Below are 55255 nucleotides of genomic sequence, written 5' to 3'. Positions count from 1 at the left end.
GCGACGACTTCAACCCCGACTGCGGTCTCGACGGCGGGTTCGGCATCAGCGTCTTCCTGCGCGAGGGCGACGAGGTCTTCCGCACCTACTTCACCTCCGGCAGGGGCGCCGAACAGTTCGTGAGCACCTTCCGTTACCTCGACCTGACGCCGTTCGGCCGGCAGGAGGCATGGGAGGAGTCCGGCCGCGGGACCGACAAGCCGGGCCACTGGTGGAAACGGCACGACGAGTACTGAGCGTTCAGTCCTCTGCAAGTCATGTTCGAGGTCTTCGCGCCCAGGCGATCCCTGACGGCACGGGCGATGCTGCGGACAGGTCGGGCGGACTGACCCGGAGGCGAGAGCAAAGGTCCCTTGCTCTCCCGCGCGCGGTGACCGTGTGGATTTCGGGTCATCCAACGCACCAAAATCCACACAGCCAGCGACGACCCTGACAGCGAGTGAGCGGTGTGTGGATATAGGGACACTCAACGTCCCTATATCCGCACACCCCCTCCCGCGACATCAAAGGTCCCCCGCTCCCTTTCCGCAGATCAGCGGGGCCGGCAGTGAGGTGAAAGCTCCCTTCACCGCGTCCGATGCACCGAAGGGCGCCTTCGCCCCTGGGCCCACGATGGCGAGCCCGGTCGCTACCCCTCGAATAAATGCGTAGGGGCATGTCGAGAATGTCGCACCCGCTCCGACCCCTCGGTGTCCGGCGCCCGGAAGGCGGGTGCCACATCGAAGGGATCACGCCATGCGCAAGCTCGTCTACGCCGTCCACACCTCACTCGACGGCCGCATCGAAGGTCCGGAAGCCGAGTTCGACTGGACCGTGATGGGCCCGGAGCTGTCCGCCCACTCCCAGGAACTGGTCGACCGCGCCGACACCTTCGCCTACGGACGGCGGGTCTGGGACATGATGTCGTCGTACTGGCCGCAGGCCGAATCGATCTCGGACCACCCGCACGACCTGCGGTTCGCCCCGATCTGGCGGAAGACGCCGAAGATCGTCTTCTCCAGGACGCTGGAGAAAGCGGACTGGAACACCGAGGTCGTCGCCGGCGATCTCACCGAATGCGTGACCGGGCTCAAGGCCAGGCCCGGCAAGGATCTGCTGCTGATGGGCGGGGCCGAACTGGCCACGGCGCTCGCCGACCGCGGCCTGATCGACGAGTTCCACGTCATCGTGCACCCGGTCGTGCTCGGCGGCGGCAAGCAGGTGTTCGCGGGCGGAGTGCGCACGGACCTGCGACTGACCGGCACCCGTACCTTCGACGGGCGCTCGGTACTGCTGACCTACGAAGCGCGGTGAAACCGGGCGGCAGCCCCTACGCTGCCGCCGTCAGGTTCACCTCGCGTTGCTCGCACGCAAGGCGATCCACTGCCGCATCGCGTACTCGACCAGCGTGATCAACGTCTGTTTGGTCGACTCCCGCTCCCGGGCGTCACAGCGGACGATCGGGATGTTGGGGTCGATCGACAGCGCTTCACGCACGTCGTTGATGTCGTGCTCGAGGACGCCGTCGAAGGTGTTCACCCCGACGATGTAGGGCAGGCCCCGGTCCTCGAAGAAGTCGATCGGCGCGAACGAATCGGCCAGCCGTCGCGTGTCGGCCAGCACCACGGCGCCGATCGCGCCGCGGACGAGGTCGTCCCACATGAACCAGAACCGCTGCTGCCCGGGCGTGCCGAACAGGTAGAGGATCAGGTCCGCGTCCAGGGAGACCCGGCCGAAGTCCATCGCGACCGTGGTGGTCGACTTGTTGGGCGTCTGGTCGAGGTTGTCGATCCCCCGACTGGCGTCCGTCATCATCGCCTCGGTGGTGAGCGGGACGATCTCCGACACCGAACCGACGAAGGTCGTCTTACCCGCACCGAAGCCACCCGCCACGACGATCTTCGCGGATGTCATGGTCGGGGGCGCGGTGTCCCGCGGTGCCTTAAAGCCGACGGAGTCCACTCAAAACCCTTTCCATCAACACCAGATGTGCCTCGGCGCCGTCATTGCCCGAAATCGTCTTGTGCACGCTGACCAGTCCCGCGTCCGCCGCGTCGCTGATCAGCACGCGTGCCACACCCAGCGGTACGCGCAGGGTCGCCGCGATCTCGGCGACCGAACGCGGGGTGCGGCACTCTTCGATGATCGAAACGCACTCGATCTGGTCCGCGGCCACCGCGGGGAGGCTACCCGCGGAGACATGGTCCTTGGTGGAGATGAGCGTCTCCAGCTCGAGAGCGTAGTTCGCCTTGGTCCGGCCCCCGGTGAGGGCATAGGGACGGACGATCGCCGTCTCTTCGAGCGGCGACGGCGACTGCTCGAAGACGGCGGGCATGATGAACTCGCCGCTGGGTGGACCCGGGTCGAAAAGACCACCTGGTCTCGGCCCGACGGCGCCTGCGCCGCTGTCGGGTGGAGAGGCAAGTGAGGTCACGCGGTCTCCTTGATCGGTCGGCTGCGGGACTGCCGATTCCCCGGCGGAGTGGGCTCCGCCCGGCTGGGAATCCTGGGCTTGCTTGTTCTTCTTGCGCTTCCGACGACCACGGCCCGAATCCAGGGTGAACCCGTTCAGGACGTCGGCGAAGGTGCCGTCGTCCCGTGAACCGGCAGCATGGGCAGCCCCCGCGTGCGGAGGCTGGCGTTCACCCGTCCCCGGCGGTTCGCCGAAGGATCCGGATCCGGTGCTCATCGGGACATCATCCCACCGGTTCGCCGATCAGCGACCCACCGGCGCCCTGCAATTGAGCGCGGAGTTCCGGCGTGAGGATCTGGCCGACCCGGTCGACGAGCATCGTCATCTCGTAGGCGACCTGTCCGATGTCGCAGTTCGGGGCGGCGAGGATGGCCAGGCAGGAGCCGTCGCTGATGGACATCAGCACCATGATGCCGAGTTCCATCTCGACGACGGTCTCGTTGACCGCGCCCGCCTCGAAGCACCGGGCGGCACCCTGGGTCAGGCTCACCAGGCCGGACGCGACGGCGGCCAGCTGGTCGGCCCGGTCCAGCGGGAGCCTGCTGGAAGCGGTGAGCAGGAGGCCGTCCGCCGACACGACCACGGCGTGCGCCACTCCGGGCACCCGCTCGGCGAAGTCATTCACCAGCCACCCGAACTGGTTCTGCTGGGGCTGGGCCGGGTTCGGCGAGGTCATTCACCCTCCAGGGTTTCGTGGTTGGCTTCGGTCGCCTGGGCCGTGCGGTGCCGGCCGCGCTGGATGCCCTGCTGGAAACTGCTCAGGCGACCGCGCACGTCGTGCGCGTCTCGCTGTGGTCGGGGGGTGACCGCCCCGGCGGGCGGTCCCGCGCTGCCCGGAAGCAGTTGCTCCCCGCGGCGGCGCCTGGGTAATCCTGCCGAAGTCATCTTCGAGGGAACAGACTGGGACACCGCTTGGGCTGCTTTCCAGCCTTCGTCGGAGCCGAAGTTCCAGGCGTCTGTCTGTTCGGTGGCGGCGACCGGTTCCTGTTCCGGTTCCGCTGCCTGCGGTTTCCGGCTCGGCAACGCGGCGGGCGGGGCCGCCGGACGTGCGGTCGTCTCCGCTGCCTTCACCGTCTCCGGTGTCTTCGCTGCCTTCGCGGGCTCGGGGGCCTTCGGCGGCTCGGGGGTCGCGTCCGGCTGGGTGGCGAGGGCCTCGGCGGGCGTGGCCTTGTCCGCCGCCTCCTTGCGTCCCCGCTTGACGCCCTGCTGGAAGCTGCTCAGCCTGCCGCGCACGTTCGCCGGGTCACGGACCGGCAGATCCGACTTGGCGGCGGGTTCGGCGGCCGGGACCGACGACGCCGCGCTGCCCGGCAGGAGCTGCTCGCCCTTGCGGCGGCGGGGCAACCCGGCCTGGGTGAAGGTCGACGGAGCGTTCTGCGAGACCTCCTGCACCGTGCGGAAGGCCTTGTCGCTGGCGAAGTCCCAGGTGCGCGATTCCTGCTCGGCGGAAGGAGCGGACTCGGCCGTTTTCTTCTCTTCGGGTTCTTCCGCCCCCGGCTTCTCTTTCTTCGCCGCGGGTTTGGCCGCGGGCTTTTCCGGAGCGGGCGAACGGAACCACGCCGAGAGCATCTCGTCGAAGATCGGCGTCGTCTCCGACGCGGTGGGCGCGGGCGCGGCGGCGGGCGGCGTGGCCGCCTGGTTCCACCATTCGCTCAGCGTGGTGCTGTTCTTGGCTTCGAACAGTTCCTTGCCGCTGGGCAGCTCGCCTTCCACCGAGGCGGGCTTCTCCGTCTCCTTCGCGACGGGCTCGGGCTCCGCGGCGGGTTCCGGCTCGGGACGGCGGGGCTCCGGCGCCGGCGGGCGGGCAGGCGGCGTCTCGTCCTTGGGGATCGGGCTGAACAGCGCCGTTCCCGAGATCTCCAGATCCGACGGCGGCCGCGGGTCCTGGGTGCGGCTGTGGCCGTTCACGCCGGGTTTGGTGTGGCCGGCCAGATCGTTCGCCGACGGCCAGCGCTCGCCGCCCTGCGACGGCACGTTCGGCGTTCCCGGCCGCGAGCCGTTCGTGGGACGTTGGCGGCGGGGCAGGCCGCCCGGCTGCTGCGGCGGCAGCGGCGCGAGGCGCTGGGTGATCGGCCCGGTGGCGGGACCGGGGTCCCCGCCCGGCGGGACCATCACGAGATCAGCCGGGACCGAGACGGTGGCGCGCACGCCGACGATGTCCTTGCCGCCGTGCAGCGAGACGCCGATGCGGTGCCTGTTGGCGAGCCGCCCGACCACGAACAGGCCCATCCGGCGGGAGGTGGTGAGGTCGACGTTGGGGGCCTCGGTGAGCCGGGCGTTGGCCTCGGCGACCTCGGCCTCGTTCATCCCGATGCCCTTGTCGAGGATGTCGATGCCGAACGAACCGTCCTCGACGAGCCTGGTCGCGACGGTCACCTGGGTTTCCGGGGCGGAGAACGCCGTGGCGTTGTCGAGCAGTTCGGCGATCAGGCGCATCAGATCGTTGGCCGCGTACCCGACCAGCCGCACCGGCGGCGGGTTCTGCACGGTGACCCGCTGGTACTGCTCGATCTCGGACACGGCCGCGCGCACCACGTCGGTGGCGGAGACCGGCTGGCCGGACCGCCTGCCCGGCTCGGCGCCGGAGAGGACCATCAGGTTCTCGTTGTTGCGGCGCATGCGGGTCGCGAGGTGGTCGAGCTGGAAGAGCGTGGCCAGCTGGTCGGCGTCCTCTTCGTCGCGCTCCAGCCGCTCGATCAGCTGCAGCTGGCGCTGCACGAGACTCTGGCTGCGGCGGGAGAGGTTGACGAACACGTTGCTGTAGCCGGTGCGCATCGAGGCCTGCTCGGTGGCCAGGCGCAGAGCCTGGTGGTGCACCTTGTCGAAGGCCCTGGCGACCTCGCCGATCTCGTCGTCGCTGCCGACCGGGACCGGCCGCACGTCGGTGCCCTGCGAGCGGCCTTCCTGGATGTTGCGGACCGCGTCGGGCAACTGCTTCTCGGCGACGTCGAGAGCGCTGGCACGCAACACCTTCAGCGAGCGCAGCAGCTGGCGGGTGATGAGGAAGACGACGGCGACGGCGAGCACCATCGCGCCGAACAGCAGGACCGCGAGCAGGCCCGCGCCGCTGCTGGCGTCGTCGACCAGTTCGGCCGAGACCGCGCTGGTCTCACCGCCGAACTTGTTCGCGACCTCGCCGACCTTGGTGATCACCGCGGTCGAGGCGTCGGTCCAGCCCTGCGCGGACAACGAGCGGAACGCCTGCGCGGACGGGGTTCCCTGTTCACCGAGCGCGGTTTTCGCGAGCCTGTCACGGTTTTCCATCGCTTCGTCGGTGACGACGGCGCTGAACTCCTGGCGCTGCTGCTCCGAAGCGGCGGCGCGGAAGTCGGTGAACCGGTCGGCCAGCCTGAGTTCGGCGGTGCGCAACCGGTCGAGTTCGCTCGGCGCGAGACTCGACCGCGCGATGCCGAAGGAGACCAGCGCCTGGCTCAGCGACAGTTGTTCCTTCATCACGGCGAGGTCGTGCAGTGCCGTGGGAGTGCCGCCGAGGACATCCTGGCCCGCACCCGCCGCCAGCGCGGTGTCGAGGGCCAGCAGCGCGGTGGTGACATCGGTGTACTCACCGATCGCCTGGACGGGGTCGAGCTGTCCGGAGGAGGCCCGCTGCCGGATGTCGGGCAGCCTGTCGAGCTGGGCGGCGGCCGCTTCCCGCGCCTGACGGAGCGACGGCTCGTTCTCCACCGCGCGGGTGGCGGCGGCGCCGTAGAGAGGAATGGCGGTGTCGACGTCGGCGCGGGCCGAGGCGAGCTCGAGGGTCCCGCCGACGGTGCCGGCGGTCAGCCCCGCGGCGGACTGGGTGCGTTCGCGGCCGAGGCCGTCGGTGAGGGTGCGGATGTGCCCGCTCAACGCGACGAGCCGGTCCAGCCGCTGGTAGCCGTCGGACCGGCCGACCTGGCCGGCGATGGTCGCGATGCCCAGTGCGAGCGCGATGAGGATCGGCACCAGCGTCACGGCCGACAGCTTCACCGGCAGGCTCCAGTCCCGCCAGCGCACGAGCGTGCGCCAGCCGGTGGCCCACCGAGATGGCCGGGGAGTGCGTCCCAGCAGCTCCCCGACAGGCACTTGGCCTTCTCCTGCAACGGTCACGTAGGTGACTCCCTGTCCGGCGTCCTGGCACGGTCTGAGGCGTCCGTTCCCGCGAGACGTCCGCTCGCGGGGAACTCGACCCCGGACTGACCCCGTGATCGATCGCGACGTGAGGGACCCCGTCCGGCGATCCGGGTGTCCCGAGTGTCCCTGGGTACACCGGTCCGCTTCGGGAGGTCTTGCACCTGCACGTGCAGGTCGCAACCTGCGAAGTGCACGGTCGTCGAGATCAACTTTTCTTTGCCAATCGATCACAGCGGGTCAGCCGGGCCAAAGAATCGTACACCAATCCGGGTGCCGTCAATTCCGTTCGACATACGGGGGCTGACCAGCGAAAAGTGTGTTCACGAACGATCTACGGGGCCCGAAATCCGCCTCCGCGTCACAAACGAGGGAATTCCGGTTACGGCTTGCGCGGATACACAGGGTGCCCTTGTCACCCGTTCAGCCTACGTACGGTAGCCGCGTCGCCCGGTCGAACTACTTTCCGTGCCCCCAACGGGTGGGTCAAGCCGAAATATGTGCCCGATGTTGTGGCCTTGCCGCCCAAGCCGGTTCGTTGTCGCCCGACATGGTGATTTCTTTCGAGACACCCGGCGAAGCGGGGGATCTTCCCCGGTCCGGGATGGCGGGCACGGTATCGGAACCCATCGCGGGCCGGTAGCGAAACTACGATCTGTCACCACAATGAGGGACGGAGCGTGGTCACCGTCCATCGTTTGCCGCAGTGGGCCGTTCGGGCGACGACCCCGCGTGACAACTTTGCTCACTATTACGAGTGATAAAGCCCGTTCATTCCGGCCGAAACGATTTCCAGAAACACTAATACGAGGTAAAACCGAATACCGGGCTCTTGCCTTCACGGAACCGGGGTCGCCTATTCAGAGCGCGTGAAGCCGTAGTTAGTATGTGCGCTCCCGTACCGCGCCACGGATGCAAGCCCCGGAGGAACCCATGCCCGACGTCGCGCGTCCTTACGCGGCGAGCAACGCCCTGGAGGACACCGGGCAGATGCCCGCGCTGTTCGTCCGCGAGCGCCAGCCCACTCCCCCGCCAGCGCCGCGCGCCACCGGCCCCGACTTCGACCGGATCCAGCACGGCAAGGAGTTCGTCGCGCTGCGCAAGACCTTCCGCCGGTTCGTGTTCCCGATGAGCCTGCTGTTCTTCACCTGGTACATGACGTTCGTGCTGCTCGCGGCCTACGCGCACGACTTCATGAGCCGGAAGGTGTGGGGCGAGGTCAACGTCGGCATCCTGCTCGGGCTCGGCCAGTTCGCCAGCACGATCCTGATCACCATCGCCTACCTGAAGTTCGCGAACAGGCGGCTCGACCCCAAGGTCGCGGCGCTGCGGGCCTCGGTCGAGGCGGGTGAGCGATGAGCATCCCCGACAACGACCCGGTGCTGAACATCGCGGTGTTCGCGCTGTTCGTCGCGATCACCCTGTACGTGGTGTACCGCGTCAGCACGCGCAACTCGTCCACTTCGGACTACTACGCCGCGGGCAGCGCCTTCACCGGACGGCAGAACGGCATCGCGCTTTCGGGTGACTTCCTCTCGGCGGCGTCGTTCCTCGGTATCGCCGGGGCGATCGCGATCCACGGCTACGACGGCTTCCTGTACTCGATCGGTTTCCTCGTCGCGTGGATGGTCGATCTGCTGCTGATCGCGGAACTGCTGCGCAACACCGGCCGCTTCACCATGGGCGACGTGCTCAGCTTCCGGATGAAGCAGCGCCCGGTCCGCGCCGCGGCCGCGACGTCGACGCTGGTGATCTCCTTCTTCTACATGCTCGCGCAGATGGCGGGCGCCGGCGGGCTGGTGGCGCTGCTGCTGGACATCCACGGCGGCATCGGCCAGGCGCTGGTGATCGGCGTCGTCGGTGTCGTCATGGTGCTGTACGTGCTGGTCGGCGGGATGAAGGGCACCACGTGGGTGCAGATCATCAAGGCGACCATCCTGCTGCTGACCGGCGCGCTGATCACCGTGTTCCTGTTCGGCAAGTTCGGTTTCAGCTTCTCGAACCTGCTCTCGGCCGCCGCCGACAACAGCCCGCTCGGTGACGAACTGCTGCAGCCCGGCGGCTCGTACGGCAAGAGTGAGGTCACGAAGCTCGACTTCGTCTCGCTGGCGCTGGCGCTGGTCCTCGGCGCCGCCGCGCTCCCGCACGTGCTGATGCGCTTCTACACGGTGCCGAACTCGCGCGAGGCGCGGCGCTCGGTCGTCTGGGCGACCGCCTGCATGACCCTCTTCTATCTCTGCACGCTGGTCATCGGCTTCGGCGCGGCCGCGCTGGTCGGCCCGGAGGCGATCAAGAACGCGCCCGGCGGGGAGAACTCCGCGGCGCCGCTGCTCGCGCTGAACATCGGCGGCACCGTCCTCCTCGGCGTCGTCTCGGCGGTGGCCTTCGCGACCATCCTCGCCGTCGTCGCCGGGCTGACGATCACCGCGTCCGCCTCCTTCGCCCACGACGTCTACGCCAACATCTTCAAACGTGGCAAGGCGGAACCGGCCGCGGAAGTCCGGGTCGCCCGGCTGACCGCGGTCGCCGTCGGGGCGTTCGCGATCGTCGGCGGCATCCTGGCGAACGGGCAGAACATCGCGTTCCTGGTGGCGCTGGCGTTCGCCGTCGCGGCGTCGGCGAACCTCTCGACGCTGCTGTACTCGCTGTTCTGGAAACGCTTCAACACCACCGGCACGCTGTGGGGCATCTACGGCGGGCTGATCGCGAGCCTGGTGCTCGTGTTCTTCTCGCCGGTGATGTCCGGGGCCGCGGACTCGATCATCAAGAGCGTCGACTTCCACTGGTTCCCGCTGAAGAACCCGGGCCTGGTGTCGATCCCGTTCTCGTTCCTGTGCGGGTTCGTGGGCACCTTCGTCGGCCGCTCGAAGGCCGATCCGGTCAAGCACGCGGAGATGGAGGTGCGGTCCCTCACCGGGATCGGCTCCTGACCCCCGCCTGAACCGGCGAGCCTCGCGATCGGGGCATGTCGCGAAAGCCACTTTCGCAACGTTGAAGGTTGCGAAAGTGGCTTTCGCAACGCGGACTGCGGTCGCTGGGCAGGCTGGGCACGGGCGGCGACCGGGCCGACCGGCGAACGCACCGCACTCCTGACGCGCGCCATGAACGCCACCTTGCCTTACCCCTCAATAACCCGAAGCGTCACTCACGACCTCTCGCGACATCAGGCAAAGTGCGCGACCGGGCGCCGCCGTCCAGACCTTCATGACACCCGGAGACCGTCCAGCACGATCGCGAGAAGCCGCTTCGTGTCCTCCTCCGAAGCCTTGCTCGCCGCCGAACCCAGGCCGTGGCCGAGCCGCAGGATGTCGACGCCGGTGACGTCGGCGCGGAGCACGCCATCGTCCTGCGCCGCCTTCACGATCGTGTCGGATGCGGCCCGCAACCGCGACTGACACCAGGCGAAGACTTCGGAGCCGGCGTCGACGGACGCCTTCAGCGTCATCGCGAGCCCGTGTTTCTCGACCACGTAGATGACGTGCGTGGCCAGCCAGGTCTCGAGCGCCTTGCCCGGTGGCAACTCGTCGAGCAGGTCGTAGGCCTGCTGCGCCAATCCGTCGATCTCGTCGCGGTAGACGGCCTCGATCAGTTTGTCGCGCGTCGGGAAGTGCCGGTACAGCGTGCCCGCGCCGACGCCGGCGCGTTTGGCGATGTCGTCGGCCGGCACGTCCACGCCGTCGGCGGTGAACGCTTCTTTCGCCACGGCCACGATGCGCTCGTAGTTGCGCCGCGCGTCCGCGCGCATGGGGCGGGCCGGATCGGCCGTGACCATCTGCACCTCCTCGGGCGACGAAACGGAGAGGTTCTCCGAATCCACTTGCGTAAGCGGAGAATGTCTCCATATCATCGCTCACGACCTCAAGTGGAGAGTCTCTCCGCTTCATCTCGTTACGTCTTTGGAGTATTCCTTGACCGAACGAACCCTGCGTGCCGAGCCTAGGCCGGAGACGGCCGGGGCCCCACCACCTCCACACCGGCTGGCCCTCCCCCTCATCCTGACCTGCCAGCTCATGCTCATCCTCGACGCGACGGTGATGAACGTCGCGCTCCCCCGCATCCAGTCCGAGCTCGGCTTCACCGACACGGGCCTGTCCTGGGTGATGACGGCGTACAGCCTGGTCTTCGGCGGCCTGCTACTGCTCGGCGGCCGGGCGGGCGACCTGTTCGGGCGCCGCCGGATGTTCGTCGTCGGCGCGGCCGTGTTCACCGCCGCCTCCCTGCTCGGCGGCCTCGCCGGTTCGGCGGAACTGCTGATCGCCGCCCGGATCGCGCAGGGCGTCGGCGCCGCGCTCGCCGGCCCGAGCACACTGGCACTGATCACCGGCACGTTCACCGAAGCCAGGGCACGGGTGCGCGCGCTGGCGTTGTTCTCGGCGATGTCCAGCAGCGGTTTCGCGATCGGCCTGCTGCTCGGCGGGCTGCTGACCGAATGGATCTCGTGGCGCGCGGCGCTGTACATCAACGTCCCGTTCGGGCTCGCGATCGTCCTGCTCACTTCGCGCTATGTCGCCGACCCTCCCCGGCGACGCGCCCGGCTGGACCTTCCCGGCGCGTTCACCGGCACCTTCGGCGTCGGATCGCTGGTGTTCGCCTTCACCCACGCCGCTTCGCACGGTTGGGGCGACCTGATCACCCTCGGCGCTCTCGCCACCGGGCTGGCGCTGCTGGCCGCGTTCGTCACCATCGAGACCCGGGTGGGCGAGCCGCTGATCCCGTTGCGCCTGTTCGCCGAACGCGACCGCGCCGCGGCCTACGTCAACTTCTTCCTCGGGCCGATGGCGATGATGAGCATGTTCTTCTTCCTGACCCAGTTCCTGCAGGACATCGCGGGCTTCGCCGCGCTGGAGACCGGCTTCGCGTTCCTGCCGATGGCGGTCTGCATGTTCGGGCTCAGCAGGCTGATCCCGAAACTGCTCCCCCGGTTCGGGCCGAAACCGCTCGCGCTGACCGGCACCGCGCTGATGACCGGCGGGGTCGGCTGGCTGACCACGCTGACCACGGACAGCGGCTACTTTTCCCATCTGCTCGGCCCGATGCTGCTGATGGGCGTCGGCGCGGGGCTGGCGTTCTCCCCGCTCAGCGTGATCATCATGGCGACGGTCCCCACCGACGACGCGGGGGCCGCGGGCGGCGCCTTGCAGACGTTGCAGCAGGTCGGGGCGACCTTGGGGCTGGCGATCCTGATCACCGTGTTCGGCGCGGTGACGCGGACGCCGTCCGGCACTCCGGCGGAGACCACCGTCGACGGGATGACCGCGGCCTTCACCGCCGCCGCCGTGGTGACGGCGGTGTCCTTCCTGGTGGCGCTGACCTTCCGGCGCCGGGCTTAGAGCTTCGCGCCCGCCTGTACCTTGTGCGTGACCTTGCGCTCCATCACGAAGGAGAAGAACGGGATGCAGCCGGCGATCAGCACGAGGAGGGTGCCCTTCATCGACCAGCGGGCCTTGATCGCGAGGTCGACCGCGAGCAGCAGGTAGACCAGGTAGAGCCCGCCGTGGACCATGGGGATCATCTTCACGAACTGGGGCAGCTCCACGCGGAAGACGTACTGCAGCAGCATCTCGACGACCAGCCCGAGCAGGGCCACACCGGTGGCGTACGCCGCGACGCGGAAGCGGATCAGCGGTCCGCCCAGCGAAACCGGGCGGGCCGGGGCGGCGTCGTCAGTTCGGGTGGTCATAGGGTCTCGAACCTCTCTGGGGAACTACTTGTCGCGGGCGTTGAGTTCGCGAAGGTACCTGTTGTACGCGGCGAGCTCGTCGTCCTCGGGGGGCGGCGGCGCCGGGGCACGCCGCTGCCGGGGCGCGGGCACCTCCGGAACGGCGGGCTCTGCCACCGTCTCCTGGGCGTCGGCCTCGGCGGCCTGACGGCGGAGCTTGCGGATCCGCCAGAACATGAACGCGGGGAACAGCCCGAACAGCGGCCACTGCAACACATAGCCGAGGTTCTGGAACGTCCCGCTCGCCGAGGAGAACCGCTCCCACTGCCACCAGGCGAGCCCGCAGCACAGCGCCAGGCTCACCAGGCAGACACCGGCGATGCCGAGACGGCGCAGGGTGGCGGACGATGCGGGCACGCATCGACGCTAGCACTGGTCGCGGTGGGAAACTTCGCCGACCTGGGCGCTCGGGACCTTGGTCCCGGCTGCTCCGCGAGGGGTGCTGAGCCCTCCCCTGGATGTCATGAAAGGGTCGTTCAAGACATTTTTTGTCCTGAACGACCCTTTCATGACGTTTCAGAGCGCCCGCACGGACCGAAGCTCACGAGCGGCCCGCGGCGACAGCCTTCGCGTAGTCGTCCGCCAGCCCGAAGACCTTCTGCGCGTACTCGGTCGAGTTGTTGTACGACAGGATCCCCTGCCACCAGCCCGAGGCGGCCGACATGTCGCGGTTGTTCACGCACAGGTAGCGCGCCGCCGCCAATGTCGCGTCGTCGATCTGCTGCGGGTCGCCGACGCCGTCGCGGTTGCCGTCGGTGGCGTAGCGGCGCCAGGTGCTGGGGATGAACTGCATCGGGCCGACCGCGCGGTCGACGGCCGCGTCGCCGTCGAACTGGCCGCCGTCGGTGTCGCCGATCGCCTTCACGCCGGGCGACCCGTCGAGCGGGACGCCGATGATCGGCTTCGAGGGCCGTCCGTCCTGGCCGAGGACGGCACCGCCGTACTGGCCGTGGTTCGACTCGATGCGGCCGATGCCCGCCAGGGTCGCCCACGAGATCTTGCAATTGGGCTGCATCTGGCGCATCGCCAGTTCGGCGTTGCCGTAGGCGAACAGCGCCCTGGCCGGGATACCGGTGGCCTGTGCCGCCCGCTCGGTCCAGCCGGTCAGCGGGTCCTTGCCCGGCTTCGGCTGTGCCTGCTGCGGCGCGGTCTGCTGGGTGGCGCCGCCCGCGAGGGTGGCGTTGACCGGGGCGACCGAGCCGGGTTTGACGTCGGCCGCCTTGACCTGCAGCGCGGGGATCTCCATCGTCGTCGGGCTCGCGACCGGTGCGGAAGCCTTGGTCACCAGCCAGATCCCGCCCCCGGCGAGGCCGAGCACGGCCAGCACGATCACCAGCCTGCCGAGTATGGCGGCGCCCACCCCGCGGCGTGGCGGAGCGGGCGTGGCCGGGTCGGCGACGAGCTCGTCGTTTTCCGGGGTGGTGCGCACGAAGCGGGTCCTCCAGCGTGGGCGGCGATCACGACCGATGCTCGAACAACGAGCCCGCGCAGGTTAGCGTTACGCGCTGGTCGAGATCGCCCCTGCCACGCCGGTTCACCCGCGTGTGCGAGAAGTTCTCATCAGGCGGACTTCTGCTGCCTCGCCAGCCGTGCCACGCACCAGGCCGGGGCGCTGCCGCGGCGAAGGTGCTGCAAGACGGTCATCGGGCCGAGACGGCGGCTCAGGTCGGACGGGGCGAGCCCTGCCGCGCGGTAGTCGAGGGCGCGCTGGTCGAGCGGGCTGATGCCGGCGTCCCACCAGGCTTCGGCCTCGGCGACGCCGCCGACCATCTGCCACCAGCCGGCGGCCGCGACGAGCAGGTCCTGCGGGACCTCCGGAAGCCTGCTGCGCATCGCGTCGAGGTAGCCGGGGTCGGCGGCCTCGACCGGCGCCCAGCGCGCCTGGCCGGACTGCTGACGCTGGCCGGGAATTCCGGGAGCCTGCCGCGGCACGTCCGCCAGCCACGCCGACGCGATGCGGTCGGCCTCCTGCTCCTCGGGGGTCTGCTCGCGTTCCGCGGCCCACTGCCGGATCAACGCATCGACTCCGGGATCTCCGGTCATCCCTGCCTCCTCATGATTCCCCGACTGACAAGTCCTGACTTACTTGCCCGGCTGAAAGTTCCGCTGCCCTGGGGCTTGCACCTGCGGAAACTCCTCACTCAGGAGGCCGGCTCCGGCGCCTTGAGGACCAACCGATCACGCAATGTGAGCACCGTAGGGGCGCGGAGGTCTTTTCCGCCAGAGCTTCCAGGGCACGAATTCGTCGACCAGCGGGTTTTCGGGGGCAATCCACCCGGATGGTCGAGTCGCTCGACCGAAACCGGAGGCGGGTGACTCTGCGTGATAACCGCTGGTGGCCGCGCACGGTGATCACCGGCGTCACCAAGGACACCGGTGTTCACCGCGGTGGGTCAGGAGAAGAGGCTCCGGACGAACGTGACGATGGCTTCGGCACCGGACCGCAGCCAGCCGAGCGCGGTGTGGACGGCGTCGGCGGATTGGGTCGGCCTGCTGATCAGAAAGAAGAGCACGAGCGCGACGACGGCGATCACAACGAATTTCTTCAAGCCGGGCGACATGGCTCCATCCCATCACACCGTAGTGTCCAGACGATGACTCCGCGCGCACTGCGGACTTTGTCACCACTTTAAGGAGATCGGGGCCCTGTTGCCCACCCGAATCCGCCTGAGGGAGCGATCGATGAGCGAAAACGTTCTCGTACACCGGGACGGCCCCGTGACGACGATCACGCTGAACCGGCCAGGGGCCCGTAACGCGGTGGACGGGCCGACCGCGGCCGCGCTGGCGGACGCGTTCCGCGCCTTCGACGCCGACGAGGAGGCCGCGGTCGCCGTCCTCACCGGTTCGGGTGACGCCTTCTGTGCCGGAGCAGATCTGAAGGCCGTCGGCACCGGCCGCACCAACTCGCTCAGCCCGGCGGGTGACGGCCCGATGGGACCGTCGCGCATGGCGCTGTCGAAGCCGGTGATCGCCGCGGTCCGCGGGCACGCCGTCGCGGGCGGCCTCGAACTGGCGCTGTGGTGCGACCTGCGGGTCGCCGACAGCACGGCCGTCTTCGGCGTGTTCTGCCGCCGCTGGGGTGTCCCGCTGATCGACGGCGGCACGGTGCGCCTCCCCCGGCTGATCGGCCATTCGCGGGCGATGGACCTGATCCTCACCGGCAGGCCGGTCGACGCCGACGAGGCGCTCGCGATCGGGCTTGCGAACCGGGTCGTCCCCGACGGCGAGGCGCTGGCGGCCGCGCAAACCCTGGCACGCGAACTGGCCGCGTTCCCCCAGGCGTGCCTGCGCGCGGACCGCAAGTCCGCGTACGGCCAATACGGGCTCACCGAAGACGAGGCGATGCGGGCCGAGTTCTCGAACTCGCTGATCGGCGGCGGGCTCGCCGAAGAAGCCGTCAAAGGCGCGAGCCGGTTCAGTGACGGCGCGGGGCGTCACGGCAGTTTCGAGGGTGATCCGTCCTAGGGTCTGTCGGATGACAGAAACCGGAGTCGCGCTCAGACCGGTGTACGAAGACGACCTGCCCATGCTCGAAGCGCTGACGAACGATCCGCGGGCCGCGGGCGCGTTCGAGTGGCACGGCTGGCACGATCCGCATTTCCTGCGCCGCCGCTGGGCGGAGACCGGCATGCTCGCGGCGGACAACGGGATGCTGATGATCGACCTCGACGGGCAGCGGCTGGGTTTCGTCTCCTGGCACAAGACCAGGTCCGGGGCGACGTCGTACTGCTGGAACGCCGGGCTCGTGCTGATCCCCGAGGCCCGTGGCCACGGCTACGGCACCGAGGCCCAGCGGTTGCTGGCGCGCTATCTCTTCGCGCATACGCAGATGAACCGCGTCGAGGCGTCGACGGAAGCGGGCAACGTCGCCGAGCAGCGCTCGCTGACGAAGGCAGGCTTCACCCGCGAAGGCGTGCTCCGCGGTTACGCGTTCCGGGACGGGGCCTGGCGCGATCACATCCTCTATTCGATGCTGCGATCGGACCTGGGCCCCGGCCCGGAACACCTCTAGGCGATCGCCCCGGCGGCCTTGAGCCGTTCGATCCCGTCGGCGTCCACGCCGAGTTCGGCGAGGACCTCGGCGGTGTCGCCGCCCTTGGGCCGCGGCGGTTCCGGCGTCTCGGCAGGCGTGCGGTCGAACCTCGGCGCCGGCGCGGGCTGCATCATGCCGCCGACGTCGACGAAGGTCTTGCGCGCGACGTTGTGCGGATGCGACGGCGCCTCCCGAGGGGAGAGCACCGCCGTCAGGCACGCGTCGGTGCCCTCTGCCTTCGCGACCAGCTCGTCGCGAGTGTGCTTCGCGACGGCCTCGGCGACGATCTTGCGCAGCTTCGGCCACTCGTTCTTGTCGACGTGGACCGGCGTCTCCTCGGGATCGAGGCCGAGCACGTTCACCAGATCGCCCCAGAACCGCATCTCGATCGCGCCGATGGCGACGTACTTGCCGTCGGCGGTCTCGTAGGTGTCGTAGAACGGCGCGCCACCGTCGAGCATGTTCTCGCCGCGCCCGCCCGGCCACAGCCCGGAATCCAGCAGTCCGTGCAGGCTGGTGGTCAGCAGCGCCGCACCGTCCACCATGGACGCGTCGACGACCTGTCCCTTGCCGGACGCCTGGCGTTCGAACAGCGCCGCCAGCACGCCCATGGCGAGCAGGAGACCACCGCCGCCGAAGTCACCGACGAGGTTGAGCGGCACCACCGGCCGCTGTCCGGCGTGCCCGATGGGTTCGAGCGCGCCGGAGATGCCGATGTAGTTGATGTCGTGCCCGGCGACGGTCGCCAGCGGGCCGTCCTGGCCGTAGCCGGTCATCCGGCCGTACACCAGCCGCGGGTTGCGGGCGTGGACCTGTTCCGGTCCGATGCCCATCCGCTCGGCGACTCCGGGACGGAAACCCTCGATGAGCACGTCGGCGTCGTCGGCGAGTTTCAGCACCAGTTCGACGCCCTCGGGGGTCTTGGTGTTGACGCCGATCGAGCGCCTGCCCCGCGCGAGCGGATCGTTCGGGAACCCGATGACGTCGTTGCCCGGTGTCGCCCGGTCGACCCGGACGACCTCCGCGCCGAGATCGGCGAGGATCGTGCAGGCGAACGGCGCCGGGGCGAGCCCGGCCAGTTCGACGACCTTGAGCCCGCTCAGTGGCCCAGCCTTCATCGCCACGTCCTTTCCTGGTACGGCAACGGGTTTCACAGTGTGCGGGAGATGATTTCCTTCATGATCTCGCTGGTGCCGCCGAAGATACGGGAGATCCGGATGTCGGCCCACGCACGCGCGATCGGGTACTCGGTCATGTAGCCGTAGCCGCCGAAGAGCTGCAGGCAGTCGTCGACGACCTTGTTGACCCGTTCGGTGGTCCACAGCTTCGCCATCGCCGCGCCCTGCACGTCGAGTTCCTTGCGCAGGTGCCGTTCGATGCACTGGTCGAGGAACGCGCGGGACACGGCGGCCTCGGTCGCGGCCTCGGCGAGCTTGAACTTCGTGTTCTGGAAGTTGTAGACCGGGCGGCCGAAGGCCTGGCGGTCCTTGGTGTAGGCGATGGTCTGGTCGATCGCGGCCTCCATCCCGGCCACCGCGGTGACGGCGATGATCAGCCGTTCCTGCGGCAGCTGCTGCATCAGCTGGATGAAGCCGAGGCCTTCCTGGCCGCCGAGAAGGTTGGCGGCGGGCACCCGGACGTCGTCGAAGTTCAGCTCCGCGGTGTCCTGGCCCTTGAGGCCGATCTTGTCGAGGACGCGGCCGCGGCTGAAGCCGGGGGTGTCGGTCTCGACGGCGATCAGCGAGACACCCTGCGCGCCCGCGTCCGGGTCGGTCTTCACCGCGACGACGACGAGGTCGGCGTGGAAACCGTTGGTGATGAACGTCTTCGCGCCGTTGATCACGTAGTGGTCGCCGTCGCGTACCGCGCGGGTCTTGATGTTCTGCAGATCCGAACCCGTGCCGGGTTCGGTCATCGCGACCGCGCCGACCATCTCGCCGGAGGCGAACTTCGGCAGCCACGCCTTCTTCTGCTCTTCGCCGGCGTACTCCAGGATGTAGTGCGCGACGATTCCATTGTGGACGGTGACGCCCCACGCGCTGTCGCCGGATCGGGCCTGCTCTTCGTAGAGCACGGCCTCGTGGGCGAACGTGCCGCCGCCACCGCCGTACTCCTCCGGGATGGACAGCGCCAGCAGGCCGACCTCTCCCGCCTTCGTCCACAGCTCGCGGTCGACCTTCTTCTCGGCCGCCCAGCGCTCCTGGTTCGGCACGAGTTCCTTCTGGCAGAAGGTCCGGGCGAGGTCCCGGAGGTCTTCGAGCTCCGTCGTGCTCCACGAACTCTTCTGGATCTGCAAGGGCACGGCCAACGCCTCCTGATCGGACCTGGAAAACATGACGCTTAGGATGTAAGTTCCAAGCGGAATGTACATCCGTACCGAGCTGCACGTAAAGGGGGCCGGATCCGGTGAGTGTGCTCGGCAGGACCCACCGCACCCAGGCCGAGCGGCGTGAGCAGACGCGCACCGCCCTGCTCGACGCGACCATCGACTGCCTGGTCGACCTCGGTTACGCGCGCACCTCGGTCCAGGAGATCTGTGCCCGCGCGGGCGTCTCGAAGGGCGCCGTGCAGCATCACTTCTCCGCGAAGGCCGAACTCATGGCGGCCGCCGTCGAACATCTGACGGAGAAGTTGCGCGGACGGCTCGCGACGTCGATCTCGGCGCTTCCGGGTGGCGCCTCGGGCGTCGCGGCGGCCATCGACCTGCTGTGGGAGGGCTACTCGGGCACGCTGTCCACGGCCGCCACGGAACTGTGGGTCGCGGCGCGCACCGACCCCGAACTCCGCGAGGCGATCCGCCCGGTCGACAGGGCGCTGGGCCGCTCGACACTGGAGCACATCACCGCGGTCGCCGGGGACCTGCCGAAGGAGCGCGCGGAGATCCTGTTCTGGCTGACCGTGAACCTCACCCGCGGGCTGGCGCTGGACGCCGAACTCGGTGGCGATCCGAAGCGGCGGCGGCAGTTGCTCGACGAATGGAAACGGGTCGCGGTGATGTTGTACGAGGACACCTCCGCGTAGCACGCGCGGGAGCCGCTGACCAGAGCACAGGTGACACTTATCTCGTCGGCCGATTCATGGTGGAATTCCTTGCTGGACAACAGGACCGGCGGAGGAGCCGACCATGAGCGCGCCGCAGCAGCAGCCGTACCAACCGACTGGCCCGTTCGGCACAGGGCAGCCCGCGCGACCGCCGTCCGACGTGCGGCTCCCCCGGCTCTTCGCCGCGATGATGGGGGTTTTCGCCGGTCTGCTGGTACTCCTCGCGACTTTTCTCCCGCAGTCGACGTACGAACAGGTCTCCGAAGGCAAGACGGTGTCGAAGTTCGCTGAGACCGGCTGGACACGGAGCTTCGACATCGAGCCGTCCGCGGAGGAGAAGGAGTTCTACGACAAGACGCACGTCGCCCGCTACGGCATCCCGCTGTCCGCCGCCGCATTGACGCTGTTCGCCGGGGCCGCGGTCGGTTTCGCCTCCTACCGGCGGAGTTCCGGTTCGCCCGCCGCGACGACGTCGAGGACACTGCTGGTCGCCGGCGGGGCGGGGACCGCGATCGGCGTCTGGATGTTCGGCATGGACATCTCGGCGAGCCTGAGCTTCGGACAGGACACCGGCCGGTTCGTCTCGCGTTATGGGACCGGGAGCGGATTCTGGATCCTGCTCGCGGGCGGACTCGTGGCGTTGCTCACGATCGGGCTGGCGGTCGTGGCCAACCGGCGCGAACCGGCGCCGCCCCCTCAGGCCCCGTACCCGGCCACTTACGCCCCTTACCCTCCCGGCATCCCTCAGCGGCAGTATCCGCAGGCCTACGAGCCGCCGTCACCCCCGACGCCCCCCGCGGGATCCGCGTTGCAGCAGCAGGACATCCTGCGCCCGTCGCCGGACAATCCGCCGCGACCCGACAATATGTGAAACTTATTCATATCAGCGGTGGACAGTCTCCATACCGGCAGTATGCTGTACTCGTCGGTAACACCCTGGGCTCTGCGTGGCGCCTTCCGGCTCCACGCCGCATGGAACGGAGACGGCATGACGAGCACGACACCGGCGAGTGCGGGCCAGCACACCGAAGGACCGTCCACCATCGGCGGCGTCCCCGGTGCCCCGGCCATGGCCAGGGCGGAACGGCTCGTGCGGCGGGTCGTCGGCGGCGAGGATTCGGCGCCGGTCCAGATGCGGGCGCCGTTCACCGGGCAGCCGATCGCGACCCTCCCCCAGGCCACCGACGCCGACGTCCGCGCCGTGTTCGACCAGGCGCGGGAAGCGCAGCGCGCGTGGGCCGAACGGCCGGTCGAAGACCGCCAGCGCATCCTGATCCGCCTGCACGACCTGGTCCTGAAGCGGCAGGAAGAAGCGCTCGACCTCGTACAGATCGAGGCGGGCAAAGCCCGGATGGACGCCTTCGACGAGGTCAGCGCCACCGCGCTCGTGGCCGCCTACTACGGCAAGCACAGCGCGAAGTTCCTTTCGCCGCGTCGCGCCGCCGGGCTGATCCCGGTGCTGACGAAGGTCGGCGAGATCCGGCACCCCAAGGGTGTCGTCGGGATCATCTCGCCGTGGAACTACCCCCTCGCGCTGACCGCGATGGACGTCCTGCCCGCGCTCGCGGCGGGCAACGCCGTCGTGCAGAAGCCGGACAACCAGACCGCGCTCTCGGCGCTGTGGCTGCAGGAGATCGCCGAGGAGGCCGGGCTGCCCGCCGGCGTCTGGCAGATCGTGCTCGGCCGCGGCTCGCGGATCGGCGACGCGCTCGTCGAAGAGTCGGACTACCTGTGCTTCACCGGATCCACGCCCACGGGTAAGGGCCTCGCCGCGAAGGTGGCGGAGCGGCTGACGAGCTACTCGCTCGAACTCGGCGGCAAGAACCCGATGATCGTGCTGCCCGACGCGGACATTTCCAAGACCGCGACCGGCGCGGTGACCGCGTGCTTCTCCTCCGCGGGGCAGCTGTGTGTTTCGGTCGAGCGGATCTACGTCCACGAGTCGATCCGCGACGAGTTCACGCGGGCCTTCGTCGCCAAGACGGCCGCGCTCCGGCTCGGAGGCGCACTGGACTACCAGGCGCAGATGGGCTCATTGACCTCCGAAGCCCAGCTGGAGACGGTGTCGGCGCACGTCGAGGACGCCCGGTCCAAGGGCGCGAAGGTACTCACCGGTGGCAAGGCCCGGCCCGACCTCGGCCCGCTGTTCTACGAGCCGACCGTGCTCACCGACGTCACCGAGGACGTCAAGCTGTTCGCCGAAGAGACGTTCGGGCCGGTCGTGTCGATCTACGGCTACACCGACGTCACCGACGCGATCGAGCGCGCCAACGACACGAAGTTCGGGCTGAACGCGAGCGTGTGGTCGCGTAACGGCCGCGCGGGCTGGGAGGTCGCGGCGCGGCTGAAGGCCGGGACCGTCAACGTCAACGAAGGCTTCGCGGCGACCTTCGGGACCGTGGGGCTGCCGATGGGCGGGATGAAGGAGTCCGGTGTCGGGCGGCGCAACGGTGCCGAAGGGCTGCTCAAGTACACCGAGGCCCAGGCGATCGCGGTGCAGCGCGGAATGCCGCTGCGCCCCGGCCGCGGAATCCCGCCGAAGCTCTGGGTGCGGGCCCTGAGCACGAGCCTGAAGGCCCTCCGCCGCCTCCCGCGCCGCTGACCCACGCAATTAGTCCTCTGAATGCGGTAGTTGCGTGTGCAAGGACCGCATCCAGAGGACTAATTGCGGCTAGGGAGAGGTCGGAGCGGCTAGCAGGCCCCGGTCGTAGGCGATCGCGACCGCCTCGGCCCGGCGGCTCGCGCCGAGTTTCGCCATCACACGCGAGAGGTGGACGCTCACCGTCTTCTCGCTGATGTACAGCTCTTCGCCGACCTGCCGGTTGGTCCGGCCGAGCGCGACGCGTTCCAGTACGTCCCGTTCGCGGTCGGTGAGCGGGTCGACGACGTCACGTCGCGGGGCCGCGACCTCGCCGGGAAGCTCGACACGCGCCCGGTGGCTGAGCTCCCGGACGGCTTCGCGCAGCGGGCAGGCGCCCAGCCGGTCGGCCACCGCGTGCACGGCCAGCAGCTCTGACGTCGCGAGCGCGGTGTCGCCGTCGGACGCCAGCAAGGACTTCGCGTGCTGCAGACGGCATATCGCCTGCTCGTACACCGCGCCGTACCCGAACGCCTCGATCGCCTTCGCCCACAGCTCCGGGTCTCCCGCGCCGCGCAGGCAGCTGCCGAGCGCGTCCAACCGCGCGAGCCACGCCAGCGCCTCCGGGCCGAGCGACACCGAACGCGGGATGCCGTGTTCGGCGCAGTGGCGGCCGTGGGCGAGCATCTCCTCACCCGCTTTCACCGCCGCCTCGACCGTCGCGAGATCGCCGCGCACCCGGGCTTCGGCGGCCTGCGCGACGGCGGCCGCGACGCCGTGCACGCTGATCCGGATCCCGCCGAGGATCGCGGGCTCGACCTCTTCGAGCCAGCTGATCAGTTCCTGCGCCTGCCGCACCGCGCCCGCGTGGTCCCCGCGCCAGGACGCGAGCTGGATGGCGGCGTCACCCGCCGCGAGCGCGATCGAGATGTCCGTGCTCCAGTGCTGGCGCAGGCTGGGCAGGATCTTGTCCGCGTCCGCGAACCGGCCCCTGCCGACGACGAACTGCGCCCAGATGCTCAGGAACCGCCCGGCGACGACACTCGAAACGCCGCGGCCCGCGCGGCCGGCGTCGTCGTCCTCCGGCCAGTCCCCGCTGACGTACCGCAGCGTGAGGTGCTTCGTCCGCAGCTCGATCCCGAAGGAACTCCAGGTCAGCCCGGTCTCCTTGGCCCGTTTGATGCCCTTGGCGTAGTACTTCAGCGCAGAGTGGATCTCGGCCCGGTCGTCGTAGCTCAGCCCGAGGAAGTGCAGTGCCCGCAGTTCGCCGTTGAGCGCGCCGGAATCCCTGGCCTTCCGCTCGGCCTGGCGCAACCGCTCCCGTGCTTCCTCGACGTCACCCGCCGAATCGGCCAGCGTCCCCAGCGAGACCAGCGCGGCCGCCTCCGCCCCGCCCGCGCCGACGGCCCTGGCGTCGGCGACCGCGGCCAGCGCGCATTGCAGTGCCTCGTCGTGCCTGTCGATCAGCCGCAGGATCCCCGCCCGGGTGGCGAGCACCCACGCCCGCGCGGAACTCGCCTCGGTGTGTTCGACCAGCTCCCATGCCTTGTCGATCGCCTCGACGACCTCGTCGAGCGTGCCGTCGACCGAAAGCAGTGCCTCCGCGTGCCGTCGCCAGACCTTGGCGGCACGCTCGTTGCCGGTGTCCGGGCCGAGGGCTTCGGTGGCGGATCGCGAATAGGCGACCGCCCGCTCCGGCTCCCCCGACGTGCTCGCGAAGTACGAAGCCTCGTGCAGCAACCGGAGCTCATCGACTTCCGACGGCCGGTCGGCCGCGGGCACCGCGTCCCAAATGGACAGTGCCTGTTCGACGTGGCGCAGCGCGGAACCGGGCGCGCCCAGCTTCTCCGCCTCGTCCATCGCGCGCAGCAACGCGGCCAGCGCGGTGACGAAGTCCTTGCTCTCCAGGCTGTGGTGCGCGAGCCGGGCGTCCTGGCCGCGCCCCTGCGTCCGGCCGCGGATGCGCGACGCGTACGCCGCGTGCATGCGCACCCGCTCCCCCGGCAGCAGATCACCGTAGACCGCTTCCTGCAACAGCGCGTGCCGGAAGGTGTAGAAACCGTTCTCGATCACCAACACGTGATGCTGCACCGCTTCGCGCAGTGCCTCGTCGAGTTCGAGTTCGTCCAGACCGGAGATCTCGGCGAGCGCGGCGTGCGCGACCGAGTCCTTGGCGACCGAGACCACGCGCAGCACGCGGCGGGTGATCTGGGAAAGCTGTTCCACCCGGGCGAGCAGTACTTCGGCGAGCCCGGCGGGGAGTTCACGACAGTCCTTCGCCGACGCGAGCAGCTCCTCGACGAAAAACGGATTGCCCTCGGACCTGGCGACGATGTCGGCGATCATGTCCTGGGCGATCGGCTCGTCGGCCAGCGCCTCGACGAAGGCGCGCGCGTCCTCGGCGCCGAACGGTTTGACCTCGACGCGTTCGACCGCGCCGAGGCGCACCACCTCGGAAAGCACGGCCCGGAGCGGATGCCGCCGGTGGACGTCCTCCTCGCGGTAGCTCGCCACCACCAGCAGCCGCTGGGTGCGCAGCCTCGTCAGCAGGAAGGACAGCAGGTTCCGGGTGGAGCCGTCGGCCCAGTGCAGATCCTCCAGCAGGATCACCACGGGCCGGCGCTGCGCGATGACGGTCAGCACCCCCAGTACCGCGTCGAACAGCTGGAGCTGGCCGAGGTCCTGTTCGGGCCGGAGCCGTTGCGTCGACACCCGTTCGCTCGCGGTGAGCTGGCCGTCTTCGATGGCGGGGTAGTCCTCCGCCTGCTGCATCTGCGGGAGCAGCCTGCCCAGCGCCGGCCGGGCCCGGACCGCGGCGGTGACCGCGGGATCGGACGTCATCGCCAGCGGCGCGAGCGCCTCGGCGAACGGAAGATAAGGAAGACCGCCCTCATGGACGTCGATACAGCGCCCGGTGAGCACCAGGGCGCCCGCGCCCGCGGCGAACTCGCCGAGCGCGGTCAGCAGTCGGGTCTTGCCGACGCCGGCGTCACCGGAGAGCAGCACCGCGCCGGCCTCGGCCCGTTCTGCACGGGCGAAGGCGGCGCGGAGCTGCCGCATCTCCTGAGTGCGGGCGACGATCGGGATTCCGGAGCCAAGACGGGGCACGAGGTGCATTCTTGCCTACCGGGCCGACAACTTCGCCTGTGTTTCAGCCGAGAGCTTCATCGCACTCGGCCTCTACCGGGTGATCTCGCCGCTGCGGGCGGGCGCCTGCCGCGCCTCGCGGCGTTGCTGGGCGGGCACCCGGACTTCGGCGCGGTGCGCGCGGATCCGCTTGCCTGCCCGGCGGGCCCGGTCGACCCACACGCTGCGGCCCGCTCGCTGGAGCTCTTCGCGCCGGTACTCGACCTCGGCCAGTACTCCGGTGAGTAGAGCGTCGTTCGTGTTCATCACTGTTTCCCCTTAGGAACTCACTGCCTTGTTGGTAGTGATGAGATTCGTCCTGAGGGGTGCCCTGCGGCATCGGGTGATCACCTACACCCGGACGTGATTCGACCCCTTACGCCGGCCCATCCCCTGCTCGGGCGGCGTAAGGGGTCGAGTTTCAGTGGTTCTGGGCGTGACCCGGGCCACTCCGGCGCACGGCACCGAGCAGCCCACGCCAAGCCTGCGGCGAGAGGCGGAAGGCACCTCCCTCGGGGTCCTTGGAGTCCCTCAGGGCGGCACCGGAACCGGTGAAGGCGACCTCGACGCAGTCGTTGCCGCCGCCACTGTGGCTGCTCTTGAACCACCGGGCCTGGGAAAGATCATCGTTGGGCGTCATGCTCCCCACTCCTTACTTTGTTTCCAGGGACTTCTCCGAGAGGGCCGCCCGTTCGGCGAACCTTCCGGCGGCCTCGGCGATCACCTCGACCGAGTCGTCCGGCTTCAACGCGGCGGCACGCAGATGGTCGAACATCAACGCGTATCGCCGGACGTCCGGGGGTTCCTCCAGATAAAGCCCAGTGGAGGTGCTGTCGACGTAGACCACGTCGGTGTCGGCCAGTTCGGGGAAGCCCATGATGAGGAACGGACCCTCCATCCCGGGATGAGCGCCCGCGCCGAACGGCACGATCTGGACGGTGACGTTCGGCTGCGCCGCCATCGTGACCATCCGGTACAGCTGTTCCGCCATCACCTCGGGGCCGTCGACCGTCCGATGCAGGACCGCTTCGTCCATGACGGCCCAGTACTCGGGCGGCGAAGGATCGGTCAGCAGCTCCTGCCGCGCCATCCTCGCCGCGACCCTGCGCCTGATCTCGGCGTCTTCGGCGTCGGGCCGCATCGCCCTGATCACGGCCTTGGCGTAGCGCTCGGTCTGCAACAGTCCCGGCACCAGCAGCGCCTGGAACGCCCGCAGTGAACTCGCGTCCGCCTCCAGGCCGACGAAGGTGCCGGTGAACACCTCGTTATACGCATGCCACCAGCCGCGTTTGCGGGCTTCCCTGGCCAGCTGGACGAGCGCTTCCTGCTCGTCGCCCGCGATGCCGTACAGCTCGAGCATGTCGCGCGCGTCGCGCGGGGTGACGCCGACGTGCCCGGTCTCGATCCGGCTGACCTTCGACGCCGAGCATTCGAGCTTCTCGCTCACCTCGTCGATGGTGAGATCCGCCGCCTCGCGCAATCGCCTCAGCTCGCTCGCCAGCCGTCGGCGGCGCACGGTGGGCCCCTGACCCCTCGTCATCACGGCACCTCCACAGGCTGTCCGAGCACCATCGATCGCGACACGGCGAGGAGAACAGTGTTCAGTAACGCCGCACGAAGCACATCTAACCAGCCCGAGACACATTCGGTGAGATGGTCACACCACCATTTTCCGACCCGCCCGGGTTTTCATCCTGCAATTTGCAGATTGCCGTTGTAGGTTGAGCATTGTGCAACGCGGAACGCCCGCCTTCACCGGCGGCAGCGGACCCGTTCGCGGCACGGGCGCGGGGCCGCGAGCTGCACCGATGGGTTTCCGCGAGGATACCCGTCAAGGCCGGATTCACCCCCGGAGCAGGGCCGGAGCCGTCCCCCGATCGGTTCCGGCCCTCCCTTTATGTCCACCATTCCGTAATGCTCTGGCTCCAGATGTTAATGCGTTTCGCCATTCCCTCTAAAGGGTGGACAAGACGCCTCTCCGATGCGGAACGTCACCGTTCACACCACCCGGAGAAGACCTTCCTGCACGACGGTGGCGATATGCGTTCCGTCCGCGGCGAAGAACCGGCCGGTCGCCAGACCGCGGGCACCCGACGCCGTCGGCGACGCGCTGTCGTAGAGGAACCACTCGTCGGCCCGGAACGGGCGGTGGAACCAGAGCGCGTGGTCGAGGCTCGCGCCGATCACCTTGTCGAGGTCCCAGTAGACGCCGTGGCGCGCGAGGACCGAATCCAGGAGCGTCATGTCGGAGGCGTAGGTCAGGACGCAGACGTGCAGCAACTGCTGATCCGGGAGCTTGCCGTCGGCCCGCATCCAGACCTGGTTCCTGGCCGGACGCTCGCCCGATTCCCTGGTCACCCACGGCGGGTCGTTGACGTACCGCAGGTCGATCGGGCGCGGCCGGTCGAGATGGCCCATGAAGTATCCCTCGGCGCGCTCCTGCAACGTCGGGAGCGATTCGGGGTCCGGGACGTCCGGCATGCCTTCGGAGTGCTCGATGCCGCCCTCGTCCTTCTGGAACGAGGCGGACAGGGAGAAGATCGCCTTGCCGTGCTGGATGCCCACGACGCGGCGGGTGGTGAACGAACGGCCATCGCGGATCCGGTCGACCTCGTAGACGATCGGGACACTCGGGTCGCCGCCACGGATGAAGTACGCGTGCAGCGAGTGGACCTTCCGCTCCTCGGGGACCGTGCGCCCCGCGGCGACCAGCGCCTGCCCGGCGACCTGCCCGCCGAACACCCGCACCGGCGAGTGGGCGGGCGAGACCCCGCGGAAGATGTTCTCCTCGATCTTCTCCAAGTCCAGCAACGCGACCAGCCGGTCGAGCACGGGCTGTCCGCCCACTCCGCCGGCGTTGTCGAAACCGGCCGCGGCTTCCCTGGCCATCTCAGTCATGTCCTGAACTTTAGGCCGTAAGGGTGCCCCGGTCCCGGGTGAGGCGGGACGTTTGTCGCGAAGGCCACCTTCGGGACAGGTGGTCGTGAGTGGCGATTCGGGTTCTGCCAGTCCTCACCACTCACGAGACGCGAGGATGAGTGGGCGGCTCGTTCAGTGCTTCCGGCGGTCCGGCGTCGAGCTCTTATGTCCCCACGGACCGTGACCACTCACGCAGGCGTCTGACTGGAAGTCCTTCACGCGCAGCCGCTGTGACCGCTGGTGCACGTGGGGCGAACGCGGCGATCATCGAGTCCGTGAAGGCCTCCTTGAGGGACCCAGAGTCCCTCAAGGAGGCCTTCACGGACTCGAGCCTGAGAGCAACCGCAGCCGGAACCCACATAGGTACCTAAGACACCCTTGGCCCTAACCCGAATCGCCACTCACGACCACCCCAGCCACGACGTAGTGAGGGCCTCCTTCCCTACTTTGAAGGTAGGGAAGGAGGCCCTCACGGCACAGTCGCAGCCTCGCGAGACCGCGGAAGGTCAGGCGTGGTCGTCCTCGCCGAGGCGGTGCACCCGGATGAGGTTGGTCGAGCCGACGGTCCCGGGCGGGGAACCGGCCACGATGACCACCAGGTCGCCCTTGGCGTACTTGCCCATTTCGAGCATCGCGTGGTCGACCTGCTGGATCATCTGGTCGGTGGAGCCGACCTTCGGCACGATCCGGGTCGTGGTGCCCCAGGTCATCGCGAGCTGGCTGCGGACGCTTTCCTCCGGCGTGAACGCCAGCAGCGGCAGCCGCGTGTGCAGCCGCGCGAGCCGGCGGACGGTGTCACCGGACTGGGTGAAGGCGACCAGCGCCTTGGCGTTCAGCCGCTCACCGATGTCACGGGCCGCGTAGGAGATGACGCCGCGCTTGGTGCGCGGGACGTGCGAGAGCGGCGGCACGACCGGCGAGTCGGTCTCGACGGCCTCGATGATCCGGCCCATGGTCTGGACGACCTCGATCGCGTAGCGGCCGACGCTGGTCTCACCCGAGAGCATGAGGGCGTCCGCGCCGTCGAGCACCGCGTTGGCGACGTCCGAGGCCTCGGCACGGGTCGGCCGGGAGCTGTTGATCATCGACTCGAGCATCTGCGTCGCGACGATGACCGGCTTCGCGTTCTCGCGGGCGATCTGGATGGTGCGCTTCTGCACCAGCGGGACCTGCTCCAGCGGAAGTTCCACGCCGAGGTCACCACGCGCGATCATCACCGCGTCGAAGGCCAGCACGATGGCTTCGAGGTTGTAGACCGCTTCGGGCTTCTCGATCTTCGCGACCACCGGGAGGCGTCCCTTGCCGACGCGGTCCATCACCTGGTGGACAAGGTCGATGTCGGCGGGCGAGCGGACGAACGAGAGCGCGATGAAGTCCACGCCGAGTTCGAGCGCGAACTCGAGGTCTTCGATGTCCTTTTCGGACAGCGCCGGCACGGAGACGTCCATCCCCGGCAGGGAAACGCCCTTGTTGTTGCTGACGGGGCCGCCTTCGGTGACCTCGCAGACGACGTCCGGGCCTTCGACCTGCTTGACGACGAGGCCGACCTTGCCGTCGTCCACGAGGAGACGGTCGCCGGGCTTCGCGTCGTCGGCGAGTCCTTTGTAGGTGGTCGAGACACGGTCGTGCGTACCCGCGACGTCCTCGACGGTGATGCGCACGATGTCGCCGTTGTGCCACTCGACCGGACCGCCCGCGAAGGTGCCGAGACGGATCTTCGGCCCCTGAAGGTCGGCGAGGATGCCCACGGCGCGGCCGGATTCGGCGGCGGCGGTGCGGATGAGGTCGTAGACCTGCTTGTGGTCGCTGTGCGTCCCGTGGCTGAAGTTCATCCTCGCGACGTCCATCCCGGCGTCGACGAGTTGCCGCATCTTCTCCGGCGTAGCGGTCGCGGGGCCCAGGGTACAAACGATCTTCGCGCGTCGGCTCACGTTCGTACAGCGTAGTCCCTCATCGCGGATACGTCTGTACCGATACCGAAAGTTCAAGAAAAGTGTCAGTTCACCTGGGATGGACAACCGTCGATCAGGGTTCGACGGTTATCGTCGCGGCTTCTCGCTCGGCCCGACCCGGTCACGGGCCCACTCGTTGAACGCGCGGACCTGCCGCCATGCCTTTCGCACCCGGTCGAGCGTGCCCCGTTCGTGCAGGACGTCGTCCGGTTCCCAGCCGCGGACGGCGTACACCGAGCGGTACCTCAGCAGGTCGATGCGGGGGTGGTCCTCGGCGAACCCGCGCGGCTTCGACTTGAGCCTGTCCCCCTTGACCTCCCAGCCCGCCTTCTCCAGCTTCGCGAGGATCTTGGCCAGTTCGGCGCCGCGCAGTTCGGTGTCGACGGCCTTGCGGAAGCGGGCGAGCTGATCGGACTCGAAGTGGAAGCAGCCGCCGCCCACACGCAGTCCGGCCGGACCGACCTCGACGTAGTACGCGCCGCCGCCGCGGCCCTGCTCGATCACCGCGCCGCAATGGGTCTTGTACGGCGTCTTGTCCTTGGCGAACCGGACGTCGCGATACGGGCGGAACACCTTTCCCTCGCCGAAGCCGTCACCGAACTCCGGCACCAGCTCGGCGAGCAGCGCTTCCATCGGCGCGCGGACGTCGGCCTTGTAGGTGGCGAGGTTCGCGTCCCAATAGGACTTGGAGTTGTCCGCCTCGAGACCGTCGTAGAAGTCGATGGCGTACTCGCCGAAACCCTCGAAACCCATGCGGTGACGTTAATCCCCAGCACCGACAAGTACATGAAGGCCCCCTTCCTGTACCTAGTGTCCCGAGTCGGAAGTTCGTGTAGTAATTCGGCGTGGTGCCGAAGGATCTTGTTCTTGCTTCGCGCGGTGAAGATGCTGTCGCCTGAGGCCGTGAGCATTTCGCTGATTCAAGGTGTCGGGTCGCGGGGATTCGCTCGCGGGCCGTGGGGCGACCGTGCCGCGAAAGCCACTTTCGCGACCCCAGGCGTCGCGAAAGTGGCTTTCGCGACACACCTCATGCCCCCCGGTCCAGGCGCGAAACGGCTGGCTATCGATACGGATTAACGGCGCGAACTTCCGGCGCAGGACACTAGGCGCAAGGAAGGGGGCCTTCATGTACTTCGGCGTTACTTGGCCAGCGCGGTGATCAGCTCGCCGTCGGTCGTGTCACCGGACAGTTCCCAGAAGAAGGCACCACCGAGACCCTGGTTCTTGGCGTAGGCGACCTTGCCGCCGATGGTCGCCGGGGTGTCGTAGCTCCACCAGTTGTTTCCGCACTTCGCGTACGCCGTACCCGCGACGGTGCCGGTGGCCGGGCACGTGTTCTTCAGGATCTTGTAGTCCTCGATGCCCGCCTCGTAGGTGCCCTGCGCCGCGCCGGTCGCGGTGCCGCCGGGGGCGTCCTGGGTGACACCGGTCCAGCCGCGGCCGTAGAAACCGATACCCAGCAGCAGTTTGCCCGCCGGAACACCCTTGCTCTTCAGCTTCTGGATCGCCGCGTCGGAGTGGAAGCCGGCGGTCGGGATGCCCGCGTAGTCGTTCAGTGGCGAATGCGGCGCGGTCGGGCCCTGCGCGGCCCAGGCGCCGAAGTAGTCGTAGGTCATGACGTTGTACCAGTCGAAGTACTGCGAAGCGCCGCCGTAGTCCGCGGCGTCGATCTTGCCGCCGTCGGTGCCGTCCGCGGTGATCGCGGCGGTGACGAGCTTCGAGCCGAACTTCTCCCGCAGGGCCTGCGCGAGGTTCTTGATGGCCGCCGCGCCGCTGGTGTCGCAGGAGAGACCGCAGGCGTTCGGGTACTCCCAGTCGATGTCGATGCCGTCGAAGACGCCGGCCCAGCGCGGGTCGTTGACGAGGTTGTAGCAGGATTCCGCGAACTTGGCGGGGTTCTTCGCCGCCTCGCCGAAGCCACCGGACCAGGTCCAGCCACCGAAGGACCACAGCACCTTGAGGTTCGGGTGCTTGGCCTTGAGCTTCTTCAGCTGGTTGAAGTTCCCGCGCAGCGCGCCGTTGTCCCAGCTGTCGGCGACCCCGTCGACACTGCCGGCGGCGTCGTAGAACTTGCTGGTCGCCGCTTCCGCGTCGCCGATCGCGCAGCCACCGTTCGTCACGTTGCCGAACGAGTAGTTGATATGCGTCAGCTTGCTCGCCGAACCGGAGGTGTCGATGTTCTTCACATGGTAGTTCCGCTGGTAGACGCCCCATTCGGCGAAGTACCCGAGCACCTTGCCGACCGAGGCGTCCGGTGCCTCGGGAGCGGCGGTCGCCTGCCGCGCCGGGGCGGCGACGGCCAGCGCGCCGAAGGCGACGGCCGCGGCACCCACGATCGCGGTGAGCCTGCTGAAACGGGACATGCGTTCTCCCTTCACGGTCACCTGCGGTGACGAGAGGACTGCGGCGGGACACGCACAAGTTAAATGGACTAGACCACTCCGTCAATGGTTCAGACCGCGACTTTCGGATGGACATTTTCGAACATTCCTTGACGGAAATATGCCGCACGGGGCACATTTCCCGGATGATGCAGACTTTCGAGATCCTCGCCGAGCCTCGGCGGAGGACCATCCTGGACCTCTTGCGCGACGGCGAACGGTCGGTCAACGAGCTGGTCGAGGTCCTCGAATTGAGCCAACCGGCCGTATCGAAGCACCTGCGTGTCCTACGCGAGGCGGGTCTGGTCACCGTCCGCGTCGCCGCCCAGCGCCGTTGCTACCGGCTCCGCCCGGAGCCGCTCGCGGAGGTCGACGCCTGGCTCGCGCCGTACCGCCGGTTCTGGGAAGGACGGATCGACGCGCTCGAGCGGCACCTCGACGAAGACAGTCAGTGAATAGGTAACGGCTCGTCCACCTCCGGGTTGTCCGGAGCGGTCCTGGATGGTTGCCTTGCCCGACCGGGAGATCATCGCCGCTGGGAGGACCCTACGTGACCGAGACGCCGACGTTGTACGAATGGGCGGGCGGGCTGGACGCCCTGCGACGGCTGACGGCCGTCTTCTACGGCCACGTGCTGAAGGACCCGTTGCTGGAGCCCGTCTTCCGCCAGATGGACCCCGGCCATCCCGAGCACGTGGCGGTCTGGCTCGCCGAGGTGTTCGGCGGCCCGGAGACCTACAGCCACGACCACGGCGGCCACCGGCACATGGTCGGACGGCATCTCGGCCGGGCCATCACCGAAGAGCAACGCCGCCGCTGGGTGAACCTGCTCTTCGACGCCGCCGACGAGGCCGGGCTGCCCGCCGACCCCGAGTTCCGCTCCGCGTTCGCCGCCTACGTCGAATGGGGCAGCAGGCTCGCGGTGATGTTCTCGCAGCCCGGCCGCGAGGTCACCGTTCCCGAGCCGATGCCGAAGTGGGACTGGGGCAACCGCCCGCCCTGGCAGCCGCCGTCGGACTGAGTGCGGTCACCGGAAAGGAGGCCGCCGTGATCCGGGTGGACGGCCGGACCCTGCGCTGCGCGGACGTCGTGACCGCCGCGGGCACCGAGGGGCCGCTGGGCATCGACGTTTCCATCGCCGCGCTGCGTGGCGCCGAAAGCGCGTGGAAGCTCGCCGAGGAGCTGAGCACGCGGCGGATCGTCTACGGCCGCACCACCGGCGTCGGCGCCAACAAGGAGGACCCGGTCGGCGAGGGCGAGTCGCCGGATCACGGGCTGCGGCTGCTGCGCAGTCACGCCGGCGGCAGCGGCGACGTCATGTCCCCCGCCCAGACCAGGGCGATGATGCTGATCCGGCTCAACCAGCTGCTGGCCGGACGTTCCGGGCTCAGCCCGGAGCTGATCGGGGCGCTGGCCGCCGCGGTGCGGACCGGGTCGCTGCCGCTGGTGCACCGGCTCGGCGCGATCGGCACCGGCGACCTCGCCCCGCTCGCGGAGACCGCGCTGGCACTCACCGGCGAGCGGCCGTGGCTGACCGGCGGTGTGCCGCCGGTGCCGGTGCGGGCCGGTGACGCGCTCGCGTTCATGAGCAGCAACGCCGCCACCCTGGCCGAAGCGACCCTCGCGGCGATGCGGCTCGACACGCTGACGCGGGCGAGCCACGTTGTCGCGGCACTGACCTACATCGCGCTCGACGGGAACCCGGAGGCGTACGCGACTCCCGTGCACGAGGCGCGTCCGCACGCCGGGCAGGTCGCGTGCGCGGCGGAGATGCGGCGGCTGCTCGGGATGGAGGGCACGCCCAAACCCGGCAGGCGCATCCAGGACCCGTTCGGGCTCCGCGCTTTCCCGCAGGTTCAGGGGCCCGCGCTGGACGCGATCCACTATCTGCGGGACGTGCTCGCGGTGGAGATCAACGCCAGCACCGAGAACCCGATGATCTCGACGGCGCACCAGGACGCCTACCACCACGCGCATTTCCACACCGCGTACGTCTCGACCGCGCTCGACCAGGTGCGCGCGACCGTCCACCAGGTCGCGGAGCTGTCGGTGGCCCGCCTCGGCGACCTGGTGGAACCGGAGTTCACCGGGCTGCGGCCATTCCTCGCGGCCGGGCCGTCGGGCAGTTCGGGCGTGATGATCCTGGAGTACGTCGCCCACGACGCGCTCACCGAACTGCGGCAGGCCGCGCTCCCGGCGACGCTGGGCACCGCCGTCGTCTCGCGCGGGCTCGAAGACCACGCGAGCTTCTCCACCCAGGCCGCGCGGGCGGCGACCGCGGCCGGTGCGGCCTACCAGCAGGTGCTGGCCTGCGAACTGGTCGCGGCCGTCCGGGCGCTGCGGATGCGGAAGGCCGAACTCGTCTCCCTGCCCGCGCGGGACGCCTACGAGACCGCCGCCTCCGTGCTCGACCCGAGCGTCGAGGACCGGCCGCTCACCGAGGACATCGCGCGCGCCGTGTCGCTTTTGGACACCCTCGCGCTCATCTGACCCCTCCGATGTCGAGAACCGCCGGACGGCGTCGTCCCCGGGGCGGCACACCCCACAGCGAGGAGAGCACCATGGAAATCCGGCAGCTGGACCACGTCGGCGTCATCGTCAGCGACCTCACGGCCGCCGTCGCGTTCTTCGTCGAGTTCGGCCTCGAACTGGAAGGCAAGATGACGATGGAGAGCGACCTGGCGGACCGCGTCACCGCGGTCAGGCGAGCCAAGTCGGAGATCGCGATGGTGCGCGTCCCCGGCGGCGACGGGCGGCTCGAACTCATCCAGTACCTCACGCCCGAGCCCCACCCCGGCGACTCGCACGCTCCGGCCAACACGCTCGGCCTGCGCCACCTCGCCTTCCAGGTCGACGACATCGAAGGCGTGCTCGACCGGGTGCGGCCCCATGGAGGCACGCTCGTGGGCGAAGTCGTGAACTACGAGGACACCTTCCGGCTCTGCTACCTTCGCGGCCCCGACGGGATCATCATCGAGCTGGCCGAGAAGATCGGCTGACACCTCAGCAGCAACAGCCCCGCCGGGCGAGGGACCTGATCCGGGGACTCGTCGCGGGCCGGTTCGCGGCGGCCTCGACGGCGGCGAGCATCCGTCCTCGCTCCGCGTGGTCGAGCACGCGGCCGCGGGTGATCACGGTGTCGATCTTCGCGACGTTGCGGATGTCGGCGGCCGGGTTCGCGTCCAGCAGCACGAGATCCGCCTCCTTCCCCGCCGCGACGGTGCCCGAAGTCCTCTCCCTGCCGAGGAACTTCGCGGCGTCACCGGTGACGGTCTTCAAGGCCCGCACCGGCGAGAGCCCGGCCTCGACCAGGAAGGCGAGCTCCTCGTGCAGTCCGCTGCCGGGGAAGGTGTACGGGTTGAGGCAGTCGGTGCCGCCGATGAGCCCGACGCCCGCTTCGTGCGCGACGCCGACCAGCCGCAGCGTCTCCTGGTAGTACCGCTCCTGGAGGGCGATCTCCGACGGCGTCTTCGGCGCGAACAGTTCGATGCCCTTGACCCAGCTCTCGCGCAGGTCCGCGGGGACGTATTTCAGCCGGGGGTCGTGCTGGTGGGTTTCGGCGGGCTGCGTGACCACCCGGTTGATCGTCAGCGTCGGCGAGTGCCAGGTGCCGTTGCACCGCAGCCCGCCGAAGTAGGCCCGCGCCACGCCGGGGTCGTACGTGGTGACCGAATCGAACTCCAGTTGCCGCGCCAGGTTGAAGAAGGCGCGCGGAGCCGCGGGGTCGTACGGCGTCGCCTTCAGCCTGGCGAGGATCTCGTCGCGCCGGGACGAACAGTGGACGGACACCCCGAAGAAATGCTCGAAGCTGTGCTGGCCGAGGTCGCTCGCCTCGAGGTGCGACAGCTTGTACGGCCAATGCCCGGAGAACCTCAGGCCCTGGTGGCGGGCCTCGTCCGCGATCGCTCGCACGGCGTCGGGCCCGAGGTAGGAGTAGGTCTTCACGAACTCGGCGCCCGCGGCCTTCTCCGCGCGGACGGCGGCCCGCGCCTCGGCCGCCGTCGTCACCTGAAGCACCGGCGGGCCCAGGAGCGTGACCGGCCCGTCGACGATCCCGCTCGCCACTACGAACCGCGGGCCCAGCAGCTCACCGCGTTCGATCTTGTCCCTGGTCGCGCGGTTCTCCGCGTACCCCCACATCTCACGGGCGCCCGTGACACCGTGGACGAGGTGCAGCGGCGGGACGATCTCTTCGAGGTCCGCGCCGTGCGTGTGCATGTCCCACAGACCCGGGATGAGGTACTTGCCGCGGCCGTCGAGCACCCGGGCGCCACCGGTTTCCGGAACCTGACCGGAGGCGCCGACCCAGGCGATCCGGTCGCCGACGAGCACGACCGAGACGTCACGCCGCGGCGCCGAACCCGTGCCGTCGATCAGCGTGACCCGGTCGATGACGACGATCTCGCCCGTGTCCGCGGCGGCCGTACCGCGCAGCAGCCCGGCGAGCGCCACCCCGGTCCCGCCGGCGGCCAGCCATCTCAGGAACTCGCGCCTGCTGGATCCCGCACCCGCCATGAGAACCGCCGCCCTTCCACCCAGATCCCCCAGGCGGCCGATTCAACTCGCCGTGATGGAGGCGCCGCAAGGAAAGCGAAGGCCCCTTACCCGAGCTCAGCACAAAGTAAGGGGCCTTCTCCTGAAACACGGCTCAGCCGAAGAAGACCTCGGCCTCTTCGTACCGCTCGACCGGGACGGTCTTCAGCTCGGCGGTCGCCTCGGAGAGCTTCACGCGGACGATGTCGGTGCCGCGCAGCGCCGTCATCACACCGAAATCACCGTCGGCGACGGCGTCGACGGCGTTGAGCCCGAAGCGGGTGGCGAGCACGCGGTCGTACGCCGTCGGGGTGCCGCCGCGCTGGACGTGCCCGAGCACGACCGCACGGGACTCCTTGCCGGTGCGGGCGGCGATCTCGTCGGCCAGCCAGGTGCCGATGCCGCCGAGCCGGACGTGCCCGAAGGCGTCCTTCTCACCGGTCAGCAGCTTCTCCTCGCCGCCCTCGGGCAGCGCGCCCTCGGCGACCACGATGATCGGCGCGTACTCCTTCTCGAAGCGGCGCTCGACCCACGAGACGACCTGGTCAACGTTGAAGTGCCGCTCCGGCACCAGGATCACGCTCGCGCCCCCGGCGAGACCGGAGTGCAGCGCGATCCAGCCCGCGTGCCTGCCCATGACCTCGACGACCAGGGCGCGGTGGTGCGACTCGGCCGTGGTGTGCAGCCGGTCGATGGCCTCGGTGGCGATCGAGACGGCCGTGTCGAAGCCGAACGTGTAGTCGGTGGCGCCGAGGTCGTTGTCGATCGTCTTGGGCACCCCGACGACGCCGATACCGTCGTCCGTGAGCCGCTTCGCGACGCCGAGGGTGTCTTCGCCGCCGATCGCGATCAGCGCGTCGACCTGCTGCTCGGCGAGCACGGCCTTGATCTTGTCGACCCCGCCCTCGACCTTGTACGGGTTGGTCCGCGACGAACGCAGGATCGTGCCGCCGCGGGTCAGGATGTCCTCGACGTCGTTCAGGCCGAGCGGGCGGCTGTCCCCGGTGAGGGGACCGTTCCAGCCGTTGCGGAACCCGACGATGTCCCAGCCGTGCACCTCGATGCCCTTGCGCACCACAGCGCGGATCACCGCGTTGAGCCCCGGGCAGTCGCCACCGCCGGTCAGCACACCGACACGCATGAGAAGCCTCCGTCTTGTGTTCCGTAGAGATGACAGTCACATGTCCCGTCGCCAGCGTAGCGGGAGTTCTCTGGATCGGTGCAGGGCGGACCACCTCGGGAATCGGTCCACGCCCGCGATGTGCTAGCTTGGCGCCGTGCAGCGCTATTTCTGGTTTACGAAGCCGGCCCCGGGTGGGCACGGCGGCGTCAACCTGCGCTGACCTCCACCCCGAGCCGGAATCACACCGGCTCGGCGAGTTCCCGCGGGTCGGTATCCCTTTCGAAAGGAACCAGACCCGCGATGTCTCCCTCCGCTGACACCCTGATCGCCCTCGACGGGCACCGCACGGCGGCCATCGACCCGCTGCTGTCGCCCGCGATGCTGCGGCACGAACATCCGATGACGGCGGAAATCGCCGATACCGTCCTAGCCGGGCGGGCCTCGGCCGTCGACATCCTCGACGGCCGGGACGACCGGCTCCTCGTCGTCGTCGGGCCCTGCTCGGTGCACGACACGGACGCCGCGCTCGACTACGCCCGCCGCCTCGCCGCCAAGGCCGAAGAACACCGCCGCGACCTGCACATCGTCATGCGGGTCTACTTCGAGAAGCCGCGGACCACGCTCGGCTGGAAAGGCCTGATCAACGACCCCGGCCTCGACGGCACCTACGAGGTCAACCACGGTCTCCGGATGGCGCGCAAACTGCTGCTCGACATTTCGGCGCTCGGGCTGCCGGTCGGCTGCGAATTCCTCGACCCGATCACCCCGCAGTTCATTTCCGACACCGTGACCTGGGGTTCCATCGGCGCCCGGACCGCGGCGAGCCAGGTGCACCGGCAGCTGTGCAGCGCGCTGTCGATGCCGGTCGGGATCAAGAACTCGACCGAGGGCGACGTCCAGGTCGCCGTCGACGCCACCCGCGCGGCCGGCGCGAGCCACGTCTTCGCCGGGATCAACCCCGACGGGCTCGCCGCGCTCATCACCACCGCCGGGAACGAGGACTGCCACGTCATCCTGCGCGGCAGCTCCGCCGGCCCGAACTACGACTCCGCGACGGTGGCGGACACGCTGGCGCGGCTCGCGAAGTCCGGGCTGCCCGAGCGCGTGATCATCGACGCGAGCCACGGCAACAGCGCGAAGGACCACGTGCGCCAGGCTTCGGTCGTCCGCGAACTCGCCGGGCGGATCGGCGCCGGTGAGCGGGGCATCGCGGGGCTGATGCTGGAGAGCTTCCTGGTGGCGGGGCGGCAGGACCTGACGCTGGGCTCGGCTTCGTCGCTGACCTACGGGCAGTCGATCACGGACGCCTGCCTCGGCTGGGAGACGACCGCGGAACTGCTGGACACGCTCGCGGAGGCGGTGGACTCGCGCCGCTGACGGGTCCCGGCGGCTGCGATGAAGGGGCCTTTCATTGCAAATTTTGCTATGAAAGGCCCCTTCATTGCACGGCACGGGGCTGGAGGGCTGGGGACTTATGCCGCGAAGGGAGCTTTCGTCGCATGGCACGCGGGGATGGCGTCCTTCACGGCCGGACCGCCACACCAGCCAAAGTACGTGAAGGACCCTTTCCTTGCGTCTAGCGCTGTGAAGGGGGCCTTCACGTACCACCGGTGAACGCGGCGGCACTGAGCGCCCGGGAGTGTCATGAAAGGGTCGTTCAGGACAAAAGTGTCCTGAACGACCCTTTCATGACACTTCTGCGAAATCGGGCGAGACGCCTACCGGTGCCAGTAAGACTCGATGATCTGCCACCGCTGGTAGTTGTGCCGCGCGTCGGCCAGCGCGTCGTGCTGGTCGTCCGGGGCGGCGGGCAACTTCGGCTTGCCCGCGTCCTCCCAGCGTTGCCGCAGGTCACGTGTGAAGCGCGGCAGCTGGCGCGGCAGCGCGGGCATCGGACCCCACAGTTGCGCCAGCGCGACGTGGTCGTAGGCGGCGAACCAGGCCCACAGTTCGATCCCGCCTGGCGGCTTGCCGAAGAATTCGAGCAGGTCCGTGCGGATCTTCTCGCGGCTGCGCCACGCCGGGTCGGCTGGCGACGGGAGTTTCGGGAGCACGTGGTCGCGGACCCAGGGGCCCGCCTTGCCGGGATCGAAATCGGTCGAGACCGCGTAGAACTCGCGGCCTCTTTCGTCCACGACACCGATCGACACCAGATCGATGGTCACGCCGTCCTCAATGAATTCGGTGTCGTAGAAAAAGCGCACCGGAGAACCCTAGTGGGGGCTCACCCGACCTTGGTGTCCGGGATACGGGCGACGTCGTGGGCGGACGGCTGCGCGGGCACCTTCGGGCGGATTCCCGCCTCCTCGGCGGCGAGCAGTTCCTTCGCCTTGGCGGCGTAGATGTCGACGTACTCCTGGCCGGAGAGCTCCATGAGCGCGTACATGATCTCGTCGGTGATGGACCGCTCGATGAACCTGTCGCCTGCGAGGCCTTCGTAGCGCGAGAAGTCGAGCGGCTTGCCGAAGCGGATCTCGAGGCGGCGCGGCCACCACATCTTCGAGCCGATCGGGTTCACCTTGTCGGTGCCGATCATGGCGACCGGGACCACGACGCCGCCGGACTCCAGCGCGATCCGCGCGACGCCGGTCTTGCCCTTGTACAGGCGGCCGTCCGGGGAGCGGGTGCCTTCGGGGTAGATGCCGAGGAGGTGCCCTTCGCGGACCAGCCGGGTCGCGGTGTCGAGCGCGGCCTGCGCGGCGTTGCCGCCGGAACGGTCGATCGGGAACTGGCCGACGCCGGTGAAGAACCACTTCTTCAGCAGGCCCTTGAAGCCTTTTTCGGTGAAATACTCCGATTTGGCCGGGAAGGTCACCTTGCGCTTGACGCGCAGCGGCATGAAGAAGGAGTCGGCCACCGCGAGGTGGTTGCCCGCGAGGATCGCGCCACCGTCTTCGGGGATGTTCTCCGCGCCGACGACTTTGGTGGGCCACAGCGCCTTGAGCAGTGGCCCGATAAACACGTGTTTCATGAGCCAGTACAGCACTGCGAAAACTCCTCCTAGCAGCTCAGCCCCCGCGCCCGATGGTCAAGACTACGAATCGCGCACTCCCGGCACAACGAAGTCCACCCGGTTACCCGCGGCCAGCGACGGATCTCACACCCGATCCGGCCTGATTCCGGCGGTGGCCGGGGGCCCACAAGCCGCTCCGGTCGTGCGAACATGGTAGACCTACCCAGCTCTCACGGAAGGCGATCGCATGGCCGTCCTCGCCGGCGCGGAACCGTTCGCTCACACCGGTTCGTCCGAAGCAGGGTTCCTGCTGTGCCACGGGTTCACCGGCACCCCCGCGAGTATGCGGCCCTGGGGCGACCATCTGGCCGAGGCCGGTTACACGGTGCGTTGCCCGCTGCTCCCCGGGCACGGGACCCGGTGGCAGGACATGAACCGGACAAGCTGGGAAGACTGGTACGGCGCGGTCCGTGAAGAGCTGCTGGCGCTCTTCTCGACCTGCGACACGGTGTTCGTCGCCGGGATGTCGATGGGCGGGACGCTGACGCTGCGGCTGGCCGAGGAGTTCGGCGACCGGATCGCGGGCATCGTGCTGGTGAACCCGTCGGTGCTGACCCTGCGGTGGGACGCCAAACTGCTGCCCGTCCTGTCGCGGGTCCTGCCGTCGGTGCCGGGCGTGGCCAACGACATCGCGAAGCCGGGCGAGACGGAGCTGGCCTACTCGCGAACGCCTGTGCGCGCCGCGGCGAGCCTGGCGAAGCTGTGGAAGCTCACCCGCGCGGATCTGCGCAAGGTGACCCAGCCCGTGCTCCTGCTCCACTCGGCCGTCGACCACATCGTGGAGCCGGTCAACTCCCAGGTGATCCTCGACGGGATCGGCAGCGACGACGTGACCGAGGTGGTGCTGGAGAACAGCTTCCACGTCGCCACGCAAGACCACGACGCGGGCCTGATCTTCACGCGTACGGTGGACTTCGCCCGGTCCGTGCGCCGGGCGGGACAGGTGGACGCCGGATGAGCAGAGGCAAGGACGGGCCGGAGGACGTCGACGCGACGTTCGCCGAGATCGTGGCCGACCTCCGTGCGGAGGGCGTCGGGCTGTTCCCGGAAGACGACCTGGGGAAACCGGCCGGGAAGACGGCGGAAAAGCCGGCCGAGAAGGCACCCCGGCCCGAGCAGCCGGACGCCGAGCCCGAAGCGGGCTGGCGAGGCGGCGGCACCAGCTGGGACAAGACGCTCTTCGAGGACGATCCCGCCGGGCCGGGTGAGGACGAGGGCCACTTCGTGCCGCCCGAGCCGCCTCCCCTGCCGCGCCCGCGCAAGGGCGCCTTCATCGTCCTGCTGTTCTTCGTGCTCGGCCTGCTGCTCCTGATCGCGCCCCATCTGATCGGCATGGGCACGCGGCTCGGCACCCCGCTCGGCATCCTCGCCCTCGCGACCGCGATCGCCCTGCTCCTGCTGCGGGTCCGCCAGGGGCCGCCGCCCGGCGCGGATCCGCACAACGGCGCGCAGGTCTGAACTGCCGGACAATTCCGATCATGAAGATCGACTTCACTCCCTCGCGCCGGTCGACGGTCGGCGCGGAATGGGAGCTCGCCCTCGTCGACCGGCGGACCGGTGAGCTCTCGTCGGTCGCGGAGCAGGTGCTCGACGCCGTCCGGCCAGAGGGCGAGGAGGAGCACCCGAAGATCAAGCAGGAGCTGCTGCTCAACACCATCGAGGTGATCAGCGGGATCTGCGACACGATCGCCGAGGTCAAGGCCGATCTGAACGAGTCGCTGGACGTCGTCCATTCGGTCCTCGACCCGCTGGGCGTCGAGCTGTTCTCGGCCGGGTCGCATCCGTTCTCGACGTGGTACCAGCAGAAGGTCACCGACAAGGAGCGCTACGCCAAGCTCATCGACCGGACCCAGTGGTGGGGGCGGCAGATGCTGATCTACGGCGTCCACGTGCACGTCGGCGTCGACCATCGCGACAAGGCCCTGCCGATCCTGGACGCGCTGCTCAACTACGCGCCGCACCTGCAAGCGCTTTCGGCGTCTTCGCCGTACTGGGGCGCGGAGGACACCGGCTACGCGTCGAACCGCGCACTGATGTTCCAGCAGCTGCCGACGGCCGGGCTGCCGTTCCAGTTCCGGAAGTGGACCGAGCTGGAGAGCTACGTCGACGACATGTTCACCACGGGCGTGATCGACCACTTTTCCGAGATCCGCTGGGACGTCCGGCCCGCCCCGCATTTCGGGACGATCGAGATGCGCGTATGCGACGGATTGCCGACGCTGGAGGAGGTCGGCGCGATCGCGGCGCTGACGCAATGTCTCGTCGACGATTTCAATTCCCGGCTCGAAGACGGCGAGATCCTGCCGACGCTGCCGCCTTGGCACGTTCAGGAGAACAAGTGGCGCGCGGCGCGCTACGGCGTCGACGCGATCGTCATCCTCGACGCGGCGGGCAACGAACGGCTCGTCACCGACGACACCTACGACCTGCTGGAGCGGCTCGAACCGGTCGCCCGGCGCCTGGACTGCGTCGATGAACTGCGGTCGGTGGAGACGATCCTGGCCTACGGGCCCAGCTACCTGCGTCAGCGCGCGGTGGCTAAGCACTACAACGGCAGCCTTCGCGCCGTCGTCGCTTCGCTCATCGCCGAAATGCGGGACGGAAAGATCGCGCGACCCTAGACCCGCGATTCGGCACCTAATTGCGATCGAGATGCCCCAGGAGGGTGCTCGGGCCGAAGGTCGAAGCACCCAGGGCCTCGACGCGGGAACGCAGTTCGCGATCGGCGGTCACCACGACGACGTGGTCGTCCGGGCCGGCCTCCCTGGCTTCCCGCGCGACGGCCACGATCTGGGAGTCCCCGTCGGACTCGGCGTCGACGACCTCGACGCCGGGCACGGCCGCGACTCCCCGCGCCTTCCCCTCGACGACCAGCACGACCCGCGGCCACCACGACCATTCGCCGCCACCCGGGAGCGCCGGATCGGCGAGCCCGGTTCCGGCCAGGGTCGCGAGCTTGTCCCGCAACCGTTCCGCGGCGCCACGCCGGTCGCGCCACCAGCCGTCCGGCCGCGACCCGACGACGTTCGCGCCGTCGACCACCAGTACCAGTTCGCGATCCAAGTGTTCCTTCAATCCCGGCCACGCCACCGCGAAATCGCGGTGCAGCCGGAAGTCCGCGACCTCGCCGGCCCGAACCCATCGCAGTTCCGCGCTCTCCGCGTTCTTCACCCTGGCCGAAAGCGTGCCGATCGGCGCGGCCAGGATCGTGGTGTAGCGCCAGTTCCCGTGGTCGACGTGCGACGCGGCCAGCGCGCGGACGCCGGACGGCGGGATGTCGGCCTCTTCGTGCGCCTCGCGGGTGGCGGCCTCGCGCGGGCTCTCCCCCGCCTCGACCGCGCCCCCTGGCAGCGCCCACGTACGCCCGTGATGCACCCACCAAGCCCGGCGTTGCAGCAGGACACCGCGCGCGGGATCGGACAGCAGCAGCCCGGCGGCGCCGTTCAAACCCCAGTGGAGATGCCCGAAGTCGCATTTCACGAAGCCGTTGCCGTCTTGCCGGGTCACGGCTTCAGCCTGTCACACCGACTTCGGCGCCGGGAGCCTTCGCCGCGTCGACGGCGAGCGCCGCCGCGCCGACGATCGTGCTGTCGTCCCCGTGATGCGCGGTGCGGATCCGGGCCAGCGGCCGGTGCCCGGCGCCGGTGATCTTGCCCGCGTACTGTTCCCGCGCCTCGTCGAGGAACAGCGGCGCCGATTCGGACACCCCGCCGCCGATCACGATGATCTCCGGGTCGAAGACGTCGGCGACCAGCGCCAGTCCTTCGGCGAGCCACTTGCCCAGCTCGGTCATCGCGCGCTGGGCGATCGGGTCGCCGTCGCGGGCGGCACCGGCGACCCGGCGGCCGGTGACCGAACCGGGGTCTCCCCTGGTCTCCCGCGCCAGCACGGTCGACCGGCCGGGGTGCCGGGCGAGCAGTTCCACCGCGGTCGCGGCCAGCGCCGTCCCGCTGCAGTACCGCTCCCAGCAGCCGTACTTGCCGCACGGGCAGGGCCGCCCGCCGGGTACGACCGTGAGATGCCCGAGTTCGGGGGCGACGCCGTACGCGCCCCGGTAGATCTTGCCGTCGAGCAGCAGACCCGCGCCGATCCCGGTGCCGAGCGCGATCAGCGCGGCCACCTGGGCGCCGCGGGCGGCCCCGAAGCGGTACTCGCCGATCGCCGCGGCGTTCACGTCGTGCTCCAGGGTCACCGGCAGGCCGACGCGTTTCTCGATGCGTTCGGCGACCGGCGCGGCACGCCAGGACAGATGCGGCGCGAACATCACTGTCCGCCGGTCCTTGGCGACGAAGCCGGCGACCGCGAGCCCGACACCGGAGACGTCGTGCCGGTTGCGGAGGTCTTCGATCACGCCGGCGATGGCGTCTTCGAGCGCGTCCTCCCCGCTGGGCGTGCCGACCCTGGCGGTGTCCATCAGCGAGCCGTGCTCGTCCACCACGCCGGCGCGCACACTCGTGCCCCCGACGTCCACCCCTACCGTCAGCAACTCAGTTCTCCCGGTCCGGCTGCCAAGCGTCGCGCCTGGTCACCGTGATGTGCTGGACCCGCGAAGCTCCCACCGGCGCATCTTCCCGCGCCGGCTCCTTCCGCGCAGGCTGGAACCCCGGCATGTGCACCCCGCCCTCGGGCTCCCACCGATCGGCGAGCACCGCCCGCAGCAACGCGACGAGTTGCGCGGCCTGCTCCATCAGCCGTGCCACGAACTCGGGCCGTTCCCCGCGGAAGACGCCGACGACCGCGCAGAGCGGGCACCAGCCGCCGTCGGTGTCGTGTTCCGAGCAGCCGTGCCCGGCGGAGATCAGGCCCTCCAGCCACGGCGCCGCGTGCTCGACGACGAGTTCGACCAGCAGCCGGATCTCTTCGGCCAGGTCGAGGCCGCCGGCCTCCGTGTGTTCGCTGTACTCGCTCACCCGGGTCCCCGGTTCCCGGCCAGGCTCACGACCAGGCCGTGCGCGTCGGATTCCGCACCGGTGATCCGGCACGGGCGCAACATCTCCGGCAGTGCGATCAGCCGCCGGAAACCGTCCACGGTGACGGCGAGATCATCGTCCACTCTGGCCAGGTCCACTTCGGAGTCACGGTGCAGCGGCACCGCGATGCGCAGCTGATAGCCACCGTCCGATTCGGACACCTGCAGCAGCGGAGTGACACCTTTTTCTTCGCCCGCCAAGGGATCGAGCCCTTGATAGAGCTCGTACGCGATTTCCCGCAACGCCTCGAGCCCCACCGGCTCGACGGCGCGGTGCTCGACGGGCTTCACCTGTCCGGGCCCGAAACCGGCGCCGGCGAGCTCGGCGAGGACGGCGTTCTGCTGGGTGCGCCTGGTCCGCATCCACGAGGCCGCGGCGCCGCGCCAGAACCCGGGCGCGGGCATCAGCCGGTTGACGATCAGGCCGTCGACCAGGATCCCGCGCAGGGCAAGGGAACTCAGGGTGCGGCGGGCTTCCGCGACGACCACGCGCTCCGGCGTCAGCACGAGCCGCACGGTGGTGGTGGCCGGGTCGGTGAGCAGGGTGCGCAGCGACTCCAGATGCGCGCCGAGCCGCCGCACCGCGGCCGCCGTCCGCCGCGCGCCCGGTTTGAACATCCTCGACAGATAGCCGGAGACGGCTTCGGGCAAAGCCAGCAGGCGCAGCGTTTCCGCGGTTGGTCCACAGTCGACGACGACCGTCTCCCACGGACCGTGTTCGGCGAGGCGCTGGACTTCGGTGAGCGCGAGGAGTTCGTCCACGCCGGGCACCACGGTGAGTTCTTCGGCGTCGAGCGAGTCGAGGCCCGCCCCCGCGAGCGCGGTCTGCAACTCCTGCCGGAGTTCGCGCCAGGTGCTGTCGACGAGGCCGCGGGTGTCGATCTGGGCGGCGTGCAGCAGGGTGTCCACTTCGGACGGTTCGCCGCCGAGCGCGAGGCCGAAGGCGTCACCGAGGGAATGGGCCGGGTCGGTCGAGACCACGAGCGTCTTCCTGCCCCGCCCGGCCAGTGCCGCCGCCGTCGCCGCGGCCAGCGTGGTCTTGCCGACACCCCCCTTGCCGGTGAAAAGCAGGATCCGCATGCCTACCCTTCGACTCAGGATGCTTCAGCGCGCTTCTTGAGCTCCTTGAGCGCGGTGTCCATGACCATCTTCTCGGCCTTGCGGCGCAGCAGCCCGATCATCGGCAGCGCCAGCTCGACGGACAGCGTATACGTGACCTTGGTGCGGCCGGCGCCCAGCGCTTCGAGGGCGTAGCGGCCGTTCTGGGCCTTTTGCATCTGCCCCTTGACCAGGTGCCAGCTGACTCCGTTGCCGTCGGCGTCCCAGTCGTACTCGAGGGTGTAGACGTCCTTGATCGGCCCGGCGTCGAGGGTGAGTTTCACCTGTTTGGCGCGGCCGTTGTCATCCTCGCCGAGTACCTCGGTCTCCCGGACGGCCTTGGCCCATTCCGGGTACGCGGGGAAGTCGGCGATGACGGCCATCACCCGCGCGGGCTCGGCGTCGACCTCGATGGACTGCGTGGACTGCTCGGCCATGGTCCAAACTGTAGCCGCAGCCGAGGGTCACCAGCGCAGCACGTACGGCTGTGCCGTCTCTTTGAAGTGACCGACGTTACGGCATTCGGTCCTGCCGAGCCTCGTCCGCGGGGTCAGCGGCTGGTGGACGTGCCCGAACACCGACCAGCGCGGCCGCTGCTCGCGGATGAGATCCACCAGTGCCGCCGACCCGATCTCGGACCGCCGCGCGATCACGTCGTAGGTCAGTTCCGGGATGGCGGGCGGGACGTGGGTGCACAGGACGTCGACGTTCTCCAGCGCGCCGACCGCGACGTCGTACTCCTCGCGGGTGCGCAGGTACGGCCGCCAGAAGCCGTTGCGGCGCGGGACCACGTTCGGCGGGAGGAGCCCGCCGCCGACGAACCCGAAGCGCAGGCCGCCGAACTCGGCGACCTCGCCGTCGAGGACGGTGATGCCGTCGCCGGCGAACTCCGGCCACAGCGACGGGTCGTCGACGTTGCCGGGGGTCGCGAACGTCGGCGCGGTCAAAGCGCCGAACAGGACGGCGTACTGGTCCTGGATCGCCTCACCGACGGCGGCGGCGGGATCGGCCAAAGTGGCCCACAACGATCGCGAGAAGGCAACGGTCTCATCACGAGTGCCCTCACGCCGGAGCCTCGCGAACTCGCCGACCTTCTCGGCGCCGAACAGCGCGCCCATGATGCCCTTGTCGTGCTCGCGGTAGTCGACGAAGTCCAGCAGGTCGCCCAGCACGATCAGCGCGTCGGCGCCGTCGCCCGCGCGTTTGAGCGCGTCGGCGTTGCCGTGCACGTCCGACACCACGTGAACCCGCATGCTCTCCCCTACTCGACCCGGGGACCGACCCCGGGCTCGCGCCCGTCCTCGAGGACCTCTTTGAGCCCGAGCGCGATCGCCTTGGCCGCACGGGCCCTGCGATCGAACTCCCGTCGCAGGTCACGAGCCTGGAGCGCCACAGGCTCCCCGTCCGGACCGGCGGGAGTGGCGCGCAGGAAGTAGTGCAGCAAAGTGCCGTCGAGCACCGGCTCGAGCCAGACCTCCATGGTACCGATCAAGGCACCGCGCACGGTCCAGCGCAATCCTTGGTCGCCACGGTCGGTGTAAACCTCCAGAACGAGGTCCGGCCAGTAACGTGACCAAGATCGCGGATCGGCGAAAGCGGCGGCCACGGTGGAGGGCGGGACCACGAGGAAGGTCTCGTCGACGATGTCGAGAGCTGGCGGCGCCTGGTTCACAGCGGCAGAATGTCATGCCCTGGGTATGGCCGATTCGTCAGCATGGTCTTAAGGTGCACGGCACGCTAAGTTGACTGGCGGGTAACACCGGTCACACCACTTGCACGCGAACACGGAGGTTCCTCGTGCGCGAATACAGCGCCCCCGCCGCCAATCCGGTGACCGACGACGAGAATCTCGCCGACGTCGTCTGGGCGAACGCGGAGCGGTTCTCCGATGTCGTGAGTTTCCGCCGCCAGGTCGACGGTACCTGGTTGGACATCACCGCCAAAGACTTCGCCGCCCAGGTTCTGGCCGTGGCCAAGGGAATGGCACAGGCGGGCATCGCACCGGGCGACCGGATCGGGCTCATGTCCAAGACCCGGTACGAATGGACCCTGATCGATTTCGCGATCTGGGCCGCCGGCGCGGTCACCGTCCCGATCTACGACACCTCCTCGGCAGAGCAGGTGCACTGGATTCTCTCGGACTCGGCGGCGAAGGGCGTGTTCGTCGAGACCGACGAACACCTCGCGACGCTCGAATCCGTCAAGGGACGCCTCGACACGCTCGAGCACACCTGGCAGATCGAGGCAGGCGCCGTCGACAAGCTCACCGAGCAGGGCGCCGCGCTGAGCGACGACGACCTGCACGAGCGCCGCCGTACGGTGAAGGCGGGTGACCTGGCCACGATCGTGTACACCTCGGGCACGACCGGTCGCCCCAAGGGCGTCGAGCTGACCCACCGGAACCTCCTCGCCGAGATCCGCGCCGACATCGCCGCGTTCCCGCAGCTGATGGAGCAGGGCAACTCGCTGCTGGTGTTCCTGCCGCTCGCGCACGTCCTCGCCCGCGCCATCGCGGTGACCGCGCTCAGCGCGCGAGTGACCCTCGGGCACACCTCGGACGTCAAGAACCTCGTCGCCGACCTCGGCACCTTCCGGCCGACGTTCGTCGTCGCCGTACCTCGAGTGTTCGAGAAGGTCTACAACGGCGCGAAGCAGAAGGCGCACGGTGACGGCAAGGGCAAGATCTTCGACGCCGCCGAAGCCACCGCCGTCGCGTACAGCCAGGCTCAGGACACCGGCGGCGCCGGGCTGGGCCTCAAGATCAAGCACGCGCTGTTCGACAAGCTCGTCTTCAGCAAGCTGCGCGCCGCCCTCGGCGGCCGGTGTGTCGCCGCGGTGTCCGGCGGTGCCCCGCTCGGCGTGCGGCTGGCGCACTTCTTCCGCGGTATCGGCGTCCCGGTGTTCGAGGGCTACGGCCTGACCGAGACGTCCGCCGCGGCCTGCGTCGGCACCCAGGACGGCTTCCGCGTCGGCACCGTGGGACGCCCGGTCGCCGGCACTTCGGTCCGGATCGCCGACGACGGCGAAATCCTGCTGAAGGGCGACGTCGTCTTCAGCGGCTACTTCAACAACGCCCAAGCGACCGCCGAAGCGCTCGAAGACGGCTGGTTCCACACCGGCGACCTCGGCGAACTGGACCGCGACGGCTTCCTCAAGATCACCGGGCGCAAGAAGGAGATCATCGTCACCGCGGGCGGCAAGAACGTCGCCCCGTCCGGGCTCGAGGACACCATCAAGGCCAGCCCGCTGATCAGCCAGGCGATGGTCGTCGGCGACCAGCGGCCGTTCATCGGCGCGCTGATCACCATCGACGAGGAGTACTTCCCGTCGTGGAAATCGCAGCACGGCAAGCCTTCCGACGCCTCCGTGTCCGACCTGGCCGACGACGCCGAACTGCGCGCCGAGGTCCAGCAGGCCGTCGATCAGGCCAACAGCGCGGTTTCGCAGGCCGAGGCGATCAAGAAGTTCACGATCCTCTCGAAGGACTTCACCGAGGCCGGTGGCGAGATCACGCCGAGCCTGAAGCTGAAGCGCAACATCGTGAACAAGAACTACGCGACCGACATCGAAGCGCTGTACAAGAAGTAGCTCTTCGCGCGTGAAGGCCCCTTACCTCGGCTGAGCCGGGGGAAGGGGGCCTTCACGCGCTTTGGCGAACCCCGCAAGTAGGTGACTAATTGCGGGGGATCGTCGCGTCCCACTCGATGTGGTGCTGGTACAGCCAGTTCCGGTCCCGGTCGGACGTCGTTCCCGAATACACCGCCGCGCTGCCGGCCACCAGTTTCTCCACCCGCGCCCGCCGCAGCCGCTCGTAGGCCATGAAAGCCGTTGGCGCGTCAGGAAGATCGCGTAGGCACTGCGCCAGCACGACACTGTCCTCCAGCGCCATCGACGCTCCCTGCCCCGCGGCGGGCGAGGCCGCGTGCGCGGCGTCGCCGACGAGCACCATCGACGCGTTGAACCACACCGGCGTCGAGGGAACGTCGTAGGAGTGGCCGCCGAAGACGTCGTCCCCCGTCGACTGGATGATTTCCGCGGCAGGCAACGGTTCCCCGTCGAAAGCCGCGAAAGCCGCCGAGCGCCACTCGGCCGCCGAAAGACCGGCGCGGACGCCCTCCGCCGCGGGAAGCCGCGCGAACCAGTACGTCGAACCGTCGGGCGTGCTCGTGTAGCCGAAGAAGGCGTGCAGGCTTTGAACCATTCGATAGAGGGACGGCGCCTGCGGGATGCTCGTGTCGGTCGTGTAGCCGTAGACGACGTCGAGGCCCGTCGAGCGCGGAGGCGGGCACGCCGGGTCGATGATGGTCCGGACGACCGACCGCAGCCCGTCTGCGCCGATCAGGATATCCCCCTCGGCGACGGACCCGTCCTCGAAGCGAGCGACTCCCGGCGAGGCGGAAACCAGCCGCTTCCCGCGTTCGACAGTGATCCCGCGCGAGATCGCTTCCTCTTGCAGCACACGGTAAAGGGACGCGCGGGTCAAGGTGCGCGGCCCGGCGAGCCCGGCTGAGTCCGCTACGTCGAACGACCGCCGCTCGACGGTCTTCCCGTCCGGCGTCACGAGTTCCAGCCCGACGGCGGCGAAGGAGTTGTCGACCACCGGAGCCTCGGCGCCGATCGCGCGCAGGGCGTCCATGCCGTTGTGCATGATCGTCAGGAACGCGCCCGCGTCCTCGCCGCCGGACGGGTACGCCTCGTGAACGCTCGCTTCGATCCCGGCCAGCCGCAACGCCATCGCGGTCACCGTGCCCGAGATGCCGCCGCCGATGATCACAGCCTTCACCGCGAACCCCCTCCGTCGTGTCGCCGCCACCCGACGGTACCGGGAAACGGCGACACGACAGGGGGATCACGCGCCGCCGCTGGCGACGATGTCGCCGTTGACCCCCTTGGGGAAGAACCCGCCCTCCTTCACCGGACCGGGGTTCAGGTAGACGATGTTCAGCACCCTGTCGGCGCCACGGCCGAAGCAGATGCCGTTGTTGTCGGCGGGGACGATGTTGGCCTGATTGCCCAGCAGGATGCCCTGGTCGCCGTCGCCGGGGCCGTCGAGCGCGTCGCGGGCGTTGGAGATCTTGGCCGCCGCGTCGCCGAGGTCCCGGTCGAACAGCGACGTCCGGATGGTGGCGGCGTGGTAGGCCTCGGCGGCCAGGATCCCGGCGGCCGCGTCCAGGAACGTCTTGTTGGTGATCAGCGGCGCGGCACCCTTGTAGGCCGTGACGCCGACGTCTTCGAACAGGTACGCCGCGAGCAGGAAGTTCTTCTCGCCGGCGAACGGGTCGAACTGCTGGTATTCGCTGATCAGCCCGGCCGCCTTGGCCGCGGCGGTGAAGCTGTCCTTGAGGTCGATCTCGGGCCGCGACACCGCTGCCTCGCCCAGCGCACCCCGCAGGAACTTGACGTGCGCGACCTCGTCGCCCGCGATCTCCTTCGCGAACTGGTGCAGCGTCTTGTCGTGGAACATCACCTTCTTGCCGCCGACCACGCCACCCTGGGCGCCGACACCGCCGGTGAGATCGTCCGGCAGCCCGCGGCCGTGGACGGCGAAGGAGTAGAACTCGGCTTCGAGGTACTCCAGGTTGAGCGCGAAGTTGAGCACGGCGGCGTCGCTGGGGGCCGCGGCCTCACCCGTCGCCGAAGCGGACGAAGTGGCCTGCACCCCGAGGTAGGTCGCGCCGACCACGCCGAGCCCCGCCGCGCCGGCGGCCTTCAGGAACCGGCGGCGATCCGTGCGGTTCTCGGCGCTGCGCGAAATCAAGGTACGAACGAAGGGCTTTCCGAACACGAGTGGTTCCTCTCGTCTTTGCGGTACACACCCACCCACTCGGACGTTCGGAACCACCCGTGACCCGGATTGGAAAAGATCTCGAACTTATTTCTTCGTCGCCGCGGCAAGGCGGACAGCGACCGTGCCACGCCACGCTCCCGGTCGGAAAAGCGCGGCTCACGGCGATGTCACGTGACTGACCGGACGACACGCGTGATCCGGCGGACGACACGCGTGACTGGATGGACGACACGACCGCGGCCGGGGTTCGCCACGAGACGTCCGCCCAATCACGCGTGTCGTCCTTCCCGACACATGTACCGTCCGTTCGATCACGCGTGTCGTCCGCGCACTCGGCAGTAGGTACCTAAGGCCTTACGGCGAACTTATTTCTTCGTCGCCGCGGCGAGGCGGACGCAGACGGCGAGCCCGCGGATGGCCTCTTCGACTTCGGCCAGCTCAGGGTACGTCGGCGCGATGCGGATGACGGCGTCCTCGGGGTCGTCGCCGTACGGGTGGGTCGCGCCTGCGGGGGTCAGGGCGATACCCGCCTCCTTGGCCAGCCGCACGACCTCCTTGGCGGTCCCCGACGGCACGGTCAGCGAGATGAAGTACCCGCCGGTCGGCTTGGTCCAGGACGCGAGGCCCGATTCGCCCAGTTCCTTGGTGAGGATCTCGTCGACGGCCGCGAACTTCGGCCCGATGAGCTCGGCGTGCTTGCGCATGTGCTCGCGGACGCCGTCCTCGTCGCGCAGGAACAGCGCGTGCCGGAGCTGGTTGACCTTGTCCGGGCCGATGGTCCGCTTGCCGATGAGGCCGGTCCACCAGGCCAGGTTGGCCTCGGAGGCGCCGAAGAAGCCGACGCCGCCACCCGCGTAGGTGACCTTCGAGGTGGAGCCGAAGACGAACACGCGGTCGGCGTTGCCCGCCTCGGTGGCCAGCGCGAGCAGGTCCGCCAGGTGCGCCTCTTCGTCGGTGAGGTGGTGCACGGCGTAGGCGTTGTCCCAGAAGATCCGGAAGTCCGGGGCGGCCGTGACCATCGTCGCCAGGCGGCGCACGGTGTCGTCGCTGTAGGTGACGCCGGTCGGGTTGCTGTACTTCGGCACGCACCAGATGCCCTTGATCGCGGCGTCCTCGGCGACGAGACGCTCGACGAAGCCCATGTTCGGGCCGGTCTCCGTGAGCGGCACCTGGATCAGCTCGATCCCGAAGCGCTCGGCCAGCGCGAAGTGGCGGTCGTAGCCCGGCACGGGGCACAGGAACTTGACGCTCGGCTCGTCGGCCCAGCGCCGCTCGGCGCCCGGGAGCTTGCTGAGGAAGGCCTGCACGATCGAGTCGTGCATGAGCTCCAGGCTGGAGTTGCCCGCGGCCAGCAGCTGCTCGGCCGGGACCTGCAGCGGTCCGGCGAAGATGCGGCGGAGCTCGGGCAGGCCCTTGAGGCCGCCGTAGTTGCGGACGTCGGTGCCGTCCTCGGCCTTGCGCACGTCTCCGGGCAGGGCGAGCAGTCCGTCGGCGAGGTCCAGCTGGCGAGGGGACGGCTTGCCGCGGGTGATGTCCAGGGAGAGGCCACGGTCGACGAGGGCCGCGTAGTCGCGGCGGGCGCTCTCGACATCGACAGGTGCAGTGGTCATGCCTAACGCTAAACCCGGCGGTGATCCGGCGTGAGACGAGGGTGGCCCTAGACCGGCGCGTACAAGATCCGATAACGGTTCCGGTGGGTTTTTCAGCATTCGTAACGAGTCCGAATCCCCTAGTGGCGCGACCGTTGTTTCCCGCATTCTCGGTACCACGAGGAAAAGGGGAGAGAAATGGGAACGATGAATCGGGCGGCGGTGACGCTGATGGCGGCGGGCGCGCTGGCCGCGTGCGCGGTACCCCAGCAGGGAACGGCGGCTCCGGCCGTCGCGGTGGTCGCTCCGCCGACCACGATCGTGCTCCAGCCACCCGCGGTCGCGGCCCCGCCTCAGACGGTTTATGTCGCACCGCCCGCGACACAGACGGTCTATCCCGCACCGGCGGTTTCCGTGGCGCGAACGGTGATCGCGTACTACGACGCGCTCAACCGGCGTGATTTCCCCACCGCGTGGAATCTCGGCGGGCAGCGGCTGGCGAAAGGCGGCGCTTATCCCTCCTACGTCAAGGGATTCGCGACGACTTCCTGGGCGGCCCTCACCGTGACGGGTGAGAGCGGGAACACCGTGCACGTCCATCTTTCGGCGCGCCAGACCGATGGTTCACTGCGTACTTTTTCCGGTTCCTACACCGTTTCCGGCGGCGCGATCACCGGCGCGAACATGAAACGTCTCTCCTGACGCCGCAATTCGTCACCTGGTTGCGGGGGGTGGGGGGGCCCCCCCCCCCACCCCCAGTGGGAATTTTGGGCGCCCACGGGGGGGGGGGGGGGGGTTTTTAACCCGCCCGGGGAGCGCGCACGGGT

The 55255-nt window shown here is 69.1% G+C and carries 54 protein-coding genes (1 of these 54 cut by a window edge); 20 read left to right on the top strand and 34 right to left on the bottom strand.

Going from position 1 to position 55255, the window contains the following annotated elements; all coding sequences use genetic code 11:
* Both ACIHAO_RS12650 and ACIHAO_RS12645 read left to right on the top strand, forming a co-directional pair.
* Positions 1–236, top strand: the 3' portion of a protein-coding gene (locus tag ACIHAO_RS12650) for a DUF899 domain-containing protein (protein WP_396557260.1). 415 nt of this gene lie to the left of the window's left edge; 236 of the gene's 651 nt are visible here — the last part of the coding sequence; its start codon lies beyond the left edge, outside the window; its stop codon occupies positions 234–236.
* A 499-nt stretch (positions 237–735) separates the two neighbouring features.
* Complete coding sequence (locus ACIHAO_RS12645) at positions 736–1293, top strand: dihydrofolate reductase family protein (protein WP_396557258.1); 558 nt, start codon at positions 736–738, stop codon at positions 1291–1293.
* Positions 1294–1329: 36 nt separating this feature from the next.
* Here ACIHAO_RS12645 and ACIHAO_RS12640 read toward each other — a convergent pair whose 3' ends face one another.
* From ACIHAO_RS12640 to ACIHAO_RS12625, 4 genes are read right to left on the bottom strand one after another with little or no spacing between them, the layout of a single operon-like run.
* Entirely contained in the window at positions 1330–1893 is a 564-nt protein-coding gene (locus tag ACIHAO_RS12640) for an ATP/GTP-binding protein (protein ID WP_125785469.1), read from the bottom strand.
* A 28-nt stretch (positions 1894–1921) separates the two neighbouring features.
* Positions 1922–2668: a DUF742 domain-containing protein gene (locus ACIHAO_RS12635; protein WP_396557256.1), complete on the bottom strand. Its 747-nt coding sequence runs from the start codon at positions 2666–2668 to the stop codon at positions 1922–1924.
* 7 nt (positions 2669–2675) lie between these two features.
* Positions 2676–3128 carry a roadblock/LC7 domain-containing protein gene (locus tag ACIHAO_RS12630; protein ID WP_005166055.1) on the bottom strand — a complete coding sequence of 151 codons (453 nt, stop codon included), beginning with the start codon at positions 3126–3128 and terminating at the stop codon, positions 2676–2678.
* The gene (locus ACIHAO_RS12625; protein WP_396557254.1) at positions 3125–6517 is read right to left on the bottom strand and encodes a nitrate- and nitrite sensing domain-containing protein; all 3393 of its coding nucleotides are present in this window, start codon (positions 6515–6517) and stop codon (positions 3125–3127) included. The genes ACIHAO_RS12630 and ACIHAO_RS12625 overlap by 4 nt, the downstream gene beginning before the upstream one ends.
* Positions 6518–7495: 978 nt before the next feature.
* On the opposite strand from ACIHAO_RS12625, the gene ACIHAO_RS12620 reads away from it, so the two are divergent.
* Complete coding sequence (locus tag ACIHAO_RS12620; RefSeq protein ID WP_396557252.1) at positions 7496–7921, top strand: DUF485 domain-containing protein; 426 nt, start codon at positions 7496–7498, stop codon at positions 7919–7921.
* Positions 7918–9492 carry a cation acetate symporter gene (locus ACIHAO_RS12615; protein WP_125675484.1) on the top strand — a complete coding sequence of 525 codons (1575 nt, stop codon included), beginning with the start codon at positions 7918–7920 and terminating at the stop codon, positions 9490–9492. The genes ACIHAO_RS12620 and ACIHAO_RS12615 overlap by 4 nt, the downstream gene beginning before the upstream one ends.
* Before the next feature lie 272 nt (positions 9493–9764).
* Here ACIHAO_RS12615 and ACIHAO_RS12610 read toward each other — a convergent pair whose 3' ends face one another.
* Entirely contained in the window at positions 9765–10334 is a 570-nt protein-coding gene (locus tag ACIHAO_RS12610) for a TetR/AcrR family transcriptional regulator (RefSeq protein WP_396557690.1), read from the bottom strand.
* Between the two features lie 136 nt (positions 10335–10470).
* Here ACIHAO_RS12610 and ACIHAO_RS12605 point away from each other — a divergent pair, with 136 nt between their 5' ends.
* A complete protein-coding gene (locus ACIHAO_RS12605; protein ID WP_396557250.1) occupies positions 10471–11892 on the top strand; it encodes an MFS transporter in 1422 nt (473 codons plus the stop codon).
* On the opposite strand, the gene ACIHAO_RS12600 is transcribed toward ACIHAO_RS12605, so the two are convergent.
* The 5 genes from ACIHAO_RS12600 to ACIHAO_RS12580 all read right to left on the bottom strand — a co-directional run bounded on the left by ACIHAO_RS12600 (position 11889) and on the right by ACIHAO_RS12580 (position 14830).
* Positions 11889–12242 carry a DUF3817 domain-containing protein gene (locus ACIHAO_RS12600; RefSeq protein ID WP_125785463.1) on the bottom strand — a complete coding sequence of 118 codons (354 nt, stop codon included), beginning with the start codon at positions 12240–12242 and terminating at the stop codon, positions 11889–11891. The genes ACIHAO_RS12605 and ACIHAO_RS12600 overlap by 4 nt on opposite strands.
* Before the next feature lie 24 nt (positions 12243–12266).
* Entirely contained in the window at positions 12267–12638 is a 372-nt protein-coding gene (locus ACIHAO_RS12595; protein WP_396557248.1) for a hypothetical protein, read from the bottom strand.
* Positions 12639–12822: 184 nt separating this feature from the next.
* Positions 12823–13710: a lytic transglycosylase domain-containing protein gene (locus tag ACIHAO_RS12590; protein WP_396557246.1), complete on the bottom strand. Its 888-nt coding sequence runs from the start codon at positions 13708–13710 to the stop codon at positions 12823–12825.
* Between the two features lie 131 nt (positions 13711–13841).
* On the bottom strand, positions 13842–14324 hold the full coding sequence (locus tag ACIHAO_RS12585) for a helix-turn-helix transcriptional regulator (RefSeq protein WP_125785460.1): 483 nt from the start codon (positions 14322–14324) through the stop codon (positions 13842–13844).
* A 350-nt stretch (positions 14325–14674) separates the two neighbouring features.
* The gene (locus ACIHAO_RS12580; RefSeq protein ID WP_162182762.1) at positions 14675–14830 is read right to left on the bottom strand and encodes a hypothetical protein; all 156 of its coding nucleotides are present in this window, start codon (positions 14828–14830) and stop codon (positions 14675–14677) included.
* Between the two features lie 133 nt (positions 14831–14963).
* Between ACIHAO_RS12580 and ACIHAO_RS12575 the strand changes: the two genes are divergently transcribed.
* A complete protein-coding gene (locus tag ACIHAO_RS12575) occupies positions 14964–15749 on the top strand; it encodes a crotonase/enoyl-CoA hydratase family protein (protein WP_396557244.1) in 786 nt (261 codons plus the stop codon).
* A 10-nt stretch (positions 15750–15759) separates the two neighbouring features.
* Complete coding sequence (locus ACIHAO_RS12570) at positions 15760–16296, top strand: GNAT family N-acetyltransferase (RefSeq protein WP_396557242.1); 537 nt, start codon at positions 15760–15762, stop codon at positions 16294–16296.
* On the opposite strand, the gene ACIHAO_RS12565 is transcribed toward ACIHAO_RS12570, so the two are convergent.
* Together ACIHAO_RS12565 and ACIHAO_RS12560 are read right to left on the bottom strand one after the other, a co-directional pair.
* Entirely contained in the window at positions 16293–17435 is a 1143-nt protein-coding gene (locus ACIHAO_RS12565; protein WP_396557240.1) for a CaiB/BaiF CoA transferase family protein, read from the bottom strand. The two genes, ACIHAO_RS12570 and ACIHAO_RS12565, sit on opposite strands and share 4 nt — an antisense overlap.
* A 32-nt stretch (positions 17436–17467) precedes the next feature.
* A complete protein-coding gene (locus tag ACIHAO_RS12560) occupies positions 17468–18619 on the bottom strand; it encodes an acyl-CoA dehydrogenase family protein (protein WP_125785522.1) in 1152 nt (383 codons plus the stop codon).
* Positions 18620–18723: 104 nt separating this feature from the next.
* Here ACIHAO_RS12560 and ACIHAO_RS12555 point away from each other — a divergent pair, with 104 nt between their 5' ends.
* From ACIHAO_RS12555 to ACIHAO_RS12545, 3 genes are all read left to right on the top strand, one after another.
* Complete coding sequence (locus tag ACIHAO_RS12555) at positions 18724–19338, top strand: TetR/AcrR family transcriptional regulator (RefSeq protein WP_396557238.1); 615 nt, start codon at positions 18724–18726, stop codon at positions 19336–19338.
* 103 nt (positions 19339–19441) lie between these two features.
* On the top strand, positions 19442–20230 hold the full coding sequence (locus ACIHAO_RS12550) for a hypothetical protein (protein ID WP_396557236.1): 789 nt from the start codon (positions 19442–19444) through the stop codon (positions 20228–20230).
* 117 nt (positions 20231–20347) lie between these two features.
* Positions 20348–21961: a succinic semialdehyde dehydrogenase gene (locus tag ACIHAO_RS12545; RefSeq protein WP_396557234.1), complete on the top strand. Its 1614-nt coding sequence runs from the start codon at positions 20348–20350 to the stop codon at positions 21959–21961.
* 69 nt (positions 21962–22030) lie between these two features.
* Here the strand turns inward: ACIHAO_RS12545 and ACIHAO_RS12540 are convergent, their stop codons facing one another.
* The 8 genes from ACIHAO_RS12540 to ACIHAO_RS12505 all read right to left on the bottom strand — a co-directional run bounded on the left by ACIHAO_RS12540 (position 22031) and on the right by ACIHAO_RS12505 (position 32297).
* Complete coding sequence (locus ACIHAO_RS12540; RefSeq protein ID WP_396557232.1) at positions 22031–25054, bottom strand: helix-turn-helix transcriptional regulator; 3024 nt, start codon at positions 25052–25054, stop codon at positions 22031–22033.
* A gap of 63 nt (positions 25055–25117) precedes the next feature.
* Positions 25118–25330: a hypothetical protein gene (locus ACIHAO_RS12535; RefSeq protein ID WP_125785453.1), complete on the bottom strand. Its 213-nt coding sequence runs from the start codon at positions 25328–25330 to the stop codon at positions 25118–25120.
* Positions 25331–25484: 154 nt separating this feature from the next.
* Positions 25485–25703 (bottom strand): DUF397 domain-containing protein, encoded by a 219-nt coding sequence (locus ACIHAO_RS12530; protein ID WP_396557230.1) that lies wholly within the window; start codon positions 25701–25703, stop codon positions 25485–25487.
* Between the two features lie 12 nt (positions 25704–25715).
* A complete protein-coding gene (locus tag ACIHAO_RS12525) occupies positions 25716–26603 on the bottom strand; it encodes a helix-turn-helix transcriptional regulator (protein WP_125793531.1) in 888 nt (295 codons plus the stop codon).
* Between the two features lie 458 nt (positions 26604–27061).
* Complete coding sequence (locus ACIHAO_RS12520) at positions 27062–27961, bottom strand: acyl-CoA thioesterase (RefSeq protein ID WP_396557228.1); 900 nt, start codon at positions 27959–27961, stop codon at positions 27062–27064.
* A 527-nt stretch (positions 27962–28488) separates the two neighbouring features.
* Positions 28489–29913, bottom strand: a complete 1425-nt coding sequence (pyk, locus tag ACIHAO_RS12515) for a pyruvate kinase (protein ID WP_034322494.1) — start codon at positions 29911–29913, stop codon at positions 28489–28491.
* A 108-nt stretch (positions 29914–30021) separates the two neighbouring features.
* Positions 30022–30687: a DUF2461 domain-containing protein gene (locus tag ACIHAO_RS12510; RefSeq protein ID WP_125785448.1), complete on the bottom strand. Its 666-nt coding sequence runs from the start codon at positions 30685–30687 to the stop codon at positions 30022–30024.
* 386 nt (positions 30688–31073) lie between these two features.
* Positions 31074–32297 carry a glycoside hydrolase family 18 protein gene (locus ACIHAO_RS12505; protein ID WP_396557225.1) on the bottom strand — a complete coding sequence of 408 codons (1224 nt, stop codon included), beginning with the start codon at positions 32295–32297 and terminating at the stop codon, positions 31074–31076.
* Positions 32298–32461: 164 nt separating this feature from the next.
* On the opposite strand from ACIHAO_RS12505, the gene ACIHAO_RS12500 reads away from it, so the two are divergent.
* The 4 genes from ACIHAO_RS12500 (at position 32462) to ACIHAO_RS12485 (ending at position 35314) form a co-directional block, all read left to right on the top strand.
* Entirely contained in the window at positions 32462–32770 is a 309-nt protein-coding gene (locus ACIHAO_RS12500; RefSeq protein ID WP_037304077.1) for a metalloregulator ArsR/SmtB family transcription factor, read from the top strand.
* Between the two features lie 95 nt (positions 32771–32865).
* Positions 32866–33336 carry a group II truncated hemoglobin gene (locus tag ACIHAO_RS12495; protein ID WP_125793526.1) on the top strand — a complete coding sequence of 157 codons (471 nt, stop codon included), beginning with the start codon at positions 32866–32868 and terminating at the stop codon, positions 33334–33336.
* A 26-nt stretch (positions 33337–33362) separates the two neighbouring features.
* On the top strand, positions 33363–34805 hold the full coding sequence (locus ACIHAO_RS12490; protein WP_396557223.1) for an aromatic amino acid ammonia-lyase: 1443 nt from the start codon (positions 33363–33365) through the stop codon (positions 34803–34805).
* 71 nt (positions 34806–34876) lie between these two features.
* On the top strand, positions 34877–35314 hold the full coding sequence (locus tag ACIHAO_RS12485) for a VOC family protein (protein ID WP_396557221.1): 438 nt from the start codon (positions 34877–34879) through the stop codon (positions 35312–35314).
* Between the two features lie 4 nt (positions 35315–35318).
* Here ACIHAO_RS12485 and ACIHAO_RS12480 read toward each other — a convergent pair whose 3' ends face one another.
* Positions 35319–36830 (bottom strand): amidohydrolase family protein, encoded by a 1512-nt coding sequence (locus ACIHAO_RS12480; protein WP_396557219.1) that lies wholly within the window; start codon positions 36828–36830, stop codon positions 35319–35321.
* 133 nt (positions 36831–36963) lie between these two features.
* Positions 36964–37989, bottom strand: coding sequence for a 6-phosphofructokinase (locus ACIHAO_RS12475; RefSeq protein WP_396557217.1), 1026 nt, complete (start codon positions 37987–37989; stop codon positions 36964–36966).
* 282 nt (positions 37990–38271) lie between these two features.
* On the opposite strand from ACIHAO_RS12475, the gene ACIHAO_RS12470 reads away from it, so the two are divergent.
* A complete protein-coding gene (locus tag ACIHAO_RS12470; protein WP_396557215.1) occupies positions 38272–39348 on the top strand; it encodes a 3-deoxy-7-phosphoheptulonate synthase in 1077 nt (358 codons plus the stop codon).
* 341 nt (positions 39349–39689) lie between these two features.
* Here ACIHAO_RS12470 and ACIHAO_RS12465 read toward each other — a convergent pair whose 3' ends face one another.
* Positions 39690–40175: a polyadenylate-specific 3'-exoribonuclease AS gene (locus tag ACIHAO_RS12465; RefSeq protein ID WP_034322519.1), complete on the bottom strand. Its 486-nt coding sequence runs from the start codon at positions 40173–40175 to the stop codon at positions 39690–39692.
* A 20-nt stretch (positions 40176–40195) separates the two neighbouring features.
* Positions 40196–40957, bottom strand: a complete 762-nt coding sequence (locus ACIHAO_RS12460) for a 1-acyl-sn-glycerol-3-phosphate acyltransferase (protein ID WP_125785439.1) — start codon at positions 40955–40957, stop codon at positions 40196–40198.
* 214 nt (positions 40958–41171) lie between these two features.
* Here ACIHAO_RS12460 and ACIHAO_RS12455 point away from each other — a divergent pair, with 214 nt between their 5' ends.
* Genes ACIHAO_RS12455 through ACIHAO_RS12445 form a run of 3 tightly spaced genes read left to right on the top strand, consistent with a single transcriptional unit; the run spans position 41172 to position 43605 of the window.
* A complete protein-coding gene (locus tag ACIHAO_RS12455; RefSeq protein ID WP_396557213.1) occupies positions 41172–41942 on the top strand; it encodes an alpha/beta hydrolase in 771 nt (256 codons plus the stop codon).
* On the top strand, positions 41939–42442 hold the full coding sequence (locus ACIHAO_RS12450; protein WP_396557211.1) for a hypothetical protein: 504 nt from the start codon (positions 41939–41941) through the stop codon (positions 42440–42442). Before ACIHAO_RS12455 ends, ACIHAO_RS12450 begins: the two co-directional genes overlap by 4 nt.
* A gap of 20 nt (positions 42443–42462) precedes the next feature.
* Positions 42463–43605 carry a glutamate--cysteine ligase gene (locus tag ACIHAO_RS12445; protein WP_396557209.1) on the top strand — a complete coding sequence of 381 codons (1143 nt, stop codon included), beginning with the start codon at positions 42463–42465 and terminating at the stop codon, positions 43603–43605.
* 16 nt (positions 43606–43621) lie between these two features.
* On the opposite strand, the gene ACIHAO_RS12440 is transcribed toward ACIHAO_RS12445, so the two are convergent.
* From ACIHAO_RS12440 to ACIHAO_RS12410, 7 genes are read right to left on the bottom strand one after another with little or no spacing between them, the layout of a single operon-like run.
* Positions 43622–44491 carry an NUDIX domain-containing protein gene (locus tag ACIHAO_RS12440; protein ID WP_396557207.1) on the bottom strand — a complete coding sequence of 290 codons (870 nt, stop codon included), beginning with the start codon at positions 44489–44491 and terminating at the stop codon, positions 43622–43624.
* Between the two features lie 4 nt (positions 44492–44495).
* Positions 44496–45455, bottom strand: a complete 960-nt coding sequence (locus tag ACIHAO_RS12435) for an ROK family protein (RefSeq protein WP_125785520.1) — start codon at positions 45453–45455, stop codon at positions 44496–44498.
* A 16-nt stretch (positions 45456–45471) separates the two neighbouring features.
* On the bottom strand, positions 45472–45894 hold the full coding sequence (locus ACIHAO_RS12430) for a hypothetical protein (RefSeq protein ID WP_396557205.1): 423 nt from the start codon (positions 45892–45894) through the stop codon (positions 45472–45474).
* Positions 45891–47033 carry an ArsA family ATPase gene (locus ACIHAO_RS12425; protein ID WP_396557203.1) on the bottom strand — a complete coding sequence of 381 codons (1143 nt, stop codon included), beginning with the start codon at positions 47031–47033 and terminating at the stop codon, positions 45891–45893. Before ACIHAO_RS12425 ends, ACIHAO_RS12430 begins: the two co-directional genes overlap by 4 nt.
* 14 nt (positions 47034–47047) lie before the next feature.
* Positions 47048–47488, bottom strand: a complete 441-nt coding sequence (locus tag ACIHAO_RS12420; RefSeq protein ID WP_125785432.1) for an SRPBCC family protein — start codon at positions 47486–47488, stop codon at positions 47048–47050.
* 27 nt (positions 47489–47515) lie between these two features.
* A complete protein-coding gene (locus ACIHAO_RS12415) occupies positions 47516–48304 on the bottom strand; it encodes a metallophosphoesterase (RefSeq protein ID WP_396557201.1) in 789 nt (262 codons plus the stop codon).
* An 8-nt stretch (positions 48305–48312) separates the two neighbouring features.
* Positions 48313–48723, bottom strand: a complete 411-nt coding sequence (locus ACIHAO_RS12410; protein ID WP_396557199.1) for a polyketide cyclase / dehydrase and lipid transport — start codon at positions 48721–48723, stop codon at positions 48313–48315.
* 125 nt (positions 48724–48848) lie between these two features.
* Between ACIHAO_RS12410 and ACIHAO_RS12405 the strand changes: the two genes are divergently transcribed.
* Positions 48849–50639: an AMP-dependent synthetase/ligase gene (locus ACIHAO_RS12405; protein WP_396557197.1), complete on the top strand. Its 1791-nt coding sequence runs from the start codon at positions 48849–48851 to the stop codon at positions 50637–50639.
* Positions 50640–50724: 85 nt separating this feature from the next.
* On the opposite strand, the gene ACIHAO_RS12400 is transcribed toward ACIHAO_RS12405, so the two are convergent.
* The 3 genes from ACIHAO_RS12400 to ACIHAO_RS12390 form a co-directional block, all read right to left on the bottom strand.
* Positions 50725–51834 (bottom strand): FAD-dependent oxidoreductase, encoded by a 1110-nt coding sequence (locus ACIHAO_RS12400; RefSeq protein ID WP_396557195.1) that lies wholly within the window; start codon positions 51832–51834, stop codon positions 50725–50727.
* Between the two features lie 66 nt (positions 51835–51900).
* A complete protein-coding gene (locus tag ACIHAO_RS12395) occupies positions 51901–52836 on the bottom strand; it encodes a ferritin-like domain-containing protein (protein ID WP_396557193.1) in 936 nt (311 codons plus the stop codon).
* Positions 52837–53204: 368 nt separating this feature from the next.
* Positions 53205–54449, bottom strand: coding sequence for an aminotransferase class I/II-fold pyridoxal phosphate-dependent enzyme (locus ACIHAO_RS12390; protein WP_396557191.1), 1245 nt, complete (start codon positions 54447–54449; stop codon positions 53205–53207).
* A gap of 177 nt (positions 54450–54626) precedes the next feature.
* Here ACIHAO_RS12390 and ACIHAO_RS12385 point away from each other — a divergent pair, with 177 nt between their 5' ends.
* Positions 54627–55130, top strand: coding sequence for a hypothetical protein (locus tag ACIHAO_RS12385; protein WP_396557189.1), 504 nt, complete (start codon positions 54627–54629; stop codon positions 55128–55130).
* Positions 55131–55255 lie beyond the last annotated feature (125 nt).

It is taken from the genome of Amycolatopsis sp. NPDC052450 (assembly GCF_044547565.1).
GTDB lineage: Bacteria > Actinomycetota > Actinomycetes > Mycobacteriales > Pseudonocardiaceae > Amycolatopsis.
The sequence above is the reverse complement of the archived record's forward strand: the minus strand, read 5'-3'. Positions and strand labels throughout refer to the sequence as shown.

Excerpts from the sequence above, each read along its gene's own strand:
- ACIHAO_RS12545 (WP_396557234.1), top strand. The coding sequence starts at position 20,348 with ATGACGAGCACGACACCGGCGAGTGCGGGCCAGCACACCGAAGGACCG.
- ACIHAO_RS12415 (WP_396557201.1), bottom strand. The coding sequence starts at position 48,304 with ATGCGGGTTCACGTGGTGTCGGACGTGCACGGCAACGCCGACGCGCTC.
- ACIHAO_RS12565 (WP_396557240.1), bottom strand. The coding sequence starts at position 17,435 with ATGAAGGCTGGGCCACTGAGCGGGCTCAAGGTCGTCGAACTGGCCGGG.
- ACIHAO_RS12475 (WP_396557217.1), bottom strand. The coding sequence starts at position 37,989 with ATGCGTGTCGGTGTGCTGACCGGCGGTGGCGACTGCCCGGGGCTCAAC.
- ACIHAO_RS12550 (WP_396557236.1), top strand. The coding sequence starts at position 19,442 with ATGAGCGCGCCGCAGCAGCAGCCGTACCAACCGACTGGCCCGTTCGGC.
- ACIHAO_RS12455 (WP_396557213.1), top strand. The coding sequence starts at position 41,172 with ATGGCCGTCCTCGCCGGCGCGGAACCGTTCGCTCACACCGGTTCGTCC.
- ACIHAO_RS12420 (WP_125785432.1), bottom strand. The coding sequence starts at position 47,488 with ATGGCCGAGCAGTCCACGCAGTCCATCGAGGTCGACGCCGAGCCCGCG.
- ACIHAO_RS12500 (WP_037304077.1), top strand. The coding sequence starts at position 32,462 with ATGATGCAGACTTTCGAGATCCTCGCCGAGCCTCGGCGGAGGACCATC.
- ACIHAO_RS12530 (WP_396557230.1), bottom strand. The coding sequence starts at position 25,703 with ATGACGCCCAACGATGATCTTTCCCAGGCCCGGTGGTTCAAGAGCAGC.
- ACIHAO_RS12585 (WP_125785460.1), bottom strand. The coding sequence starts at position 14,324 with ATGACCGGAGATCCCGGAGTCGATGCGTTGATCCGGCAGTGGGCCGCG.
- ACIHAO_RS12535 (WP_125785453.1), bottom strand. The coding sequence starts at position 25,330 with ATGAACACGAACGACGCTCTACTCACCGGAGTACTGGCCGAGGTCGAG.
- ACIHAO_RS12540 (WP_396557232.1), bottom strand. The coding sequence starts at position 25,054 with ATGCACCTCGTGCCCCGTCTTGGCTCCGGAATCCCGATCGTCGCCCGC.
- ACIHAO_RS12630 (WP_005166055.1), bottom strand. The coding sequence starts at position 3,128 with ATGACCTCGCCGAACCCGGCCCAGCCCCAGCAGAACCAGTTCGGGTGG.
- ACIHAO_RS12575 (WP_396557244.1), top strand. The coding sequence starts at position 14,964 with ATGAGCGAAAACGTTCTCGTACACCGGGACGGCCCCGTGACGACGATC.
- ACIHAO_RS12425 (WP_396557203.1), bottom strand. The coding sequence starts at position 47,033 with ATGCGGATCCTGCTTTTCACCGGCAAGGGGGGTGTCGGCAAGACCACG.
- ACIHAO_RS12520 (WP_396557228.1), bottom strand. The coding sequence starts at position 27,961 with ATGACTGAGATGGCCAGGGAAGCCGCGGCCGGTTTCGACAACGCCGGC.
- ACIHAO_RS12615 (WP_125675484.1), top strand. The coding sequence starts at position 7,918 with ATGAGCATCCCCGACAACGACCCGGTGCTGAACATCGCGGTGTTCGCG.
- ACIHAO_RS12610 (WP_396557690.1), bottom strand. The coding sequence starts at position 10,334 with ATGGTCACGGCCGATCCGGCCCGCCCCATGCGCGCGGACGCGCGGCGC.
- ACIHAO_RS12620 (WP_396557252.1), top strand. The coding sequence starts at position 7,496 with ATGCCCGACGTCGCGCGTCCTTACGCGGCGAGCAACGCCCTGGAGGAC.
- ACIHAO_RS12570 (WP_396557242.1), top strand. The coding sequence starts at position 15,760 with ATGACAGAAACCGGAGTCGCGCTCAGACCGGTGTACGAAGACGACCTG.
- ACIHAO_RS12450 (WP_396557211.1), top strand. The coding sequence starts at position 41,939 with ATGAGCAGAGGCAAGGACGGGCCGGAGGACGTCGACGCGACGTTCGCC.
- ACIHAO_RS12510 (WP_125785448.1), bottom strand. The coding sequence starts at position 30,687 with ATGGGTTTCGAGGGTTTCGGCGAGTACGCCATCGACTTCTACGACGGT.
- ACIHAO_RS12600 (WP_125785463.1), bottom strand. The coding sequence starts at position 12,242 with ATGACCACCCGAACTGACGACGCCGCCCCGGCCCGCCCGGTTTCGCTG.
- ACIHAO_RS12640 (WP_125785469.1), bottom strand. The coding sequence starts at position 1,893 with ATGACATCCGCGAAGATCGTCGTGGCGGGTGGCTTCGGTGCGGGTAAG.
- ACIHAO_RS12525 (WP_125793531.1), bottom strand. The coding sequence starts at position 26,603 with ATGACGAGGGGTCAGGGGCCCACCGTGCGCCGCCGACGGCTGGCGAGC.
- ACIHAO_RS12635 (WP_396557256.1), bottom strand. The coding sequence starts at position 2,668 with ATGAGCACCGGATCCGGATCCTTCGGCGAACCGCCGGGGACGGGTGAA.
- ACIHAO_RS12485 (WP_396557221.1), top strand. The coding sequence starts at position 34,877 with ATGGAAATCCGGCAGCTGGACCACGTCGGCGTCATCGTCAGCGACCTC.
- ACIHAO_RS12645 (WP_396557258.1), top strand. The coding sequence starts at position 736 with ATGCGCAAGCTCGTCTACGCCGTCCACACCTCACTCGACGGCCGCATC.
- ACIHAO_RS12480 (WP_396557219.1), bottom strand. The coding sequence starts at position 36,830 with ATGGCGGGTGCGGGATCCAGCAGGCGCGAGTTCCTGAGATGGCTGGCC.
- ACIHAO_RS12445 (WP_396557209.1), top strand. The coding sequence starts at position 42,463 with ATGAAGATCGACTTCACTCCCTCGCGCCGGTCGACGGTCGGCGCGGAA.
- ACIHAO_RS12390 (WP_396557191.1), bottom strand. The coding sequence starts at position 54,449 with ATGACCACTGCACCTGTCGATGTCGAGAGCGCCCGCCGCGACTACGCG.
- ACIHAO_RS12470 (WP_396557215.1), top strand. The coding sequence starts at position 38,272 with ATGTCTCCCTCCGCTGACACCCTGATCGCCCTCGACGGGCACCGCACG.
- ACIHAO_RS12385 (WP_396557189.1), top strand. The coding sequence starts at position 54,627 with ATGGGAACGATGAATCGGGCGGCGGTGACGCTGATGGCGGCGGGCGCG.
- ACIHAO_RS12505 (WP_396557225.1), bottom strand. The coding sequence starts at position 32,297 with ATGTCCCGTTTCAGCAGGCTCACCGCGATCGTGGGTGCCGCGGCCGTC.